Genomic DNA, 44,877 nt, shown 5'->3' on the forward strand with positions numbered 1-44,877 from the left:
TCAGTTTTCAAAGAGCAATTTTTTGTCGTTTTTTAGCGACTTGATTAGCTTAACACCTTTCAAACATAAAGTCAACAACAAGTTATCATTTACTTGTTTGTCTTTTTTGTCTCAAGCGGTGTATTTAATATATTAGCACTTGCATTTAGATAAGTCAATTAAATCTTTTGAAATTCTCTTCATTTTTTTCATGAGCAAACTTCTTCTATATATACACCACTTTCTAACTAGAAGCCGGACCCTGCCATTGAATTATCAAAAACAGGAGGGCAGCTGATTATAGCCACCCTCCTGTTATTAATGATTATTTATCGATTGAAATTACATCCGCTTCTTCCCTATCTACATTTCCGGCCTTTTCAATCTTCACACTTTCACCTTCTGATAGGTTAGTGAAGACGATTGGCGTAATGATAGAGCTGGCATTGTTTTTGACATATTCTATATCAACTTTAAGCAATGGCTGTCCGCTTGTCACTTTATCTCCTTGAGCAACAAGTGCTTCGAAACCTTTGCCTTCTAGCTTAACTGTATCGATACCGACATGTATCAAGATTTCACGTCCAGCTTCGGAAACGATACCTATTGCATGTTTAGTCGGGAATAGGTTAACAATCGTACCGTCTACCGGAGAAACGACCAACCCTTCCTCGGGTACAATTGCAAATCCATCACCCATCATTTTTTCAGCAAAAACTGCATCAGGCACTTCCGTGATCGGTTTTAATTCCCCTTTAATAGGAGAAACAAAGCGTTCGGAAACTTCATCCGTCCGTAAAGGTTTCGGGACGACATCCTCGATTTGCTTTTCCACACCTTCTTCAGGAGACGCTTCTACTTTACGAGGCCTTTTTCCATCGATGATATCTTTCATTTGCCCCTTGATCGTTTCTGAACGCGGTCCGAAGATTGCCTGGATGTTATTGCCCACTTCCAGAACTCCAGCGGCACCAAGTTTCTTTAGCCTATTTTTATCAACGTTACCGATGTCATTGACTGATACACGAAGACGGGTAATGCAAGCATCTAAGTGAGAGATATTTTCTTTTCCGCCCATGGCATCCAAGATATCCCCAGGCAGACTTCCAGCCGAACTTGCAGATCCGTCCGCTTCCTCATTCTCTTCCTCTTCACGGCCAGGAGTTTTAAGATTAAACGTCCTTATCGCAAATCGGAATCCAAAGTAATAGATAACCGCAAAGACTAAACCAACCGGAATAACAATCCATGCATTGGTTTGCGGATTAATTAAACCAAATAGTACGTAATCGATTAAACCACCAGAGAACGTCATCCCGATTTTCACGTCCAGTAAATGCATGGTCATGAATGATAGACCTGCAAACAGACAGTGAATCCCGAAAAGTACCGGTGCAACAAATAAGAATGCAAATTCAAGTGGCTCAGTAATCCCAGTCAAGAAAGATGTAAGTGCTGCAGAAGCCATCAAGCCCCCGACTATTTTCTTTCTTTCAGGTCTTGCTTCATGATAAATGGCCAAAGCCGCAGCTGGTAACCCGAACATCATGAATGGGTATTTACCAGTCATGAAAGTACCGGCCGTTAAATTCTGTACGCCATCTTTAATTTGTGCCATGAAGATGGCCTGATCTCCTCTGACTGGCGTTCCCCCGCCTTGAGGGATATAGCTGCCAAATTCGAACCAGAATGGCGAATAGAAGATATGATGCAACCCAAAAGGAATCAGCGCACGTTCTACAATCCCAAACACTAAAGCTCCCAGAGTCAGGTTAGCACCCAACATATTTTCGGAAAATGAATTTAACCCCGATTGAATCGTCGGCCAAATCAAAATCATCAGCAACCCAAGAATAACTGCGCTTGCGGCTGTTACAATGGGTACAAAACGTTTACCTGCAAAGAATCCTAAATAAGAAGGCAGTTCGATTTCATAAAATTTATTATACATGACAGCAGCCATGACACCGACAATGATACCGCCGAACACGCCCGTTCCCAACGTTGGGATTCCCAGAACATTGCTATACACCGCACCATTGTTCGCAATGTCGGCAGCATCAATGCCAAGAACGGTTCCCATCGTTACATTCATAATCAAGAAACCTATAATCGCCGCCAGGCCGGCAACACCATCTCCACCAGCTAACCCAATTGCGACCCCAACAGCAAACAACAAGGGAAGATTCCCAAAAATAATATTCCCGGCATTCTCCATTACCGATGCGACCATTTCCACTCCGCCACTCGCAAGAAACGGGGCGATATCCAACAAAGTCTCGTTTTGCAACGCATTACCAAACGCAAGCAAAATTCCGGCCGCCGGTAAAATGGCTACAGGAAGCATCAAAGCTTTTCCGATTTTTTGCAAAACACCAAACAACTTCTTAAACATAGGTTTTCCTCCTCTTTACTGTTTTTCCATGCTAATAAAACGGTTACATTAAACGATGGTATTCATCTTCCCACGCATCAGAATTCAAATGCGAAAAAGGCATAAGCAAAGATAGGATTGAAATGAAAATTCAGGTATATAATACCCTCTTTCTTAACAATCATTCTCCTCACTTATGCCTGATCGAATCAGTAACACGTAAGTTAATGTACTTTTATTTTATTTTCTTTTGTAATCGTTGGATATGCATCGTTAGATAGACAGCTTCCGCATCACAAACCGGTTTGCCTAATTTCTGCTGCATAATTTTTATTAGCTTCCAAGCGATATTGTAACACAAAGGATATTCTTCTTTCAATAGCAATGCTATTTTTTCGGGTTCCTCTACTTTTTCCTCAGCCAACACCCTGTCTATCATGAATCTTAAATGACGGACCAAACGTGTATAATCTATGCTATCCTTATTAATTTGTACGTTGAGCTGTTCTTCAACGACTTGGATAAGCTGATAGATTAACTGCGAATGCTGATTGACTTCCGATAAGTCTTTATTTGATATTGCACTATGAATATGAAGCGTAATAAAGCCGATTTCCCCATCGGGTAGGCCTATGCCTGTCTTATCATGAATTAAGTCGATTACATCAACGGCAATATCATGTTCAAAAGGATAAAGGGTTATCGTTTCTTTCAAGAAAGGGTTTTTAATAGTCATTCCTTGTGAAACACGCTGAAGGGCGAACAATAAATGATCAGTTAAACCGACATGTATATGTTCATTTAGTTTTCCAGTTACTCGGTCGTTAATGAGATGAATGGATTCTATAATGGCAGCTTGAAGATTTTGATCGATCTGCGGCAAAAGTTTTTTGTAACTTTCCTGTTCCTTGACATTTTTCAGGACAAACGTTTTCTCCGCAAGTTCCGGACTTAACTCTTCGCCTTTCTTTCGGTTGAAGCCTAAGCCCTTTCCAATAGAAACGACTTCTCCATACGACGGATGCGTGGCAATCACCACATTATTGTTCAAAACCTTTTCAACGATAAAACCATTCATTTTTCTCCCTCTTTTTTTCTCAAAGTCATCCCTATGCCCCATACAGGATAAAGTACTTAGTACTTAGTCCTTTTACTATACACGATATGAGCTTTCTCTTACAACATGAAAGAAGAGCCCCGAAATCGGGACTCTCCTTACTTACTTGCATTATTACTTCAAGAAAATGAAATATAGCAGGAAGACGACTCCAAGACCCCACATGATTGGGTGAACCTCTTTAGCTCTACCTTTCATCGACATGGTGATCGGATAGAAGATGAATCCACAAGCTATACCTGTCGCAATTGAATATGTCATGGGCATCATGATAACCGTAAAGAAGGCCGGAACCGCAATTTCGAACTTCTGCCAGTCAATATTTTTAAGTGAAGATGCCATTAATACTCCGACTATAACCAATGCCGGTGCAGTTACCGCAGATGTCACCACTGAAAGAAGCGGGAAGAAGAAAAGGGATAGGACAAAAAGCAACCCTGTCACTACAGCTGCAAAACCGCTTCGAGCACCAGCTGCAACACCTGATGTAGACTCTACATAAGATGTCGTTGTGGATGTACCAAGAACTGCACCTGAAACGATGGATAATGAATCAGCAAGTAATCCTTTTCCCACTCTAGGAAGAACATTATCCTTCATCAGTCCAGCTTGTTGCGCAACAGCCACCAACGTACCGGCTGTATCAAAGAAAGCCACGAACAAGAAGGTCAATATAACGATTAACATTTGACCAGTGAAGAGATCACCGGGATTTCCAAAGGCATCGAACGCAACCCCGAATGTAGGCGCTATGCTTGGAACGGCACCGATAATTTTTTCCGGCACCGGAACTTGTCCAAAGATCATTCCTGCAATGGCTGTAATGACCATCCCTATGAACACGCCGCTTTTGACGCCTCTCGTCATCAAAATGACGGTTACGACAATTCCAAACACAGCCAATAAAGTATTTCCTGATGTCAAGTCGCCCAGCCCGACAAGAACACTGTCATCATTCGTGATGATTCCAGCATTCTGAAACCCTACAAAGGTAATGAATAAACCGATACCGGCTCCAACTGCGTATTTCAATTCGACTGGGATTGCATTGATGATTTTCTCACGTATTCCCGATAGGGAAAGCAAAACGAAGATAATACCTGAAATCAATACTCCTGTTAAAGCCGTCTGCCAAGGAATCCCAAAGCCAAGGACAACGGTAAAAGCGAAGAAAGCATTCAATCCCATACCTGGCGCAAGCGAGATTGGATACCTGGCTATCAGTCCCATCAATATCGAGCCGATTGCGGCAGATAAGGCGGTCGCTGCAAAAACCGCTCCGTAGTCCATTCTCAATTCATCCGGATAGTCCTCGATGCTTTGTAAAGTCAGCATCACAGGGTTAACAACCAGGATATATGCCATTGAAAGGAACGTAGTCAGTCCACCAAGTATTTCACGGCGATAATTAGTACCGAGCTCGTTAAACCGAAAATAATTTTTCATTATGAGTCTCCCCTATCATAAAATCATAAGCCAACAGAAAATGCCCCCTTCGATTTCGAACGGGGCTTGACTGCGGTCATGTAAAGAAGTGGCGGTTTATCCATGCTCGCCAATCCATACACATCGTAGTCAAGCCGTTCACGGCAGCTTGGTAGAAACTTTTGGGCCATATCCCCAATATTATACGACAATTATGTTTTTTTATTATTATAGGTATAGTGTACCAATCACTAAAATAATCGTCAATATACCAAACGAATATTTTTTATGTAATTTTAGGCAATGTTCGCTTTTCGCTATATATTCCTTACTTATTATGGCTATATATTCGCCAACATACGGGAAATGTAAGTAATCTACATATTCAAAAATTATTTTTAAGCAAAAAAATCAGTGAAGGATATTTCCTTCACTGATTGGATGATTTTAATCTTCTATTCCCACTCGATCGTTGCAGGCGGCTTAGACGTAATGTCATAAACTACGCGGTTTACATGGTTTACTTCATTAACGATTCTCGTTGAGATGATTTCAAGTACATCCCATGGGATTCTTGCCCAATCGGAAGTCATTCCGTCAATGGATGTAACCGCACGGATCCCGATAGTATAGTCATACGTACGCGCGTCGCCCATTACCCCTACGCTTCGAATGTTAGGAAGCACCGTAAAGTACTGCCAAATTTCGCGTTCCAAACCATTCTTTTTAATTTCTTCACGTAAGATATGGTCAGATTCACGGACGATTTCAAGTTTTTCATCTGAAATTTCGCCTAATACACGAATACCTAAACCTGGACCCGGGAATGGTTGACGCCAAACGATTTCATCCGGAATGCCCATTTCACTTCCAAGCGCACGCACTTCATCCTTGAATAGAGTATTCAAAGGCTCAATCAATTTAAATTGCATATCTTCCGGCAGACCGCCAACGTTATGATGCGATTTAATTGTTTGTGCAGTGGCCGTACCACTTTCAATAATGTCTGTGTAAAGTGTACCCTGTGCAAGGAAATCAATTCCTTCGAGCTTCGTTGCTTCGTCATCAAATACGTAGATGAACTCGTTACCGATGATTTTCCGTTTTTGTTCCGGATCTGAAACGCCAGCAAGTTTCGATAGGAAACGTTCTTTTGCATCGACCTTGATTACGTTCATATTGAAGCCTTCACTGAATGTTTTCATTACACCTTCGGCTTCCCCTTTACGAAGTAATCCATGATCAACGAAAATGCATGTCAGCTGATCGCCAATCGCTTTATGGATCAATACAGCAACAACGGATGAATCCACACCGCCGCTCAATGCGCATAACACTTTTTTATCTCCGACCGTTTGACGGATTTTCTCCATCTCTATTTCAATGAAGTTCTCCATTGACCAGTCGCCTTTGCAGCCACAAACGCCGAATACGAAATTTTTCAAAATGTCATTACCGTATACTGAATGACGGACTTCAGGATGGAATTGCACGGCATACAATTTACGTGACTCGTCACTCATAGCCGAAATCGGACAAGACGGGTTCGTCCCATCTACTTGGAAACCTTCAGGCGTTTCCACCACTAAATCACCATGGCTCATCCAGACGATTTGTTCTTTCGGCAGGTCACTGAATAATTTAGACTCATTTTGGATGGCAAGTGTCGCTTTTCCGTATTCACGGTTTTTCGCTGGTTCCACCTTTCCGCCAAAATGTTTAGTCATAAGCTGCATGCCATAACAAATACCGAAAATCGGAAGGCCCATTTCGAATATGCGTTCATCACAACCAAATGCATTTGCATCATAAACACTGTTCGGACCACCTGAGAAAATGATTCCCGTTGGGTTCATCTTCTCGATTTCTTCTACAGTAATTGTATGAGGATGAAGCTCACTGTACACACCGAATTCACGGATACGACGAGTGATCAATTGGTTATATTGGCTTCCGAAATCAAGTACTACGATCATTTCCTGGTTTTTTTGCAATTCTGTTTTCCCCGGCACAAACGTCACCTCTATCAATGTAATTCACTCATAAAGTCGAGTGATAATTTCTTATAAAAAATATTATCATAAAAAAAGAAAAACTAAAAATCCACCCTCAAAAATACAGAAAAAGTATAGACGAAGGCAGATTTTCAGCTTTCCTGATAAAATCCGCCTTCATAGTCAAATCATTTACGGTGATTCGGTAGAAACTTTCGATCCATATTATCGAGGATATATGAAGGATATATTAGTTTAAGTTAGTTTTTGTTATTGTATCAATATAATAAAAACCTGGTCAAGAGCTAGTTTTTCTCATCAAGCTTTCCCAACCCTTTTGAAAGTGTTTCCATTCTCCATCTTCCACGTCTCCACGATATAACATTAACTCGTATCCAGCCGTCAATTCACTCATCTCATCCGTATCATACACTGCATCCACATAGGCGGCGTACTCCCTTAAAGTTTGCCCCTCCGGACGAACTATACCAGCTTGTTTTAATTGTTTCAATAATATTAAATAGGCTGTCGAGAAATGAGCACCGGTTTTCTTTCTATAACGAAGAATCTGCAGATGAGGAATCCACTTCCTTCTGAAGAAATAACCAATAGAAGCGAGAATCAGTACACCTGACAGTGTGATGGCAATCCATTTTAAGAACCCATCCATGTTCCCGGTACCAGTTTTCTCGGATGATTGAGTTTCCCTATCGGGTGTATCCTGGCGTTCCCTGGTCTCTTTCTTTGTTTGCTCTTCATTAATTGGAGTTTCTTCAGGGTTCTTGGTCACTTCCTGTTTCAATTCCGAATCGTAAAATTCAACTTCCCCATTGAAACCCTTTGTCGGCTCGAAGGGAACCCAGCCTATCCCTGAAAAATAAACCTCTACCCAGGAATGTGCATTATTATTGGTCACCTTATAAACGGATTCGCCATCAAGGATTGACTTTTCCCCTTCCGTATAGCCCTTTACCCACCTTGCAGGTATATTGGCAGCTCTTAGTAAAACAACCATTGCACTTGAAAAATTATCGCAATACCCTATCTGTGTCTCGAATAAAAATTGATCGACATAATCTTGATTGCTATCCGGATACGGAATATCGTCCTTGGAATATATGAACTCATGCCCGTCAAAATAATCCTCAATGGCTTTTGCTTTATCGTACCAATTCGTTTCATTCCTTGTAAGCCGGGATGCCAATTCATATATCCGGTTTGGCATTCCCTCTGGAAGCTGAGTGTTTTTTTCCATTAGTAAATCCATTGATTCGTCGGGTTCCGTTACCTTCCTTAACTCAGCTATATCAAAACTCGGCATTTCATAAACCAGTTCATACTCTTTCAAGGACAGTCGTTCGCCATTATCCTGTTCAGAAATAACTTTGTCCATACCCTGATAATATTTGAAATCCATCCCGTTTTTGCCCTCAACCTTTTTTAAATACCCGGACTGCGGATGAAGGATATGAGAATATGATTCCGTCATGGACACTTTTGCCGTCATTTCTTTTGTCCTTACCACTTCAGGAACGTCGTAAATATCTAAAGATGCCATATCCTGCCCGTTGGAAAAAGCGTGAAAGTCCGTTTCCAGTATGGAAACCCACCCTTTACCGGTATAAATATCCTTATTCTCGACCTTCCAGTAATGTCCTGCAGGGGCATTATTATAAAAAACGATGGAACTATCCGGCTCTATCGAACCGCCAAGATCCGAATCGTCTTCATCATAACCGACACTTTTACGCTTCGAACCACCGTCTTCTTTCCCCGCTTTATCAGAATAAGAAGTAATATAAGGCACCGGGTCCGGCCACTGCGGAGAGAGTTTTGGGGCAGCGAAACCAACAAGGACACTCACCAATATCATGCCGGTCAGCATCAAGATCCACTTATTGATCGAAGCCAACGAAAACTCGATCCTCTCCTGAATCGTCAGTCGCAGCAGGGACAGCAGACCTAGCATCAAGAACCCGATGATGATGATTCTAATCATCGCCTTATCCCCCACATAGGGAGTGAATGTGTCAAGTACAGATATAAAAATCACGGTTAACATAAAAAAGAAAAAAATGCTTTGCCTTACCATCACCCAGTAATGGATCAAATATGTTACAAGCCAAAGAAGGACAAAAAATAGAAACGTTCGAAATGGATTTGTGATCAACTCCCAATTCCCATCATATATAAAACCAAGATTGCCCGTAAAATCCGCTAGAAATCCTTTCATCCATGATAATTGAAATAAAGCGTCTTTCGAATGGAGGAACTGTAATGAAATCATTATATAAGCACTAATGAGAATGAACCGGATTGACCAATGTATGCGGAAATAATGCAGCAGCAGGGAATAGAGCAAAAATAGTATAAAAATGATGATATTACCTGTATCAGTGAGTTTATCGACAGGCCTTAACCATTCAGTAATCAACAACAGACCAAATACATACATGAGGACGTGCATGAACCTTTCCAATTTTGCGGTGGTGACATTCATTTCGCCATCACCTCTGATCTGTCAGACCTTAGTTGGCCATGTTCAAAAAAGCTAACCTTTATCCCCCTCGAATAAGCGGCAGAACTTGACAACCTTTCCTCATCAGTAAGATCCGCTTGTTTTTTCACACATAACATTAATCCCTGATTAGGCCGGAAAGCACTCAATATGTCCACCTTTTCTAAGGTTAAGTCTGAAACGATGAATATCACAGCAGCATTTGCCGGAATAATTCCCTTCCTGACATTTTCGTTCAAAGCGTTTGCCACACTTGGCTCTTCCTTAACAAGTCGGTAAAAAATCTTTCGTTTTTGGTTATTCCCTGCTGCAGCCGGTATGATTAACCTCGATCCCATGCTCACATACCCAATTTCCATGCCTTTCTTTAACATGGCGTGTGCAATGGAAGCCGCCATTTCAATGGATTCTTCGAATAAATCCGACGGCTTTTCATCAAGCATGATGAATACATCCCGGTTTTTCCGCACTTCGAATTCCTTCGTCATGATTTCACTCGTTCTAGCCGTCGCCTTCCAGTTAATCCATGACAACTGATCGCCTGGCTGATATTCCCTTATCCCGGAGACAACTGAATGTTCCCGTTGTGTTTTCTTTGTTGAAACCACTGCCCCCTGATTGAACACTCGATCAAGATCACTGTAGGCAAGCTCATGATAACGAGGAAAAACAGTTATTTTCAAAGGTGAACTATATATCGCTTCCTTTTCGACCAGCCCGAAAAAGTCCCCAATCCAAAAACGGATCGATTGAAACGAATGCTCTCCACGCTCCAAGTTTTCCAAGGTATATGACATGCTGAAGGTACGCTTGAATCCCGGGAAGATAATTATTTTCCTTTGGAATCCCCTATCCTCCATCTCCTGGGGAATTTCCTCCTCCACCACCATAAATAATAGTGGCAGCCGGTTTTTACGGGTAAACGTCAATGCTATTTCAATAGATTCGCCGGCCTGGCACTCCCTTTTATTGACCTTTCTCTCAAAGGTAAAATCATGCAGCGGATAAAACAGCAGAATCAAAGCGTACACAGAAAACGGCAAAAATGAATAAAAAATGAACCAACTGACAAAACCGCCTTGAAACATTGCATAGCAAAACGAAACGGTCATGAGTAATACAAGTCCGATCACACTCATATTTCCCCTTAAAATGTTGATGATTTTGCGCATTAGGTCACAGCCCGCTTCACTGGAACTTGTGTTGTCGCGACAATTTCATGTATCACCATTCCAGCATCGAAGCCATCATAATTCGCTTCAGGTTTCAAAATAAGCCGGTGGGAAAATACGAACGGAACTAAATATTGAACATCGTCCGGCAGAACATAGTCCCTGCCCTGGATCAGTGCGTAAGCCTGGGCTGCCTTCATCAATGCTATCGATCCACGCGGGCTCACCCCTAAATAGACCCCTTCATGCGTACGGGTTTGATTCGCCAATTCAACAATATATCGTTTTATTGTGTCATCCACTATCACCGCTTTTACCTCAGCCTGTAATTCTATCAATTCTTCCAAGGTGATGACGGATTCCAGCTCCTCAAGCGGTGCCGTGTATTGAGCTCTATGAAGAACCTCTATCTCTTCTTCCACACCGGGATAGCCCATTTTCACTTTTAATAGGAATCTATCCAATTGAGCCTCCGGAAGCGGATATGTTCCCTCGTACTCGATCGGATTTTGTGTCGCCATTACGAAGAACGGCTTCTCCAATCCTCTTGTGACACCATCAATCGTCACACTTGCCTCTTCCATGGCTTCAAGCAATGCAGACTGGGTTTTAGGCGAAGTCCGGTTAATTTCATCGGCTAAAATTATATGTCCCATTATCGGACCTGGCCTAAAAATGAATTCTTGTTTCTTAGGATTGAAGATCGAAACACCAGTAACATCAGAAGGAAGTAAATCAGGTGTGAATTGAATTCGCTTAAAGCTTGCACCTATTGATTTTGCCAGTGCCCTTACCATGACTGTCTTTCCGACGCCCGGAACATCCTCCAATAAGACATGTCCGCCGGAAAGGAGTGCCACGATGCTTAGTTCTGCTATATCCCGTTTTCCGATAATCACCTTTTCGATATTCCCCAGAACCATTTCCAGTTTTTGATTGACCTGTTTATAAATCATTCTCTACCTCCCGGGATTCACATTATCACTTTTTTTCATACCTTCTCTATATCACATATTTTACATTAAGCTCCAATTAAACCTTACATTGTAAGTTTACTAGATAATCGGTAAACCATAAACGAATTTGTTCTAAAAATATTAATGCTGCTTAATGAAAAAGGTATGGCGCATCCTTCTTCTGTTCCAGTCATTAGGGCAATCTTTTCTGTTTATGCTAAAATGAATGCAATCCACTCATAAGATATAAGAGGTATTGACCATGTATAAAAAATTCTTCATCTTGATCTTCGCAGTCGCCCTTCTTTTAGGGCTTTTTAAAACCGTTATCGATATGTAGCAAAAACAGCCCGATTCCTGACTTATGCCAGGAATCGGGCTGTTTTCATTTTCGTTTAACCTCTCCATTCAGCTTCCCCATTTTCGGGATAAGGATAAAAAACAAACAAACGACCAAAAGTGCCAATACGATGCCGAGCAATATCGTCAGGTCAAAATTAAGGGTAGGCTCTGTTTCTTCTTCGTTTCTCGTTCGAATGCCGACTTCAGAGAATAATCCAAGCTGTTCTGCTTTTGAAGCGATGGTATTATTTTGATTCTCCGTTACCGGAGACAGAAACAATGAGTCCTTCACCGAGTCAATGACATCATATTTCCCTCTTTCAAAGGTGAGGTCCTTTTGTTCTTCAGGCAGTTCGCGCTTCTGTTCCAACAATCCTTCTTCATGGAAATACTCCGTTTGAATATCAATATCCTTTTCTTGATATTCATTAGGCTCCACCATGGGTTCACCTTCCGCCCCGACATGAGGTGCATGGCTAAAAAACAAGATGAGCAAGATAGGCATTACGTATTTATTCCACTTCATGGGCCATTGCTCTTCTTTCTGTAAGACGCTTCACTATATATGGAATGACCGTTGCAATAAGCGTCAGCACAATCAAGATGATACTAGCCGGAATGAATTCCGACTGATTACCGAATTGAATGGACATGTATACGTCTGCAACCGGTTGGTCTACATTGAAATTAGGCATGATTAAATCCAATAATGGAATGGTAAAGAAACTGATCAAACCAATAACCAGGATCGCACCGACAAACGGCCCAATCGAGAAGGCGAGCCGGGTAAACGCTGAACAGAAGAATAAAAGCAGGACGGTGAAAACGGTCCATTTAATCTCCTGCATATCTCCCAGTGGATAGATTTTCAAACCATACATGCTGATGATTAAACCTACGATCAGATTCAATAAGGCAAACAAGGCCGCATGGACCATCATTGGAATGGTTTCATAGTGATGCAGGAAGAAACCGATCAATAATCCTGAAATGAGTATGATCACCAACATGACAATCGGCGGGATATTAACCTTTTCCTGATGAAGGACTTCCCCGCTGATTTGTACGGGATTTGCTAAATATTCGTACACATACCCGTTCTCCTGATCATCGACTAGAGTGTTATTCAAGACACTATAAACGTCCGTCTTGATTTTTACGGTTGAGTCTACATTTTGGGACCAATTATCATTAAGCTGATCGGCCCTTTCCTGTACTGACCCCACTTTCGCCTGCAGGTCTGCCGTATCCTTAGTGACTGTGTCCTGCCGTTCCGCTACAGAATTGACAAGCTCGGAAATGAAGCCGACAGTTGTTGCCGTATTGTCTTGAAGTGTTACAAACATTTCTCCATCAAGGTTAACTGGCGGTTCGGCCTCCATTTCAGGAACTTCCATATGATCTGACAAATTGGCAGATACTTCTTGAGCCTTGCCGGTAATTGCCGCTAATTCAGCTAAAGTAGCTTTCTGACCCGTTTCAACGTTAGCATCATATTCTTTCATATAACCCATAATGGAATCTGAGAACATCCCAAAGTTCTCATTGACTCCTGCTAAACTGGCTTTAACGAGTTTCGCTTCTTCATCTACGTTTCCGGAAACCCCATTTTTCAAGTTTTCCAATTCTTTTATATTGGCTGCAAATATCTTATCTACATTTGCTTCGGTGACTCTTTCAGCCAATTCACCATAAGATGAGAGTGAACCGTAATAGGCAAGGAGGCTAGTTGAATCCCGGTTCGTGATAGGATTCTCAAAGGCCCTCACCAGCACCGCTCGCCTTTCTCCCCCCACTTTTTCAAGAAGTGCCTGTTCGAGAGTCTTGATTTCTGCGATGGCCTCGTCGATTGTCATACTCTGGATGTCCTGTAATTTTTGAATATCTTCCTGTGACTTTTTCCATTGGTCACCTAAATCCTTATAATTCGTGCCAAGTTCATTATAATCAGCTTGTAATTGCGTAAACTGCGCCAGCAGATCATTATATGAATCCACCAGTGTATTAAACTCCGTTATCACTTGATTATAATTTCCCGTTCTGCCGTTTACCGTTCCGCTGAGATTATTGATTTCCGCTTGAAGTTCTGCTGTAAGAATGTTGATTTGTTCAGCAGCTCCTTCACTTCCTTCTGCCGGCACCAAGCTTTCAAGTGCCGTGTTAATCCCATTGATTTGATCCAGCAGTAACTGCAGCGACAGTTCATCAATCGGATCCTTCTTTTCAGGTGCAGCAACCGATTCACCTTTTCCCGTTTCCGTTTCAATATCTTCTATAGGCGTCGTTCCTTCACCAATAACCTCCCCATCACCAGAGCTGCTTGCAAGATTTCCTCTTTGCACAAGCAAGGTAGACTGAAGGTTATCAAGACCGGCCTCTTCCGATTGTTTCAATTGTTCAATCGAGCTTTGTTGATCTTGGGTGATCTTCGTAATTTGTTCTACTTGTTTATCTTTTATGCTTGTTGAAAATTGCTCCAATTCATTACTGCTGGAATCGAGTTTCTGCTGCATGATTCCAACATTCTCACTAATGCCTTGATCATTAAGGCTGTATTTCGTATTCATCCCTTGCTGAATCTCAGGTAAAGATTGGTTCCCCTCATTCAGCACCTTGTCATATGATTGTACACTCTCGTTGACAAGCTGCTGATTTTGGGCCGAAGCCTTCTCAAAAAGGATACTTTGAGCTTTTTGATATTCCTCAAAAGAAACAACATCTTTCACAAATGAAGCCATTTGAGTCTTCGTGTTTCCTATTTCATCCATTGTTTCATTACTTGTTTTGCCAGCATCCTTCGTCTCGGCAAAGACTCCTTCAAGCATGTCCTTATGCTGCTTGATTTCGCCGGCAAGGCTTTCCGAGCTTGGAGTATAAAACTCGTACATCGTGTTTTGAAAAGCGATTTCTTTGGCAAGGACATTATCGAACTTCTTACGGATGTCCTCGACTGATTGGGAAACATAGCTCCAATACTGTGTTGAAATATGCTTATTCATTTTGCTCTTTGTCTTCTCTAATTCCTTTTGTACCTTTTCCATGTTCTCTGCATTCAAACTAGGTTGTACCTTATACTTTATCCCCGCCTTGACAGGCTGTTCATCATCGAATGTATAAATATTCTCTGAAAAATCGGATGGAAAATATATGACTGCATCATACCTTTCATTTGCAAGTCCACTTTCCGCCGTACTTCTATTAACCACAAACCACTCATATTCAGAATCCTTGTCCAGTGTAGTAACAAGCTCTGAGCCCATATAAATGGGGTTATTGTTAAATTCAGTGCCATTATCTTCATTTACAATGGCGATTTCACGAGAAGCCGTTTCTGTCTTTTTCATTGGATTTTGGCCAATATAAGAAAAAAACAAGATTGGCAGCGCAATGATCACCAGTATTTTACCGATTAACAGCATCGGTTTTATTTTTTCAGACACTTTCTTGCACTCTCCTTCTTTCTTCACTTAGTGGAATTTGGATTTTACTCTCCTGGCCATTCAGCACAAAGTATCCGTAACCCGGCTGTATTTCTTCTTCTTTTCTTGAATAGGAGAGGGTATACAAGCTTTGGTCCGATTTTTTAAGAAGCAAAACAGCCTGCCTGACTTGTTTCAGTTCGGTTGTCAACGAATCATATCCCTTGGTGAAGTCGTTGGCATTTCCAGCGACAATCAGACTAAACCCGAGATGGCTGTACTGTTTCATCAAACCGCTGATCCTATCCTGAATCCTGCCGTCGATCGTTTGTTGGATCCTTGAAATGCTATCTATGACAAACATGATCGTTGGGAATTCCAGTTGCTTCATCGGTTTCATTTCCAATGCCGCCAGATAACTTCGTTCACGTTCTTCAAATATTCCAGTAATATGATCGAGCCATTCGGTTATCTGATCTTTTGTTTCCACATAGCGCACCTTCTCCTCTAAGGCATAAGAAGATAGGCCGCGATCAACTCCGTCAAATAAACCAATTTCCCCAATTGTTTGTGTAAGCAACGATTCCAGTAGCACTTTAAGGACATTCGTTTTCCCTTTACGTGACTGTCCTACGACAAGCAGGAATGGATTGGAATTCAACTCCACGAAAACAGGTGTAACGCTTTCCTCTGAAAGCCCGATTGGAATGGAATCCTTCTTAATGGCTTGTGAGCAGTAACTCTTGAAGCTGCTGGAATCAAGACGTGCCGGTAACATCCGAATCGCCGGCGGTTTGGCTGTTTCCTTATATTTAACCTTATGTTCTGCCACGGCCTGTTTCATTTCTTCCAAAACGGCTATATCATCCGCTCCATCGGCTGGGAGATAAACCTGCGTAAGATAGGTTTGGTCCTTCTTCACTAACGCCCTCCCCGGAACAGGTTCATTTTCATAAGGGGTTCTTCCCAAAACCGAATATTGCTCCGAACTGTCCATTAAGTAATGGACGACCTTCGTCTTAAGACTGTTCATTAACGGCTGGCGAATCGCATTGATTCTCGTTGCCGTTAAAATCATGAATATTCCAAGTGATTGTCCATCACGTGCAAACTGAACGAATTGCGCTTCCTGGTCCTGCATCTCATCCTTCACTAAGTCAAAATTGTCGACCACGATATAAATAATCGGCAATTTATCTTCCACTAATGCATTATAAAGCTTTATGTTACTAAGCTCCTTTTCTGAAAAAAGCTGCTTACGCCTTTCCATTTCCGCCTTCATGAATAACATGAATTTTTCGATTTTCCTTAGCTCATCGAACCTAAAGTATTCCCCAGTATGAGGCAGCTGGCGCATTGGCAGTAAAGCGCTATTCCCGAAATCGAAAATATAATAATGCAGTTCTTCAGGACTGAATTGATCTGCAAAACTAAAGAGAAGTGTCAAAACGGTGGTTGACTTGCCGTACCCGGAAGAACCAAAAACCCCAACATTCCCATCTTCAATCCAGTTATAGACATAATTCGTCTGGCTCTGCAATTCTGGCTCATCTTTCATTCCAAGGTGGAATTGATTCCTCGTCAGGCTTCTTTCAGTGTTTCTCGATAAACGATCTGAAAGAGGCGGCAGCCAGGGGCTTGCCAACTTCTTAATCTTCATTTCTTCCTGTGTCGCCACAATTCGATCCGCCACAGCTTCAATTTCACTAATCTTTTCTTTCCTCTTATTGGTGATCTGTTCCGATACATTTGAGATTTGAACAAGACCAAGGTCTGTGACAAGTGCCACTTCATCCTCAGACCCAACCGTATCCTCTAAATATGGTGCCCCGCTCCACGCAGACTGGAACAATTCATATACCTCGTTATTTCCTACCTGCAAATATCCCCGTCCGGTGACAGTAATATTTGCCGCATCGCTATTTTTAAGAATTTCCTTACTATCATTGGCATCCTGCACTTTCAAGGAAATTTTAAAACGGGCATTGCTCCAAATCTGGTTATCAATAACACCGCCCGGCTTTTGTGTAGCAAGAATTAAATGAACTCCCAAGCTCCGTCCAATTCGTGCCGTACTCACTAATTCGCGGATGAAATCAGGTTCTTCGTTTTTAAGTTCCGCAAACTCATCTGATATCAAAAATAAATGCGGTAACGGTTCATCCGCTTTGCCTTCTTTGTATAAATCCGTGTAATCGTTGATATGATTGACTTCGTATCGATCAAACATGCGCTGGCGCTTCTTCAATTCGCTATTGATGGAGGCTAGTGCCCTGGCACTGAAGTTCTTGCTACCCTCAATATTCGTAATGACTCCCAGCAGATGCGGAATCTGCCTGAATGGCTGTGCCATTCCCCCACCTTTATAATCAATGAGCAAAAAGGCAACTTCATGTGGATGATAATGAACGGCTAATGATAGGATGTAGGTTTGCAGTAATTCACTTTTCCCCGATCCTGTCGTTCCAGCAACCAAACCATGGGGGCCATGCGCCTTTTCATGCAAGTTCAATTCAACCCTATCCGTTTTCCCTTTCAAGCCAATGGGAACTGCCAAGGATTTGGAAGACTGATTGGTCCGCCAGTTTTGGCTGATAGGCAGATCTTCCACTTCACGAGCTTTCAATAATTCCAGAAATGATACCGTTTCTGGTATGGAATTGTTCATGCCTTTTTGATGATCTAGTGAACGCAGGGTACGTGCAAACCGCTCATTCCCTTCTTTTGAATGTACATCAAGTGTAAAAGGAGTATGAACGGCCTTCGTTTGCCGAATGAGAATCTCACCCTCAAAATCATTGATATACTTCACAAGTGTATGGACATTTTCCGTCAAACTCTCTTTTGCATCCGCCGCAAAAATCGTCGTGATACCTAAATCGTCTGTTTTACCTTCTAAATATTCCAATATGACATGCTCCGCAATTAAATTACGATCCGTGACAATAAAGACAAAGTGGGGAGTGAATCTCATTTTCCCTTTGTTCTCATCCAAATCTCTTTCCCTCAATAGCTGATAAATCGAGGTCAGCAGCTGGTCACGTGATTGCTCATTATATATAAAGCCTTTTGCATAAGCATGCGGCAATTGAAAATGAGGGAGCCATTTCATCCATTCCCATTCCTGGTAATCCTTTTCCGGGAAAATGGCCACAAATCGAACATCATGATAACTATGAAAAAAGGCCAGTTGCCCAATCAGTTGTTGCAGCTCCCGCTTAACAATCGATTCCTTTCCGACCAGGCCCATCGATCCGCTTGATAAATCGATCGATAACGGAAGATCATCCAGGTTTTTGTATACATCCACAAGTTCCTGCGACTGCTCAAGTAAATCATCTATATCCCGATTGGACATATCGCTACTATTCACCGACACCTGATAACTTGATGGTATGGTCGCCGTTCCGATCTTAAAGTGCAGAGCATCTTCACTTTCCAAAGTTCGCTCCCATATACGGTCGCTAATACTGTCAGTCAGCAGCTTCATCCTTTCAAAGGAAGGGTAATGATAGAACAGCACATTCTTTTGTTTTTCAGACAGCTCTTGCAGTTCTTCCCTCTTCTGCTCTAGATACCTTGTATATACACGTTGACGTTTTTCTTCTCTGAATTTTTGCTTCTTTTTGTCTTTAAAGTATTGTACCGTCGAGGTAACTAAAGTCGTTGTGAACATCACAATCGATATGATGATGAAAATGCCCCGAGGCTGAATGACCGTGATGACCCCCATGACGATTAGCATCATTAAAGGCGGCATGAGGATTAGCCATAACCCTCTATTATTATCTTCCGATTCTTGGCTCGGAAAGGATATCGTCACTTTTTCGTCCGGCAATTCGTAGATCATCCTTGGTGTCCGGCGATATTGTGGATAGTTTTTTTTCATTTCAGAGATTGGCTTCTTCATTTTAGATAAAGATGTTTCATAGCTCTCGTCACTATGAATCATCAATAAGTCGCCTTCAATCAACCTCAACAACATATTCGGCCAGCAAATCAGATCACCATTTTGAACGGGAACAGCCTTCGTTACCCTTTCACCATTCAGGTATATCCTGCTATTTTCCTTTGGCATGAGAAGCCACTGCCCTTTATGAAGCACAAAGGAAAACCCATCGCCGGAAACGGGTCCTTCTTTACGGATAGTCGCTCCCACCTTGGCCGATAAAGTGATTTCTTTCAAGTTGCCTATATAATAGAGGCTTTCTTCCAATTCCCCTGCCGTATAAAAAATCTCGACCGTTTCTTCTCCTTCATGAAAGGTGAAGCTTTGGAATGGCTTTACATCGCCAAGCTTCTTATCCTCTCTAAACACCTCATATCCATCAAGTCCTTCATGTTTATTCAGCTTGATAGGAGCATGTTCAAAGGGAATGGAATAAACGGTGATCGTATCCTGTTTTGATGGCCCAATCGTAATTGGGTTATGATTATCCTTGATCGTATAGGATTGGTAGGTCCCCCTAGAATAAACCCATAATAAACTCATTAAATCTCACCTCCGCAAAAGGCCAATTGCTCACTCTTTGCTTTTCTCTTTTTCTTCAGATGATTTATTGGAGGAATCCTTACTGTCCTCTTCCCCCCCAGAAGTAGATTCGTTTTCCGCTTCTTCTTCTTTTACTGCAGGTTTTGCTACCGCTGCGCCTTTATCCTCTATATTCGTCTCTGTTGAAGTCTGGTTCTGATCTTGCTGTTCCTCCAATTGCTTTTGCAATTCCTTTATTTCCTTTTCATATTGGGACAACTCAGTATCGATTTCTTTAATTTGCGTTTCCTTTTCTTCCCCAGAAAGGTTATCGTCCAACTTAATTTGTTCTTTCTGGTTTACCAGCCCATACATAATCAATTCGCGATCCTCCATGATTCTCGCCAAATCGATCGCGTCCTCGTTCATGCCCCTGCCTATATAAATCCAATATAAGAGATACTGGCTATCAGTCTGCAAAGTGATTGCATTTTCTACATTCTTCTTCCTGACATCATCTAACGGTTCATAAGTGACATAGGACTTCGCCAGTTCATATTGAACGACATACGGCATATTTTTCGGATCGTAGTTCTCCAACCGGTCAATCACTTCACTGTATTTTTGTTTTAAAAAGCTTTCGCCGCTTTCTACATATGCCTCCTGCCTAGGTTGGGAGAAGAATAGTGTGTAAATCGTAAACAACAGCAGTGGCACTAGAACGATCACCGTACCCCAAAGTGTATAACGGCCCGTTTTCCATTTCTTTTCAGGGATATGCACAAATGCTTTTTCTTCCTTCTCTAAAGCTTCTATCCGATTTTGAATGACCGTGGAAAGTTCATCCCAAGTCCCCGATGCCAATATACTTTGTGATTCGTTCGATAGTTTTAGTGTTTTATGGTAAAGCAGATACTCTTCGAATGTATACTGCCCATCCACAAGTGCCGAAATCGTTGCCTTCGTTTCTTTAAATAGCTCATCTTGATCATGCTCATAAGGAGGCAAACTGTCTTTTACGCCATAATGCAGGAAATATGGGGCCAAGCTTGAATCAAAAACGATATTTTCCGGACAGATGACTAGTTGCAGGCGACTCAATTCATGATTCCTGATTTTCTTCAAGATTTGATAAGACGATAACCATCTACTTAACGGATTTTTATCTTTAGCTGTGGAAAAAACAAAAAAAGAGGCTGGTGGATTTACTCTGATCTGCACCTCGTCCTCTGTCACTTCTATATGTTTCTGGAGAGCATCATCCGCTTCATGAATAAGCTGTAATTCCAGTGGGTCTTGCATCGATAATTTTGCCCGTTGGAAAACGAACAAATGCCCATTATCATCCCTCATCATTGCAGCTTCTGTTTTTTTCTCCAGATATGAGGATTTTTTCTCATCCATTTTATGTAACTCCTTTACCCCTGCTAAAGGGCTTTAGACTTTTTTCCTATAAAGAGTCCGCATACCAATCCATTAGAGGATCTCAAGGCGGTCCCCCGTCGTAATTCCGCTATCAAGCAGGGTTTCATAACCTGAACATACGAACTCTTTATTCTGGACCCGCACCCAATAGCCTTCTTTAGGTGCACTGGCAATATCCTTTACCTGCCATATAATTTCCACTACCTTCTTGATGGAGCGGTAATTCGACACTTGCAAATCAAATACTTCCCCTGTATACCTGTTTAAATCGATCGTAAGTTGAATATATATGGAAACCACCTCTTTTAAAACAAAAAAGCACCACGATCTTCATAAAGAGTCGCGGCGCTTTTTCCTAGAAATATCTTTATCTCATAGACCTAATGATTATCCGCGAATTTGACTAGCAATCTGATTATCTGTGTCTTCAAGGATTTGAGCTGATTTATTCAATTGTTGAGAAACTTCATTCAACAAGCGAGCCATATCCATGAATGAAGGCTTTAATTCTTCGTACTGACCTACGAAAGCCTCACTGGAAGAACCTTCCCAAATACCAGTTAAATGATCTCTCATTCTATCTAAACGACCAATCATATCCGTTACTTGTTGGCTCTCATTATCATATTGTCTTGCTACATCTTTCAGTTCCGAAGGTGTTACGCGAATTTGTGACATAGAAAAAAACTCCTCCTTTTATCTTATATAGTACATTTTAATAGAACCATACATTTTCTGCCATATAAATAAGCGGAAAGTCGAAAAATGGTAAATTATGATTATGCAAAAAAACCTAAATATGGCATTACGAAAGTCTAAGTACCTGTTTTTTCATTTTTTCAAACCCTTTTTTTAATTAATTTTTAACATTTTACTTTTTTATGGCAAAAAAAGTTCCTTATACCCAATATTTCCGAACCACAATCCAATATTATGGTTTTCATCATAATAATAGTGACTTTAGACTTTCTTTTTAATCAAACGTTTGATTAAATTTTGAAAAACAATCGTTTTCATACTGATCTTCTTACCCCAACCATAAAAAAGGCCATCACAATGAACGCAGGACATTTTTTACAACGATATTTTGACCTGACTCCGCTTTTTTCGGCCTGCCACCAGCTTTTTTCGACCTACCACTATCATAATTCGACCTATCTCCAATTATTTCGACCTGCCACCATCATAATTCGACCTATCTCCAATTATTTCGACCTGCCACCATCATAATTCGACCTATCTCCAATCATACGCAATTTCGGCCTCCTACTACTTAGCTGCAACAGAAAGACGTCATATATTTATTCAACAGAAACAGGCCATCTCTTCCCAAAGTTTTTGGGAAAAGAGATAGCCTTTATACTTAATATTACGTTGCTTAGTCATATAACCCGTTCCAAAAAATGTTTCACAAACCGGTCACTTTCAACATTCGTACAGACGCGGATTCTAGGTTCGCCACCCTTTTGACCGATTGTCCTGCCTGTTTCTTCACCCTCGGTCACCACCTTGACGTTCATCCATTCCGTACTCACAAAATTTGAATCAATCGCAACCCCGACAGCAAGCGGATCATGAAGTGCGCAACCGCCCAAACCTGGATGGGAGTTTTCATATGCTTTCATATAATAATCGGTCATTTCCGCTAAAAATTCGGCGCTATCCTTACCAGTGGCACGCCAATCATCAAGCTTCGATTTCAGAAGATATGTTTGCAGTGTCACATCAAGCCCCACTAGGCTGATTGGCAGGCCTGAAGCAAATACCTGTTCAGCTGCTTCAGGATCTGAAATTATGTTCGCTTCAGCATAAGGGGTTACATTTCCTGGTACGTTTACGGCACCGCCCATAATAACGACCTCTTTTACTAAAGACATGCTCATAGGGGCTTTTTTAATCGCCAATGCGATGTTAGTCAGTGGTCCAACTGCAATAATCGTAATTTCATGCGGTCGGCTTTGCATTTGATCGATAATGAAATCTGCTGCATTTCCTTGTGATGCTTTGATGGTTGGTTCAAACCGAAGGGTATTTCCTAACCCGTCTTCCCCATGAACATGCTTGGGATATCTCTTCTTCCTTCCGCGCACCAAAGTTTGGTCAGCACCTTCAAAAACCGGAATGCGCCTATTTAATTTCTCCAAAACGGCAAGCGTATTGCGGGTCGAGTCAACAACTGGCACGTTACCAAAGCAAGTGGTAAATCCGAGCACTTCCAATTCCGGGGAATTTAAAGCATATGCCATCGCCATGGCATCATCGATCCCAGTATCTACATCAAAAATGATTGGTTTCAATATTTCCACACCTTCCAAAACACTTTTTGAGAGCGTTTTAACAAATTCATTGCCTCTCTTTTCTCTTTCTTATGTATAAAGAAACACTGTTTTCCAACTGAATTTTAACATTCAACGATAGTCAGTTCCACAGAAAGTTGGGAATAATCATAATTCGCAAACAAATGACAATGCCAGCTCGTTCTTGTATTTACCAGTAAAAATAGTTGACCGCCCATAAATATCAATGATATAAAAAGTGAAAAGAAGAAGTTGTATCTTAGTTGTGAGTAATTCCTTTTCAACTTGTTCGTGCTATTACATCTACTCCAAAGGCAGTTATGAATACATGCGTTACGAATTTATGATATCCAAGGTGGAAAAAGGATGAAAATGTTTAAGTTGATTGAAGATGATCCTTCTGCATATAAAAAAGGAACAAAATTCTTTTTAATATCACATTCAGAGTTCATTGGCGTGAAAAGTTATGTATTGCTGGCTGAAGATTTGAAAAGCAAGATCGAAGTAACGGAAGATGAATTGAGGAATAAATTCGTTTCCATCCATTGATCCCCAGCGGCCCATTTAAACTAAAAAACGCGGGAATTTCATTTCTGAAATTCCCGCGTTTTTCTTATTTCAAGTCTTCAATCGAATCAATATCGACGTAATCCGGAACGACCAGACCAAGCTTTGTTCCTTCTAAGTTTGGCCCAAGGTCAACCATTTCATCTTTATACTTATTATAGTATTCAAGATGTGTTCCCGGTAGCCATGCAGCCACCATTGCGTCCGCACTTCCGTTTGCTACGCCAGCAAACATTGGCCCGACTTCCACCTGACTTAATGTTACATCATAGCCATTCTGCTCCAGTACCTTGCTAATCACATTTGTACTGGCAATTTCAGTATCCCAGGCAACATAAACCAGTTTGATCTTTTCACCATTTCCTGATTGTGCACCTTGGGTCCATTTGGACACTTTGTCCTGATTTTCCTTGATCCATTTTTCTGCTGCTTCTGAAGGGGACATCCCATCAGCAACCTTGACCATTACCTCTTCCATATCTCCTGTTTCCCAGTAGAATTGATCAAGGATTTTATAGGCACCGGGCGCATCCTGTTCAAGTCCTTTTCTGGCAATGGAATTGATGTTTTCAGCCTTGCCGAAGGATTCATTCGGATCCTCGAGATATTTCAAGTCATATGTCGAGAACATCCAATGCGGTGACCATCCAGTAACGACGATCGGTTCTTTTTTATCCATTGCTTTTTTCAATTCTGCAACCATCGCTGCCGATGACCCTTCAACCACGTTCCAATCATCCAGCTTGTAATCATCTATAGCCGTTTTAGTCAACTTCATTATTCCTGCTCCAGGTTCAATTCCGATGATTTCAAAATTGGCTTTGGCAGCAAAACTGTTTTGATCCCCGTTCACCGCTTTTTCTTTTGTAAAGGTACCGAACAGTGCAGCACCCACAACAAGTAAAGCCAAAATCGTAAAAATGATTTTCCTGCTAACGATATGTTCGTAAGCGGGTTTACGTAGGTTTTGCGTGATACGATCGAGAATGATTGCAATGATTACGATGGATAATCCTGCTTCAAATCCTTGTCCCACATTAATTTGGCTGACAGCCCTGTAGACATCCGCCCCAAGTCCGGGTGCTCCAACCAATGAGGCTGTAACAACCATGGATAATGCCAGCATGATGCTTTGGTTAACTCCTGCCATAATCGTTGGAGTAGCCAACGGTATTTGTACCTTGAATAACTTTTGGCTGCTTGTTGAACCAAAAGCATCAGATGCCTCTATCAAATCATTAGGCACTTCCTGAATCCCAAGATTGGTCATTCGGATTGTCGGTGCGATCGCGAAAATGAATGACGCGATGATCCCAGGCACTACCCCTATTCCAAAGAATAAAATCGAAGGAATCAAATAAACGAATGCAGGCATCGTCTGCATGAAATCCAAGATTGGGGTTACGATATTGCGCACGGTTTTATTTTGGGCACACCATATTCCGATCGGTATCCCAATCAATATGGTGAGGAATCCTGACAAAATAACGATCGCCAGTGTTTGGATGCTTGATTCCCAATAACCAAGATTATCAATCAATAGTAAGCTGATTAGTGTAAATATTCCCAATGTCCATTTGCTTGTATAGGTAACCAGAAGGGTCAGGACGATGATTAAAACGATCGAAGGTCCAGCACTCATTACATCGACCAAGATATTCAATAAACCCTCAATCACATTCGTTATAAATGTAAATAATCCAGCAAATACAATGGTTATCCAATCCACTAAAGAATCGACCCATTCTCCTAGTGGGATTTTCGGCATATTCATTGAATTATTCACTCTCCATTTCATTCAAGGAATCTTTATTTCCTGCCAAGGCACCGATAACGGCTCCGCGAAGAAGAATTCCTTTAATTCTGTTCTGATCATCGATGACTGAGATTGGCAAGCTTGAAGTCGCCATCACATCCATGAGGTTTCCAAGTAATTCATCCTCTTTTACAGTTGGGATATCGGTTGACATCACTTCAGAAATCGATTGGTTATTGCTCATTGCCTGACGTGCCTGTTCAGCAGTCACGGCCCCCAATAACTTCTGCTTCCTATCCACAACAAAAATGCTGGAATACCCTTGTTTGCGCATGATTTCCAAGGCAACCCTCGGACCTCTGTCCACCGCGATCTTCTCTGGGCGTATCATTACATGAGACGCTGTCAATACTTTTGATAGATCAACATCTTCCACAAACCTCTCGACAAATTCATTGGCCGGATTCATCATGATTTGTTCAGGGGTTCCCAGTTGAATTACACTTCCATCTTTCATAAGGGCAATTCTATCCCCGATTCTTAATGCTTCATCAAGATCATGGGTAATGAAAATGATCGTTTTTTTGTACTGATCTTGGATTTGAATCAGTTCATCCTGCATATCCTTACGAATCAATGGATCAAGGGCGCTGAAGGCTTCATCCATCAATAGGATATCCGTATCACTTGCGAGTGCCCGCGCTAACCCAACCCTTTGCTGCATACCGCCGCTAAGCTGTGATGGCAGCTGATTTTCGTAGCCTTTCAATCCAACGGCCTCAAGAGCCTTCATCGCATTTTCATGACGTTTTGCCGGATCCACTTTTTGAATTTCGAGCCCGAATTCAGCGTTTTCCAATATCGTTTTATGCGGAAATAAAGCAAAGTTCTGGAAGACCATGCTTATTTTCTTTTGTCTGACTTCCCTTAAGCGGGCTGCGTTCATCTTCACGATATCTTCATCATCAATTAAAATTTCACCCAAAGTGGGATCGATCAAACGATTGAACATGCGGATCAAAGTGGATTTCCCGCTTCCTGATAGGCCCATGATGACAAAAATCTCGCCGGGATAAATCTCGAAATTAACATTATTAACTCCGACCGTTTGTCCCGTTTTCTTCAAGATTTCTTTTTTCGTTTTGCCTTGCTTCAATAAGTCTGTTGCTGCTTTTGGAGATTTGCCAAAAATTTTCGAGACATTTCTGACTTCTACATACGGCTTCATCAAGTCACCTCATTCTAATAGTTGCCCATATGATATTCAGTTTTGCTGAATTCCCCCGTTTTATGCGAGTGATGATTATTAATGCACAAGTACCTTGAAATAACCGAAATTCTACCCCATTACTTTTTAAAAGCGGAAGTGGCACAGGGAATAACGTGGAAAGAAAAATAATCTAAATTTATTATTCCCAAGAAGTAATTCTTTACTTGGATTATATTATGTGTGATAAATTGAGCATTTCAGGTAGGGAAAAAGAGGTGCAATCACAACTGAGGAAACAAGCAGGCACAACATATACCAACTGTAATATAAACGATTTCCACTTAGAGTTTTGTCCAGATGGACTTACGACTACCCTCTAAAGTACTTCATTTCCTTAACCAGGTGGAATGATACTTGCAGTGCAGTATAACACCAAAACGCATAGAAATATGATTATGGGATTCCCAATGTGACTAATTTGAGCTTTGCAGGGAAAAGAGGTGCAATACAACTGAGGAAACTAACAGGCACAGCATATATCAACTGAAATATAATGGTTTTTTATTTTAGAGTTTTGTTCACTCCCCGCATACGGAATGAACCTGTATCCCTAAAGTACTTAATTACCTTAACAAAGAATGAATATAAGTTCAAATGATGTGGGGCGGAATTCTTGCCTAAAAAGCCCATTTTCGCCACCGATTCCAAAGGTTCCGAAAGACTCTAAAAACCTTGATGTACCAACACTTTGGCTTCTTATAATTATAAACGCCCATCATCCGCCACAAATTTTTTTCAGTTTTTTTTAATTCCATAATGATCCAAAAAACGGAAAAAGCGATTTCCAGTAAAAATAACGGGTAATCCATACTTTTTTTATAGGTTATGTTTTATGCAGACATACATGGAAATGTGTCACAAATACAGAAAAAAACCTTGAAACAACTATTTCATTTCAAGGCTGATGCATTTTATCAATACATACTAATTGGCATTCCTATGTTCATCAAAATCGATTTTGCATTCCTCTAGCGGAACTACTTTTGTTTTCTTAATGAACTTATAACCAAGCCACATTATCAAAAAGAATGGGATGCCAAGATAGGCAGCGATCACACTTGCCCAGTTAATGTCATCGCCAATGAAGGCCTGATAGTTTTGCGCCAATAAAACGAAAAAACAAAGAGCAAAGGAAAATATCGGTCCGAAAGGAAACCATTTTGACTTATAGGGAAGGTCATCCAGTGAATACCCTTGAGCAATATAAGCCTTTCTAAACCTGTAATGGCTTGCCGCTATACCCAGCCAAAATATAAATCCAGTGACTCCAACCGCATTCATAAGCCAAATATAAATAACTCCATCACCGAAAATGGAAGCAAAAAAGGCCAACATCCCTACAAGTGAAGTGACAACCAGTCCCCAAATGGGAACGCCGCGCTTGTTAAGCTTCCCGAAAATACGCGGTGCCAGGCCATCTTTTGCCATTGAGTACAACATTCGGCTTGTCACGTAAAGACTTGAATTACCAGCGGATAGTACGGCTGTCAAAATGATGGCATTCATCACGGAAGCAGCAAATGCCAGTCCCACTTTTTCAAACACCATCGTAAACGGGCTAACCATGATCGTGTGTCCCTGCAGATTGCCATTCGTATAAGGAACGATCAATCCAATAACAACTATGGCCAGGATGTAAAAGAGGAAGATTCTCCAAAAAATACTGCGAACTGCACGAGGTACATTTTTTGCCGGGTCTTCACTTTCACCGGCTGCAACACCGACTATTTCTGTACCTTGAAAAGAAAATCCAGCAGCAATGAAAATACCCAATGTTGCCAAAAAGCCACCGGCAAATGGAGCGTCACCAACTGTGAAGTTTTTAAAACCAATCGCTTCTCCGTTCATAATTCCGAATATCATCAATATTCCGACAACAATAAAAATGATGATGGTTGCGACTTTAATGAGGGAAAACCAATATTCCCCTTCGCCATACCCTTTAACAGATACGTAATTCAATAAGAATATTAACACTAGAAACAAAGAACTCCATAAAAAAGACGAGCTGTCAGGAAACCAAAACTTCATTACCATCGTTGCGGCAGATAGTTCTGCGGCAAGAGTCATCGCCCAAGTGAACCAATAGTTCCAACCAAGCGCAAACCCTAATGCCGGGTCGATGAAACGCGAAGCATAGGTACTGAAAGCTCCGCTGACTGGCATGAATGATGCCAGTTCTCCAAGGCTTGTCATAATAAAATAAACCATTATACCAATTACGGTGTAAGCGACCAAAGCACCGCCAGGCCCTGCAGAGTGAATGGCCGGACCGCTTCCGAGAAACAGCCCTGTTCCAATTGCACCGCCCAGCGATATCATCGTAAGGTGGCGCGCTTTCAGCTTCCTTTGTAAAGTATTTGACGGCTGGTTTTCATTTATGACAGGTGGTTGCAATTGCCGATTTTCCAAATTAGATTCCCCTCCAAAAATGCATATTTAATCTAGCACGAATAGGTAAAGCCGATCATTCCATCAATGGTCATTTCCTGCATTTATTACTATTTCAAGGTCATTTTCTCTAATGCTGGGACCTTTTTGGATTTCTGGGATCTATGTTGCATTTACATAACGATGTTAGGCTTAAAACCCAAGTCAAAGGGCTATAAGCCTAACGTTTATTCGGATATTCCGCACTTCATATTATGTTGTAGGTAAACTCCTATGAATAAATGAATTCCAATCGATTTGATGTAACCAGCTTGCCGTTGCTTCGATATCTTTTGAAAAGATACGATCTTGTGTAATGCTTGGAATGAGCTTTCTTGCTTCCGAATAAAACTCTTTTGTAAACGGAGCCATCTTTTCTATTCCACGGTATTCCACCGCTTGTAAGGCACAAATGAGCTCAATCGACAAAACGCGGCGAACGTTTTGAATGATTTGGTGTGCGTGTCGGGACCCAATCGTTCCCATGCTTACATGATCTTCCTGGTTCGCTGAAGACGGAATGGAATCAACACTTGCAGGATGTGCGAGAGTTTTATTCTCAGAGACGAGTGAAGCTGCACAATATTGCATGATCATCGCTCCCGACTGCAAACCAGGTGAAGGACTTAAGAATGGCGGTAAATCATTCAGCTGAGGATTGACGAGTCGCTCAATGCGGCGCTCTGAAATGTTCGCAAGCTCAGCAACAGCGATTTTCATGAAGTCCATCGCAAATGCAATCGGCTGGCCATGGAAGTTCCCCCCTGAAATAACCTTTTCGCCATCGTCAAAAATAAGCGGATTATCCGTCGCAGCATTCATTTCGATTTCCAGTTTTTCTTTTACATAATCAAGTGTTTGCCATGATGCCCCATGCACTTGCGGGATGCAGCGGAGCGAATAAGCATCCTGTACCCGCAGTTCTCCTTGCTTGGTGATGAGCTGGCTGCCGCTGATCATGCGACGAATCCGTTCCGCGACCTCAGTTTGCTGGCGGTAACCGCGTGCTAGATGAACATCGGGATCAAAGGCATCTTCTATGCCGCGTAAACCTTCTAACGTCAGTGAAGCGATCGCTTCAGTTTGATGGGCCAGCTGTTCGGCTTCAATGTAATTTACAAGGCCCATACCAGTCATCGCCTGTGTTCCGTTAATTAATGCAAGACCTTCTTTTGCTTTAAGTGTCAGAGGAAGGATGCCTTCTTTCGATAAAGCAATGATGGCCTCCATTCGCTCTCCTTTATAAAACACTTCCCCTTCACCCATCAATACTAGCGCCAAATGGGAAAGCGGCGCCAAGTCTCCACTTGCTCCAAGAGAACCTTGCTGAGGGATGACCGGATGGATATGAGCATTCAAAAGATCGATCAAACGTTCAATGACGACAGGACGCACGCCGGAAAACCCTTTTAATAGCGCATTGGCACGGAGAAGGACCATAGCTCTCGAAACCACCTCAGGAAACGGCTCCCCCACTCCGCACGCATGGGAATGAATCAAATTCCACTGCAGCTGCTCTGCGTCCTCTGCATCAATCAATACATCGCTGAATTTTCCAAAACCTGTTGTGATGCCATAGATGACTTTCTTTTGTTTCACGATATTTTCAACCGCTTCCCGGCTCTTTTCAACTTTCTTGACACTCTCGGCAGAAGCCGTGACGAATGCCTCCTCATACAATACTTTTTTCGCTTCTTCAATCGTTAAAGTTTGACCCGTTAACATAATCATTTCCTGCACCCCTATTCTTTTTTTAAACAAACAAAAGGAGGCCGTATTGACAGACTTATCCAGTCTTTCAATACAGCCCCCTATTTCACTAAATAACTATAGGCTTTTAATTATTTAAATGTGGTTAATTCCCAAGCCAACGGCTTCATGTTCAAATCCCCGAACCGGTGCTCCAATCGTTCCATACACGGCCACAGCAATCCATTCACCTTCGTCCCCGTTTTTAAACGGCCTGCCCCGGACGATTGCAAACCGAAGGCCCGCAGTCCTCAAAAGGCCGCCAAGCTCGACTTGGCCGCGCGTCACTCCTTGGAGTGCTTCGATGATCGCATGATACAGCGCATGCATTTCACGATACATATCGGGATTGACTAATCCAAGTCTTTTCGCTGATGTCTCAATGGCCGCAACTATTTTCTGCAGCTCCATTGAACCGACTTTACCTTTTCCATAAAGCCAATCCATCCGCTTTAGATCATTAGTCAATATGACTTCTTCCTCTTCGTTCGCAAACGCGTACATGATTGCATGGCGCCCGATTCTTCTGTCGAATTCCTTTGTCATGCAGGTACCTCTTTTACAATTTTCTAAATACACTAATAACTAAATATCATTGTAAGCGGATACAAGCTGTTCGGTCAACATATTTTTTTAAAATAAATCTTTTAGGGGGAGTAAAATTATCGGGAGGGCACAAGCAGCGCGTCTCGATTGCTCGTATATTCCTGAATAATCCCCCGATATTAATCCTTGATGAAGCCAACTTCAGCTCTAGACACCGAGACCGAAAAAGCAATTCAGAAAGCATTGGAACGACTCTCGATAAATCGGACAACACTTGTCATTGCACATAGATTGGCGACAATTAAACACGCCGACCGCATCATCGTTGTACAAAATAGGGAAATCATGAACAAGGTGCCCATGATAATTTGCTCCATCAAGACGGAGCATATAAAAATCTGATCCTTGCCCAAACTGTATAAATTAAAGCTTGGCTAAAAAAAATCCATATAACGAAAAAAGAAGCCTCCCGACATTAATGGGTGGCCTTTCACTTAATGGAGATATACATTTATTCATTCGTTTCCAATGCTTCATAAATCGCAGTTACAACACTTCCATAGCTTCCTGTTTTGAAGAGGTCGCCAAAAAACTGATTGGAATTGGCTACAGGGTTAACGAGCGGAGAGTGCTTTTTATTTGTAAGTAAAACAATCCCTAAATCCATTTCCGGATCAATGATCGTGACTGTCCCGGTCCATCCAGTATGACCGTACGCACTGTCGCTCGCATAAGGACTGAACATCCACTCCATGCTAGCATCGCCATTTCGTCTCCACCCAAGTCCATATGTAGGATTCATCTCGGAAGGTGCGACGAATTCATCGATGGTTTCTTGATTAAACAACATATGTTTACCGTATCCCCCGCCATTCAGCATCACCTGCAGAAGGACGGCCATATCTTTCGTATTGGAGAAAAGACCTGCATGCCCTGAAACGCCTCCCATCGAATAAAATGCCTTTTCATCATGTACTTCCCCTTGAAGTGTGTATGTGCGAATGTTAGGGAAATCTATCACGCCGTCCCGGGTGTTACCAAGCAATTCAGTTGCAGCAAAATCCTTTGGCTTAAAGCCCTTTTGAAGTGGATTGAACTTTGTATTTTTCAAATCAAGCGGCTTGTACAATTCATTTTCAACATAGGTATCTAGCTGCTGACCCGTTATTTCTTCAACAATGGCGCCAAGCAGCATATAATCGACATCACTGTATACATTCTGTGTTCCAGGTACATATGTGAGCGGTGTTTTGGAAATGAACTCGAAGGTTTTATCCCGTTCCTGGGAATAAAGCTCTTTCGACACCTTTGGATTATGGTATTGCGGATCTGGTTTAAACCCTGCTGTGTGATGAAGAACATCAATAACCCTCAGATTATCCTTTCCTTTGATCACATCCTCCTCCGTGTCCTTGAATTCAGGAATGTATTGCTGGACTCTTGCCTGGATATTTAGTTTGCCTTCGCTGACCAATTTCTGAATGGCAAAATTGGTTGCATACATCTTCGTGTTTGAAGCAAGGTCAAACAACGTGTCATTTTCCATTTTCAGGAACTTTTTAAGAGGTGTATGTTCAATATATTTCTGTTTGTACCCGTAGCTTTCATCTTTAACGATCTTTCCGTCCTTTATGACAATCAGGGCTGCACCAGGGAAACCGGCTGCCACTTCCATTTCAATAAGCTGATCCACCTTTTCCAGCTTTTCAGACGAAAAGCCCGCTTCTTCTGGTTTTTTTGCTTTCTTTAACATGGGATACTGGCTGGCAGTTTCCTTACTCACGGCTGCCTCCTGATTTGGATTTTCATTAGCAAAAGACGCGGATGGAGCTAGCAAGGAAAGTGCCAGAATTGAACTTAGTGTGCAGCTTGTCCATATATTCATCATTTTCCACCCCTTTGAAATCACTTTAGAAAAATAAAGAACAACTTTACCGAAAGATAATATCCTCATTCATTCCGTTCTCTTTTCGTATTTAAGTTTATAAAAGTGTACATTTCCTAAAATCGGGTAATATTTACCAATAATTCTCAATTTTCAGTATATATTATTTCGAACATCATTTCAATTTGATATTCATATTTTTAAAATTATATTTCAAATCTTGAACATAAGTCATCCCCATTTCAAAGAGGAAAAACCAATTTCACGAATCATGTTTATTAAAGTTAATTATAATCAAAGGGTCATTCGGAAAAGTTGCCGACATCGATTTCTCCTCTACTATATTCAAAATCACTTTTCCCACTTATCTAATGCGAAGTATAAAGTGGTGCAAATACAGCTAATTGCTTTTAACTTCATTGCATAAGAAACGTAGAAGATATTAATACTATTTGAGAAATAAAGGAATTCAGCTGCTATTTGAGATAAGTATAGGGTGATGAAAATGTGGAAAACGATTGTTTCCTACCTTCCAGAATGGCAGGTTTTTATACAAGCTTTCATTGTGTTTGTTGTTCCGTATCTAATCAGCAAATTATTTAATTTGCTTCGCACCTCAAAGGATGAGTGATGATGATGAAAGAGTGGCTATCAAAGATTGGTAATAAAGGAAAAGGTAATGAAAAAGACAAACAAGAAGCATCTACCTCCCAAGATACAACTGGTCAGTTTACAGATAATTTTAATTTAAATCTAGAAATGATCAAGAAAGAAATTGGCCACAATTGGGATGTGCATTTTCGGGAATTTAATATAGGGCGTACCGGTATTCGGTCAATTATCATTTTTGCGGATGGATTATCAGATAAAGACATCATTGATAAACATATTATGACATCATTGATGGTTGACTTTTCAGCAGAATATAAACAGGACCTTCCTTACATCAAAGGAAGCATCTCAAAAGAATTCATAAAAAATGAAGTGCTATCCATTAGTGAGGTAGAAGAAGTTAGTTCCATTAAAGAGTTAGCATCAAAAGTATTAACGGGTTCTACCGCGCTTTTAATTGATGGATCAATGGATGCCCTAATCCTTGGTACAACAAAACTAAAAACAAGGACTGTTGAAGAGCCGGTATCAGAGGCATTAGTCAGAGGTCCACGGATCGGTTTCACTGAATCTTTAGTTGATAATACATCTTTTTTACGGAGTAGCGGTGAAATTGAAAATTTATCATTAGTACAATTCCAAGTAGGTAAGCAGTCAAAAAAAGACTTAGTTGTCGCTTACATTAAAGATATTGTTGATCCCGAATTAGTTCAAGAGGTAGAAAATCGAATTAAGAAAATTGATATTGATAGTGTTCCGGAATCGGGTTATGTAGAGCAACTTATCGAGGATAATTACCTTAGTCCTTTTCCGCAGGTACAAAATACAGAGCGTCCAGATCGCGTGATCGCTGCTTTGATGGAAGGTCGAGTTGCCATCTTATTAGACGGGACGCCATTCGCTTTAATCGCTCCGGTTACCTTAAGCATGATGTTGCAGTCACCGGAAGATTATTATGAAAGGTGGATTCCTGGCACATTCATACGTTTACTTCGTTATCTAGCAGCAGTTCTGGCTCTTTTTACACCGTCTTTGTTTATAGCTTTCATCTCATTTCATTCAGGGTTGATTCCGACCAAACTGGCCATCTCCATTATAGGAACCAGGTCGGGGGTTCCGTTTCCGGCACTTATCGAAGCATTATTCATGGAAATATCCATCGAAATCTTGAGGGAAGCAGGACTGCGATTGCCTAAGCCAATCGGTCCGGCAATGGGTATCGTCGGCGGCTTAATCATTGGGGAAGCTGCTGTGCAGGCAGGGATTATTAGCCCTGTTTTGGTCATTGTAGTAGCCTTAACCGCCATTTCATCATTTTCCATTCCGCACTATAGTATTGGGATTACATTACGGATTCTTCGTTTTCCAGCGATGATATGTGCTGCTACATTTGGATTATTCGGGGTCATTCTCTTTTTTCTTTTAATGACCAGCCATTTAGTGAAATTAAAAAGCTTTGGTGTGCCTTATTTGAGTCCAGCCGTTCCTTATCGCTTAAGTGAGTGGAAAGACCTGATGGTACGCATGCCACTTATGATGATGAAACGCCGTCCAAAGATGTTGCATACAAAAAACCCCATACGTAAAGGATAACCTATCGGAGAAAGGGTGGTTAAAGAATGATTCTCAGTCCGAAAGACAAAATTACAACTCCTCAAGCAGCTGTCATTGTCATCAACTTCATACTCGGCACAGGATTACTCACCCTACCCAGATCATCTACGGAGAAGGTACAAACACCAGATATATGGATAAGCGTTATTTTAGGCGGAGTAATCACTATTACCGCGGGGCTGATCATGGTCAAATTAGGCCAACAGTTTCCCGAAAAGACATTCTATCAATACATCAATGAAATTGTAGGAAAATGGCTGGGCGGGTTAATAAGTTTAGTTGTAATATGTTACTTTCTTACAACTTCCAGTTTTCAGCTCCGTGCAATGGCGGAAGTAATAAGGTATTTACTTCTGGAGGGTACCCCAACATGGGCAGTTATGATGATTTTCATGTGGGTCGGTCTCTATCTGGTCATCGGCGGCATTAACCCGATCGCCCGTCTTTTTGAAATTATATTACCTTTGACAGTTATCCTTTTTTTGGTCGTTACCTTAATGAGCATCAAAATATTTGAGATCGATAATCTGCGTCCGGTATTAGGAGAAGGAATCATCCCTGTACTAAAAGGAGTAAAAACAACGGCTCTCGCTTTTTCAGGTCCTGAAATCATGCTACTGCTTATTCCGTTTATGAATTCGCCAAAAAAAGCAGTAAAAGCCCTGCTTGTTGGAGTTTCCATTCCATTGATTTTTTACGTGATAACGGTCGTCATGGTTATCGGGGCATTATCTGTTGATGGAGTGGTCTTGAGGACATGGCCGACACTTGATCTTATCCGAAGTTTTGAAATCGCCGGTTTGATCTTTGAACGGTTTGAATCTTTATTGCTCGTTGTCTGGATCATGCAAATATTCGCCACATTTACGATCACATTTTTTGCAGCCGCTTTAGGGCTAGCTCAAATTACAAAAAAAAGCATTCACCCATTCATGTTTGGTTTGCTTCCAATTCTCTTCATCCTTGCCATGATTCCGAAAAATATCAATGACCTATTTAAGCAAGGAGATTTTGTCGGCAATATGGCAATGTTTTTATTTGGTTTGCTCCCGCTTCTCTTGCTTATCATCTCAAGAATAAAGGGAGGAAAATATGAAACAATCACATAGCAATATACGCCCCCTCTTCATTTCCCTCACCGTTCTTTTGTTCTTATCCCTTACAGGATGTTGGAGCAGCCATGAAATTGAAGAGCAAAGTTTAGGTATAGGTTTGGCATTCGATAAAGGCAAGCAGTCCTTCACTGAGAAAAAGTTAAATGGACAAGGGGAGGGATATTTGAAAAAAGACCTGATTACTGCAACCTATCAACTTATCTCTCCACAAGTAGCAAGTTCAACAATGAAACAATCCGGGCCACAAAATAAATCTTATGTTAATGTTTCTCAAACGGGAGATTCCCTCCTTCAAATGACTCGTGAATTATCATTGAGAAGCGAACAACCTTTTACCGCTCACCATATGAAAGTGATTGTTATCAGTGAACATCTTGCAAAATCGTATGGTTTGGAACAATTACTTGATCTTAATTTTCGTGATAATGATTTTAGACCAAGCTGTCTTGTGCTCATCAGTAAAGGAAGAGCAAGCAAGACACTGGAAACAAAGACAGCAGGGGAAATTCCAGTGTTTCGTCTGACTGGCATTGTAGAAAATGCCTATCGAACAACGAGGATTTTGCCTCCCATGTCGCTTATTAAAGTAGAAAGCAAGATCAAATCAGGATCTAGCTTTCTGTTGCAAAATGTATTATCGGGGAATGGGCAAGTTAAATTTGCCGGAGCTGCCGTGATTAATGGAAAGACACATAAAATGACTGGTTTTTTAAATGAGGAAGAACTGGAGGGGGTAACATGGATAACAGGTAAGGGGAAAGGCGGTGTAGTGAAAAGCTTTGATAAAGAAACCGGTCAGCTGATTGTATATGAAATAGAGTCCATGAAAAGCAGTATCGTACCTCGGGTTAAAGGAGACAGCATCTCTTTTGATGTAAACATTGAATCAGTGGGTAGACTGTCTGAAAACTGGGTAGTTTCAGGGGATTCTTTTAAAAATGAATTTCTAAAAAAAGCAGAAAAATCATCTGAAAAAGAAGTGAAACGTTTGGTGGGGAATGTAATAGAAAAAATGCAAAAAGAATACCAAGTGGACGTTGCTGGCTTCGGAAATCGATTAAGAATTGAGCACCCCAAAGTATGGAATAAGGTCAAAAAGGATTGGGACCAAACATTTAGTGAAACTCCGATCAACTACGATGTAAAATTAACCATTAATGATTATGGAACATCAGGAGGATCAAAGAAGTGAATCCTCAGGATAACACCTAGAGTATCTAGGATAAATGTTGAAAATGAAAACTTCTTCATTGCAAGCACCACGGGAAGCTATTAAACGGCGACCAGGGAAATACAATATTGATGAGCATGAAAAGACCTCCCACAGTAAACTGTGGGGGGCCTTTAACTTAAAAGTGAGTTATTTTCCACTTAAGGCGCTTTTTTCATAAAACCTTAACCGATGCACCAGGTGAAGACATCTTCTATTTATATACCACTCAAATGAACATAGATCTTTAATCTTGATATATTCAATTGAATCAATCAAACCCACAAATGCCCATACAATTAAATGATCTGTTGTGTGTTTACGAAATTTTTTCGTTCAACATACTTATTAACTTAATTCCACTTTAGTAATTTCACTTAAATGGACCCCATTTAAAATCGAGTCTTCGTCTGCAACAACATATTCGATAACAGTCGGGCTTATGGTTCGAATATAAACAAAAGCTGAATCATCTACATGCTCAATCCGAAGCTTTTTCCTCTGTGCCTGTTTAATATCAAGCTGGTTGGTACTAGCTTCCGGCAGGCTTGTGTAATAAATTTCAAAATCTTCTTCTGACGCATCAATGAAAAGATGCCATTTGTTATACTCTTCTTCTTGATCAATCATTGTTTTTAATTTCCCTTTTCTCCCGATGCCAAGAAAATACTTGAACTTTGATTCCCCATTCATCATATCGCGGTCAATAACTTTTATACTTCCGCCTTTCCTGCTTTGTACAAGTCCAAAGGCAACGCCTGTTTTTCCTGTAGGGGCTGTTAAAATATCTCGGTTAACCACTCTGTTTCTCTCTTCTTGCTTTAAATAAGCGCCTTCTGTCCCCAGTGGCGGGAGAATCTCAAAAAGATCATCAGACACTTCTCCCCAGCTTTGAGTGTTCTGCACTTCCCTTTCAATCCATTTATTAAATAGATTCATAACGACCGGGGATTTACTTGAATTACCCGCAAGCAGTATATTCACTTTATTAATTTTGCTGCGTTCTGACCGGGCAAAAGCGCGCCTTAATGACTCAAAGAAATTTTTAATGCCTTTTTCAATTCTTTCCTCAATCAGTTGTTCCATTTCATCTTGATCGATCAAAAGTTCCACATTGAGTTTTGCGTGGCCGGCTTTGTCAAACAAGTCTGCCCGGATCATTCCTTTTCCAAACTGTTCTTCATACCGTTCATGTCTTTCCCAAAGCGGCCTTAATTTTTCCACCAATTGTTTCGTATTTAAATAGGATTCTTGTGACTCATTAATCAGCATTTCACTTCCGGGAAATTTCACACATTCTGCTGGGAGAGTAAAAGGAATGTTTAGCTCACGCATTGTTCTTTGGTTGTTTTTAAACACCTGGAACGCCAAAAGTTCTAGCATGTTCTCTCCCCCTAAATAACGGTCCCCGCCCGCTGCAAAATGCTCGATGACATAATCATATCTGCTTTCTTTCAAGCCCGCTTCACGCCAAATGCCAAAATCAAAATCTGTCGTTCCTCCACCAAAATCAAACACGCCATAGTACGTTTTTTCATCCTCTTCCGGTTCAAACCCGTATTCCTGTAACGCACAAATGGCATAGGCAGCAGGTTCACTCGCCCCAGCGGTGACACGAAACTTTTTCATTAATTCTTCGTCCTGCTGAATCGGCATAGGAAGCGTCTTTTTTAACCCACGCTCAAAACACTTTAGAATTTTTTCCCTTACCTCTTTTTCATACGTCACCGGGAAAGACAAGGTGTAGTCCAGGTAAATTCCATTGTTCTGGTTATTGATATACAAACCAAGGTAGTAGGCGTATAACTCAATTGGGTTGATTTCCTGATCGGTTAAGTCCAGAAAGGAACGCAGTACAACGGCATATCCCCTCTTGTCTTTTAATCGGAGTTCGTTTCTCTTTTCTCCAGCCCACTGCTTTAGATTATTCAATATGGAATAATAATGGTCACTCTTTCCATTCATCAAGTTGTTAAGAGCATTGTGGGAAACCGTCACATCCTGCCACCTTGTATCTGGTCTTCCTTCTTTTTCTTGATAAAGCTCCAGGAAATGTTCTAAATCAATAAATTCAATCACGGTTGGATTTTCATAATGCCAGTCTTGCACTTCCGTGTTAAGGTAGCCAACCCCAATACGCATGGGAAGAGTAAAATCACTTTCTTCTTGATGAACGACCACTGTACTTTTCGTTCCAAAATCAATGCCAACTATGCCGTCCTCCCTAATATCCATTTTAGGGTTTCTGGCCATTATTTCTTCGTTCAGTTTTATCGTTAAAGGTTTTTCATCAGAGTGGACAGGCCATAAATCCCAATGTCCCCGGTTAGGATCTGTTAACATCTTTTCATCATATGTATCAATATCTGCTCTTACTTTTTCAGATTTTAAAAGCTTCTCATAAAATGTCTTGGAATCGATAGCGATTGATGGCAATTCTTTTAGGAAATTTTCCTGATCTAAATCCTTTAATTGATACAATGCCAGCAAATAATCATACTCCTTCTGGCGTTCTGTGCTTAATCCACTTGGCACCAATCGGTTTTCCAGCCAGAGATGGAGAGCCATTTGATCATTGATTTCAAAGGCATTTTCCCCATTCAGACGGAAAACAGGAACGAAAAATCCTTTTCCCAGCAAATTGTTTTTTTGATTGACTACATCGAAACTTTGAATGTCGTACCCGTTGAATTTAAACGCTATTGATTTAGAAGAGTTAGCCGTTTGATTGGCAAATATCCTAGAAATGGAAGGATTTTTACTCGTGGAGTAATCATCTAAAGCTATTATTTTCTTATAAACAGGGTGATCGGTTGTATTGAAACTTTTGGCAGCTTCTTCCCGTGTCATGGCATCACCTTTAAAACCGGAAACGTCCAGATGCTTTTTATAGTCAAAATCTTCATCCATTAATTCATAGTATTTTCTATAAGGAAATAAAGCTGCAATATTGTGATCATATATAACATTCCCGTTATTCATGTAAACCCATCTGGAACGGAGCATCTTTTTAATGTCTTGAAAGAAGCTCGCTTCATCCTTAAAAAAGGTTTCTTCTGCACTCTGATATAAATGGCTGATTAAAGATCTCACTTCTTTATAAGTCATTGAAATGGCAGAGACCGGAACGGTTTGGGAATCAGGTGAGAATGGAACCTGTTCTTCGTTCTTATTCATTAAGTATATAGAACTGTCTATGTTGTTGTTTTCAGCTAAGCTTGCTTCGTTCTCAAGCGGCTCTTTATCTTCTATCGTTTCTTGTTTTTCAACTTCTTTTAATAATTCTTCTGAAAGGACTTCACCAGAATCCAAATAACATATCAGATCACCAATCTTGACTATAGTTTCCTCCGCTACATTCAATTCTTTAAGGGTACCTTCTTTTTCTGAAAAGAGGTCAAATTCAATGCCCTCACAGCTGAATTTGGCTAAGCTTTCGCCCACCGTAATATAATCGCCTGGCTGTTTATACCATTGCACAAGAAGGATTTTTTCAATTCCTTCTTCAATCTCTGGGATGATAATCGATGTCATTGTTATTTCTCCTTTAATATCTTTTTCGCCTGCTAGATTCTCACAACGGATTTTTTGATGGTTTTACCATTAATGCTTATATAACCTGGGAGCAGGATGTCCGTAATGTTCCCGGATATTTTGCTATTGAGAGCTCTTATGTACAAGTCTTCCCTGAAGACCTCATTCATTTTCACTTGCTGGATTCTATATAAAGGGGTATCGTATGTTTTACTGTATTCTTGAAAGAAATACAGAAAAAGGGCGAGCAAAATCTCTCTTTCCCGCTCCCGTCCCTCCATAATCTCGTTTTTGATAAAATCCCACAGTGATGAAATGTTTTCATATTGCACACCGCAAACAATGAATTCCTGCACTGACCCGCCCTTGAATATTCCTTTTAACGAACTTTTAGTGGATTCGGATAATTGTTGAACAGCTTCGTAAAGTTCTTCCGCTTCCCGAAAGTCTGCTCTTCTCTTTTGCAATTCAGTAAAATAGGCTTCCATTTTTTCATTTAGATGGGTGATCTTTATTTGGTACTCACTAATTTCCTCTTTCTTCGACTCAATCTCTTGTTGGAGTCTTGCTATCTCTTTTTCTTTTTCTCTCAGAAGCTCTTTATGTTGTTCCCCCATTTGACTAAACGAGCCCGCATCTGCTATTTCTTTTATCTTTTCAATGACCCTTTCGTCTCGAAGGGAAACCATTAATGATTCAATAAAAACATCATCTAATTCTTTATTCATCTTTACACTCCTTTCAAAGTGTTAACCAATCCTACTCGCTCTGTATATATATGAAAGGTTTGCCCCTTTTTTGCCATAGAAAAATCCCCTCCCAGATAGACTGTTAGGAGAATACAACCATAACTTATATTCCAAGAAAGCAGTAGTGAGATTACTTATTTTCAAAAATACGTATATAACGTATTAATGATGTATTGAAAATATGATGCTTACTATCACTTTTTACAATAAAATACTCACAGTGCTCCATCCTTTTTAAGACTTCTTGTAAAACATCCTCTTTTTTACTACTCAATCCTTTTTTTATTTTCTCCCACTTAACATCAGCGTCAAGAGTATAGCAAACATTGAATTCCTTTAACAGGTTAATCTTCCCCTTAAATGCTTTAGTTTCTTTAACTTTTTATTTTGATAAGAAATAAAGAGCGATATTGTTAAAGTTAAAGACAAATCACAATAATTTTATTTAGTTGCCCATCTGTTGTACAAGAATATTTTGTTAATATTTAATCCACTATTAAATCATGTAAATCCTATTAAATTTTCCTTACTCCGATATACTATCTCATAAGTACTACTTAAATAATATTCGTAATGATCATATTGTTTTAGTGGGTTGAAATGACCAGGGTCAGGGTTGAAAGAAATCCGACAATGATTAGGACATACATATATTCAAACAACAAAGGAAAGGCCTCCCATCAGTGGGAGGCCTTAAAACTTCAAAGATATCCACATGTAAGGTGGGCACTCATTACTGAATCCCCGTTCCCCCCCATATTAAGGGGATATGAGCAAATAGGATACAAAAAATGACTATATTTCACAAGGGTTCGACTAGATTAATTTAAATGCGATATTATCAAGACGAACAAAAAAAGCCCTTCTCGTTTGAGATGGCCTCTAGTTAAGCTTTTTTCAGCCTACTTTATTTCGATATCAAATCTAGATATTATCATTTGATATAGAGATATTGTACGAGCTATTGGTAGTAATGCTTTAATCATTTAAGAGAAACGGCTGGTGATCAAAACGTTATAAGAGCGATACATCTTCAATCGCTTACCTTTTAAAACGAATTACTTGATGCTAGTGGGTTCTTGATTGTTGCATACATCGGTATAGGAACGACCATGTTTGTATGGTAGCTTAAACAAATTATCCATATCAGCAGTAACACAATCTTCGCAATAATAATTGACGAACTCTCTACCTTGTTCAAAAATTGGTGTCATGGTATCTATGTCAGCCCATTTAAAACAGTAAATACACATTTGCCTCATCATATATCTCTCCTTTTTTATGCAAAAATAATGTAATAAGTAAAAGAAGATATGTGCTACTTGTCGACATTATTCATGAAACAAGGTGGCAGGGAAATAAACTGCTATAAACCGATACCCCTTATATACCACTTACCCTGAGTTTTAAACCTCCCCCAAAAACATTATCTTTTCCACCAAGACTTTTTCTCTTTTGGTATAAGTTCTCCCAAGGTTCAGATTTGTGTTTACTTCGTTTGCTGATTGGAAATAACATAATAAACCATTTAACTATAACCAGAGTAGGAGTGATATTGATGACAAGGCATTCCAACAAAATCAAACATAAAGCAAAAACTACTTTGAATAAAGTAAAGACTAATATTAAGGAAACATTATTTGATATCGCAGACATTCCATCAACATCTGTAAAACAATTGGCTGATTTCATACAACGTCACCCTGATACAAAAGTCACCAAGAAAAAAATGCTTGGAATTTCCTATACCTTCCATAGTTTAGAAACAGAAGGGTATCATTATTATTTAGAAACGAATAAATCAAAAATTTTGCAGCTAGATGGACATTATCAGGATAAAAAAATAGTATCTTATCGATCATATAGGGATCATTATCAATTAAACACACCGATTAAAATGCGATAACTAAAATTTTCAGCCTCTTTCATTAGAGGCTTCATTTCCATTGTTTAAAATTCCTTTATTTACATAAAAAAAAGAGCTGCCCAATGAACTGCCCCCCAATTGTTAGACAACATCTAACAATTGGGGGGCAGTTTTTTTGACTAAATATTCGATAGACGAAAAATCAAATGCAGTTTTAGAGTACTTAGAAGGGAAAAAATCCTATAAATCCATTGCTCAAGAAAGAAATGTAGGTTTATCCCCTCTGAAAAGATGGGTCGCTCGCTATCTAAAACATGGGATGGAAGGACTTGTTTCATCCTATACAAATTACACTCTACCCTTTAAACTAGAGGTACATAAATATATGAACGAATATGGGGCATCGATTAACGAGACCGCTGTACACTATAACCTTCCTTCCGATTCTACACTTTTGAATTGTAAATCAGTTTAAGGAAGGAGG

28 protein-coding genes, 1 pseudogene and 2 riboswitches are annotated in these 44,877 nt (G+C 40.6%); of the genes and pseudogenes, 7 read left to right on the forward strand and 22 right to left on the reverse strand.

Annotation, left to right across the window (positions count from 1 at the left end; genetic code table 11):
* Nucleotides 1-304 precede the first annotated feature (304 nt).
* The 14 genes from ptsG to J7E52_RS11795 all read right to left on the reverse strand — a co-directional run bounded on the left by ptsG (nucleotide 305) and on the right by J7E52_RS11795 (nucleotide 23,489).
* A complete protein-coding gene (gene ptsG, locus J7E52_RS11730; RefSeq protein ID WP_214746382.1) occupies nucleotides 305-2,374 on the reverse strand; it encodes a glucose-specific PTS transporter subunit IIBC in 2,070 nt (689 codons plus the stop codon).
* Nucleotides 2,375-2,588: 214 nt separating this feature from the next.
* Complete coding sequence (glcT, locus tag J7E52_RS11735; RefSeq protein ID WP_214746386.1) at nucleotides 2,589-3,431, reverse strand: glucose PTS transporter transcription antiterminator GlcT; 843 nt, start codon at nucleotides 3,429-3,431, stop codon at nucleotides 2,589-2,591.
* A 153-nt stretch (nucleotides 3,432-3,584) separates the two neighbouring features.
* The gene (locus J7E52_RS11740) at nucleotides 3,585-4,916 is read right to left on the reverse strand and encodes an NCS2 family permease (protein WP_214746389.1); all 1,332 of its coding nucleotides are present in this window, start codon (nucleotides 4,914-4,916) and stop codon (nucleotides 3,585-3,587) included.
* 106 nt (nucleotides 4,917-5,022) lie between these two features.
* A riboswitch (purine riboswitch) is annotated at nucleotides 5,023-5,124 on the reverse strand.
* 226 nt (nucleotides 5,125-5,350) lie between these two features.
* Entirely contained in the window at nucleotides 5,351-6,871 is a 1,521-nt protein-coding gene (gene guaA, locus J7E52_RS11745; RefSeq protein ID WP_214746460.1) for a glutamine-hydrolyzing GMP synthase, read from the reverse strand.
* Nucleotides 6,872-7,049: 178 nt separating this feature from the next.
* Nucleotides 7,050-7,151, reverse strand: a riboswitch (purine riboswitch).
* Between the two features lie 36 nt (nucleotides 7,152-7,187).
* Nucleotides 7,188-9,389: a DUF4129 domain-containing transglutaminase family protein gene (locus J7E52_RS11750; RefSeq protein ID WP_214746393.1), complete on the reverse strand. Its 2,202-nt coding sequence runs from the start codon at nucleotides 9,387-9,389 to the stop codon at nucleotides 7,188-7,190.
* On the reverse strand, nucleotides 9,386-10,546 hold the full coding sequence (locus tag J7E52_RS11755; RefSeq protein WP_214746396.1) for a DUF58 domain-containing protein: 1,161 nt from the start codon (nucleotides 10,544-10,546) through the stop codon (nucleotides 9,386-9,388). The genes J7E52_RS11750 and J7E52_RS11755 overlap by 4 nt, the downstream gene beginning before the upstream one ends.
* Before the next feature lie 32 nt (nucleotides 10,547-10,578).
* Nucleotides 10,579-11,535, reverse strand: coding sequence for an AAA family ATPase (locus J7E52_RS11760; RefSeq protein WP_214746398.1), 957 nt, complete (start codon nucleotides 11,533-11,535; stop codon nucleotides 10,579-10,581).
* A 385-nt stretch (nucleotides 11,536-11,920) separates the two neighbouring features.
* Nucleotides 11,921-12,403, reverse strand: coding sequence for a type VII secretion protein EssA (essA, locus tag J7E52_RS11765; RefSeq protein WP_214746401.1), 483 nt, complete (start codon nucleotides 12,401-12,403; stop codon nucleotides 11,921-11,923).
* Complete coding sequence (gene esaA / locus J7E52_RS11770) at nucleotides 12,390-15,317, reverse strand: type VII secretion protein EsaA (protein WP_214746405.1); 2,928 nt, start codon at nucleotides 15,315-15,317, stop codon at nucleotides 12,390-12,392. The genes essA and esaA overlap by 14 nt, the downstream gene beginning before the upstream one ends.
* Nucleotides 15,310-19,788: a type VII secretion protein EssC gene (gene essC, locus J7E52_RS11775; protein ID WP_214746408.1), complete on the reverse strand. Its 4,479-nt coding sequence runs from the start codon at nucleotides 19,786-19,788 to the stop codon at nucleotides 15,310-15,312. The genes esaA and essC overlap by 8 nt, the downstream gene beginning before the upstream one ends.
* 30 nt (nucleotides 19,789-19,818) lie before the next feature.
* Nucleotides 19,819-21,171: a type VII secretion protein EssB gene (gene essB, locus J7E52_RS11780; RefSeq protein WP_214746411.1), complete on the reverse strand. Its 1,353-nt coding sequence runs from the start codon at nucleotides 21,169-21,171 to the stop codon at nucleotides 19,819-19,821.
* Nucleotides 21,172-21,243: 72 nt separating this feature from the next.
* Nucleotides 21,244-21,483 (reverse strand): ESX secretion system protein YukD, encoded by a 240-nt coding sequence (gene yukD / locus J7E52_RS11785; protein ID WP_053537134.1) that lies wholly within the window; start codon nucleotides 21,481-21,483, stop codon nucleotides 21,244-21,246.
* Nucleotides 21,484-21,579: 96 nt separating this feature from the next.
* Nucleotides 21,580-21,870, reverse strand: coding sequence for a WXG100 family type VII secretion target (locus tag J7E52_RS11790; protein ID WP_034306171.1), 291 nt, complete (start codon nucleotides 21,868-21,870; stop codon nucleotides 21,580-21,582).
* 704 nt (nucleotides 21,871-22,574) lie between these two features.
* Nucleotides 22,575-23,489: a nucleoside hydrolase gene (locus J7E52_RS11795; protein WP_214746414.1), complete on the reverse strand. Its 915-nt coding sequence runs from the start codon at nucleotides 23,487-23,489 to the stop codon at nucleotides 22,575-22,577.
* Nucleotides 23,490-23,855: 366 nt separating this feature from the next.
* On the opposite strand from J7E52_RS11795, the gene J7E52_RS11800 reads away from it, so the two are divergent.
* The gene (locus J7E52_RS11800; RefSeq protein WP_214746423.1) at nucleotides 23,856-24,038 is read left to right on the forward strand and encodes a hypothetical protein; all 183 of its coding nucleotides are present in this window, start codon (nucleotides 23,856-23,858) and stop codon (nucleotides 24,036-24,038) included.
* A gap of 64 nt (nucleotides 24,039-24,102) precedes the next feature.
* Here J7E52_RS11800 and J7E52_RS11805 read toward each other — a convergent pair whose 3' ends face one another.
* From J7E52_RS11805 to hutP, 5 genes are all read right to left on the reverse strand, one after another.
* Complete coding sequence (locus J7E52_RS11805; RefSeq protein WP_214746426.1) at nucleotides 24,103-25,830, reverse strand: glycine betaine ABC transporter substrate-binding protein; 1,728 nt, start codon at nucleotides 25,828-25,830, stop codon at nucleotides 24,103-24,105.
* A gap of 4 nt (nucleotides 25,831-25,834) precedes the next feature.
* Entirely contained in the window at nucleotides 25,835-27,040 is a 1,206-nt protein-coding gene (locus J7E52_RS11810; protein WP_214746429.1) for a quaternary amine ABC transporter ATP-binding protein, read from the reverse strand.
* A 966-nt stretch (nucleotides 27,041-28,006) separates the two neighbouring features.
* Nucleotides 28,007-29,404: an amino acid permease gene (locus J7E52_RS11815; RefSeq protein ID WP_214746464.1), complete on the reverse strand. Its 1,398-nt coding sequence runs from the start codon at nucleotides 29,402-29,404 to the stop codon at nucleotides 28,007-28,009.
* Between the two features lie 321 nt (nucleotides 29,405-29,725).
* Nucleotides 29,726-31,243, reverse strand: coding sequence for a histidine ammonia-lyase (hutH, locus tag J7E52_RS11820; RefSeq protein ID WP_214746432.1), 1,518 nt, complete (start codon nucleotides 31,241-31,243; stop codon nucleotides 29,726-29,728).
* 114 nt (nucleotides 31,244-31,357) lie between these two features.
* On the reverse strand, nucleotides 31,358-31,807 hold the full coding sequence (gene hutP, locus J7E52_RS11825; RefSeq protein WP_095392619.1) for a histidine utilization transcription antiterminator HutP: 450 nt from the start codon (nucleotides 31,805-31,807) through the stop codon (nucleotides 31,358-31,360).
* Between the two features lie 107 nt (nucleotides 31,808-31,914).
* On the opposite strand from hutP, the pseudogene J7E52_RS11830 reads away from it, so the two are divergent.
* A pseudogene (locus tag J7E52_RS11830) lies at nucleotides 31,915-32,229 on the forward strand (ATP-binding cassette domain-containing protein); the annotation flags it as partial.
* Between the two features lie 89 nt (nucleotides 32,230-32,318).
* Here the strand turns inward: J7E52_RS11830 and pbp4b are convergent.
* A complete protein-coding gene (gene pbp4b, locus J7E52_RS11835) occupies nucleotides 32,319-33,692 on the reverse strand; it encodes a penicillin binding protein PBP4B (RefSeq protein ID WP_214746467.1) in 1,374 nt (457 codons plus the stop codon).
* Between the two features lie 630 nt (nucleotides 33,693-34,322).
* Between pbp4b and J7E52_RS11840 the strand changes: the two genes are divergently transcribed.
* The 3 genes from J7E52_RS11840 to J7E52_RS11850 are packed head-to-tail and all read left to right on the forward strand — an operon-like array spanning nucleotide 34,323 to nucleotide 38,225.
* Nucleotides 34,323-35,897: a spore germination protein gene (locus J7E52_RS11840; protein WP_214746435.1), complete on the forward strand. Its 1,575-nt coding sequence runs from the start codon at nucleotides 34,323-34,325 to the stop codon at nucleotides 35,895-35,897.
* Nucleotides 35,898-35,923: 26 nt separating this feature from the next.
* Nucleotides 35,924-37,027, forward strand: coding sequence for a spore germination protein (locus tag J7E52_RS11845; RefSeq protein ID WP_214746439.1), 1,104 nt, complete (start codon nucleotides 35,924-35,926; stop codon nucleotides 37,025-37,027).
* The gene (locus J7E52_RS11850) at nucleotides 37,011-38,225 is read left to right on the forward strand and encodes a Ger(x)C family spore germination protein (protein ID WP_214746442.1); all 1,215 of its coding nucleotides are present in this window, start codon (nucleotides 37,011-37,013) and stop codon (nucleotides 38,223-38,225) included. Before J7E52_RS11845 ends, J7E52_RS11850 begins: the two co-directional genes overlap by 17 nt.
* Nucleotides 38,226-38,591: 366 nt before the next feature.
* Here the strand turns inward: J7E52_RS11850 and J7E52_RS11855 are convergent, their stop codons facing one another.
* Nucleotides 38,592-41,777, reverse strand: coding sequence for a biotin/lipoyl-containing protein (locus J7E52_RS11855; RefSeq protein ID WP_214746445.1), 3,186 nt, complete (start codon nucleotides 41,775-41,777; stop codon nucleotides 38,592-38,594).
* 32 nt (nucleotides 41,778-41,809) lie between these two features.
* Nucleotides 41,810-42,505 carry a coiled-coil domain-containing protein gene (locus J7E52_RS11860; RefSeq protein ID WP_214746448.1) on the reverse strand — a complete coding sequence of 232 codons (696 nt, stop codon included), beginning with the start codon at nucleotides 42,503-42,505 and terminating at the stop codon, nucleotides 41,810-41,812.
* Between the two features lie 1,579 nt (nucleotides 42,506-44,084).
* Here J7E52_RS11860 and J7E52_RS11865 point away from each other — a divergent pair.
* Both J7E52_RS11865 and J7E52_RS11870 read left to right on the forward strand, forming a co-directional pair.
* Nucleotides 44,085-44,432 (forward strand): hypothetical protein, encoded by a 348-nt coding sequence (locus J7E52_RS11865; RefSeq protein WP_214746453.1) that lies wholly within the window; start codon nucleotides 44,085-44,087, stop codon nucleotides 44,430-44,432.
* A gap of 136 nt (nucleotides 44,433-44,568) precedes the next feature.
* Complete coding sequence (locus J7E52_RS11870) at nucleotides 44,569-44,868, forward strand: transposase (protein WP_214746456.1); 300 nt, start codon at nucleotides 44,569-44,571, stop codon at nucleotides 44,866-44,868.
* Nucleotides 44,869-44,877 lie beyond the last annotated feature (9 nt).

The organism is Bacillus sp. ISL-34 (assembly GCF_018613325.1).
Taxonomy (GTDB): Bacteria; Bacillota; Bacilli; order Bacillales; family DSM-1321; genus Peribacillus.

Bases quoted from the DNA above. Each gene is read 5' to 3' on its own strand.
- ptsG (WP_214746382.1), bottom strand. From the start codon at position 2,374: ATGTTTAAGAAGTTGTTTGGTGTTTTGCAAAAAATCGGAAAAGCTTTG.
- glcT (WP_214746386.1), bottom strand. From the start codon at position 3,431: ATGAATGGTTTTATCGTTGAAAAGGTTTTGAACAATAATGTGGTGATT.
- J7E52_RS11740 (WP_214746389.1), bottom strand. From the start codon at position 4,916: ATGAAAAATTATTTTCGGTTTAACGAGCTCGGTACTAATTATCGCCGT.
- guaA (WP_214746460.1), bottom strand. From the start codon at position 6,871: ATGATCGTAGTACTTGATTTCGGAAGCCAATATAACCAATTGATCACT.
- J7E52_RS11750 (WP_214746393.1), bottom strand. From the start codon at position 9,389: ATGAATGTCACCACCGCAAAATTGGAAAGGTTCATGCACGTCCTCATG.
- J7E52_RS11755 (WP_214746396.1), bottom strand. From the start codon at position 10,546: ATGAGTGTGATCGGACTTGTATTACTCATGACCGTTTCGTTTTGCTAT.
- J7E52_RS11760 (WP_214746398.1), bottom strand. From the start codon at position 11,535: ATGATTTATAAACAGGTCAATCAAAAACTGGAAATGGTTCTGGGGAAT.
- essA (WP_214746401.1), bottom strand. From the start codon at position 12,403: ATGAAGTGGAATAAATACGTAATGCCTATCTTGCTCATCTTGTTTTTT.
- essC (WP_214746408.1), bottom strand. From the start codon at position 19,788: ATGAGTTTATTATGGGTTTATTCTAGGGGGACCTACCAATCCTATACG.
- essB (WP_214746411.1), bottom strand. From the start codon at position 21,171: ATGGATGAGAAAAAATCCTCATATCTGGAGAAAAAAACAGAAGCTGCA.
- J7E52_RS11790 (WP_034306171.1), bottom strand. From the start codon at position 21,870: ATGTCACAAATTCGCGTAACACCTTCGGAACTGAAAGATGTAGCAAGA.
- J7E52_RS11800 (WP_214746423.1), top strand. From the start codon at position 23,856: ATGAAAATGTTTAAGTTGATTGAAGATGATCCTTCTGCATATAAAAAA.
- J7E52_RS11805 (WP_214746426.1), bottom strand. From the start codon at position 25,830: ATGAATATGCCGAAAATCCCACTAGGAGAATGGGTCGATTCTTTAGTG.
- J7E52_RS11810 (WP_214746429.1), bottom strand. From the start codon at position 27,040: ATGAAGCCGTATGTAGAAGTCAGAAATGTCTCGAAAATTTTTGGCAAA.
- J7E52_RS11815 (WP_214746464.1), bottom strand. From the start codon at position 29,404: ATGATATCGCTGGGCGGTGCAATTGGAACAGGGCTGTTTCTCGGAAGC.
- hutH (WP_214746432.1), bottom strand. From the start codon at position 31,243: ATGATTATGTTAACGGGTCAAACTTTAACGATTGAAGAAGCGAAAAAA.
- hutP (WP_095392619.1), bottom strand. From the start codon at position 31,807: ATGACAAAGGAATTCGACAGAAGAATCGGGCGCCATGCAATCATGTAC.
- pbp4b (WP_214746467.1), bottom strand. From the start codon at position 33,692: ATGAATATATGGACAAGCTGCACACTAAGTTCAATTCTGGCACTTTCC.
- J7E52_RS11840 (WP_214746435.1), top strand. From the start codon at position 34,323: ATGATGATGAAAGAGTGGCTATCAAAGATTGGTAATAAAGGAAAAGGT.
- J7E52_RS11845 (WP_214746439.1), top strand. From the start codon at position 35,924: ATGATTCTCAGTCCGAAAGACAAAATTACAACTCCTCAAGCAGCTGTC.
- J7E52_RS11850 (WP_214746442.1), top strand. From the start codon at position 37,011: ATGAAACAATCACATAGCAATATACGCCCCCTCTTCATTTCCCTCACC.
- J7E52_RS11855 (WP_214746445.1), bottom strand. From the start codon at position 41,777: ATGACATCGATTATCATCCCAGAGATTGAAGAAGGAATTGAAAAAATC.
- J7E52_RS11860 (WP_214746448.1), bottom strand. From the start codon at position 42,505: ATGAATAAAGAATTAGATGATGTTTTTATTGAATCATTAATGGTTTCC.
- J7E52_RS11865 (WP_214746453.1), top strand. From the start codon at position 44,085: ATGACAAGGCATTCCAACAAAATCAAACATAAAGCAAAAACTACTTTG.